Origin of the sequence: Paraburkholderia nodosa DSM 21604, from assembly GCF_000519185.1 — a bacterium.
GTDB lineage: Bacteria > Pseudomonadota > Gammaproteobacteria > Burkholderiales > Burkholderiaceae > Paraburkholderia > Paraburkholderia nodosa.
In genome coordinates, this window is sequence record NZ_JAFA01000025.1 from 57,672 (window position 1) to 113,207 (window position 55,536).

Genomic DNA, 55,536 nt, shown 5'->3' on the forward strand with positions numbered 1-55,536 from the left:
AACGCGTAGATGATCATGTTCGTCGAGGTGGGCATCAACGCGCCCGCCAGCGACGAGTGCGTCGTCACGTTGACGGCATAGGCCGCGCTATAGCCTTCGCGCTTCATGAGCGGAATGACCACGCCGCCCATGGCCGACGTGTCGGCGGAAGGCGAACCGGAAACGCCGCCGAACAGCGTGCACGCGACGACATTGGCCATGCCGAGACCGCCGCGAAAATGCCCCACGGCGGCCTGGGCGAAGCGCAGGATGCGGTCGGCAATGCCACCGTGCAGCATCAGCTCACCGGAGAAGATGAAGAACGGCACCGCAAGAAACGAAAACGCGTTCATGCCCGAGATCATCGACTGCATGGCAGTCGCGGCCGGCAGTCCTTCGTAAAGGTACGTGCTGACGCAGGCGAGACCGAGGGAGAAAGAAACCGGCACCCCAACGGCGAGGAGCACCAAAAAACTGAGCGAAAGAATTGCGAGTTCCATGTGTGCCCTACTTTGCCTTGCGTACGAACAGTGCCAGCAGATGCTCGAGCGAAAACAGCACGATGCAGGTGCCGGCCACGATCGGAATGACATAGCGCACCGCTTCCGGCACGCCGAGAATCGCGATGCGGTCGTCCATGGTCGTTTCCGCCATTTGCAGGCAGCCGACGAAAATCGCCACGCCAAGCGCCATCAGGCAGAGGTGCTGGAACGCTTCCGCGATCCGTTGTCCCCGCGGGGAAAGCTTCTTGACGAGCGAATCGAGACCGATATGCCCGCGCTCGCGCACCTTGAGCGCGGCGCCGAACATGGCGATGGTGACCACCAGCAGCAGCGCGATCGGCTCGACGAAATCGGGTGCGCTCTCGAACACGTAGCGCATGATCACGCCGTAGAAGACGAGCACCGTCAGCGCGGCGAGTGCGACCGAGGCCAGGATCGTCAGCAGGCGAAACAGCAAATCGTTGGGAAGTTTCAGGAAAGTCATGATCCATCCTTGCACGGCACACACTGCACAACTGCGTTTTTCCGGCTCCGCGCCGCAAGCGACGCGGAGCCCCGGGCTTTAGTGAATCGCCTGGATTTCGTCCACGATCTTCTTCATATCGGGCGTCTTTTCATACTTTGTCCAGACCGGCTGCATGGCCTTCACGAAGGCTGCGCGATCGACCTGCGCAGCCGGAATGATGGTCGCGCCGCCCTTTTCCACCGTCTTGCCCGCCGTGTCTTCGCGCGCCGTCCAGAGCTTCACGTAGTACGGCACCGAGTCGGCTGCCGCCTTCTTGATGATCTCCTGCTCCTGCGGCGTGAGCGTGTCCCATACCTTCTTCGAGAACACGAGCACTTCAGGCGTCATGGCGTGGTCCGTCTCGGAGTACACCTGCGCCACTTCGTAGTGCTTGGTTTCCTCGTACGACGGCAGGTTGTTTTCCGCTGCGTCCACAAGGCCCGTCTTCAGGCCCGTATAGACTTCGGCGAACGGCATCGGCGTGGGCGTGCCGCCCATGGCCTTGATTTCGTCGACCATGAGGTCAGACGGCTGCACGCGCACCTTCAGGCCTTTCATGTCGGCCGGCGACTTGATCGGACGCTTCGCGTAGATCGAGCGCGCGCCGCTCTCGTAGAACGTCAGCGCGATCATGCCCTTGGCCTTGAACGCGTCGAGAATCTTCTGGCCTTCGGGGCCGTACATCACCTTGCGGAAATGGTCGATGTCGCGAAAGAGGAACGGCAGCGAAGGAATCATCGATTCCGGCACGATCTCGTTGAACGCGGCGCCATTGGCGCGAACCATGTCGAGCGCGCCAATGCGCACCTGGTCGATCGTATCGTTCTCCGAACCGAGCGCGCTGTTGCCGAACACCTTGATGGAATCCTTACCGCCCGTGGCCTGCGAAATCTCTTCGCCCATGTGCTTGAGCGCCATGTTGGTCGGGAAGGTGTCGCTATGAACGTCGGCGACGCGGAACACGCGCGCGTGCGCGGCGCCTGCGGTGAGCGCGAGCGCCGCGGCCAGAACGGTCATTGCGGTCTTCGCGGTGCGTGCACCATGTGAGTTGCGAAAGGTCTTTTTCATTGCTTGCCCCAAGAATGGAAGAGTTGTTTTCGAGCCGTGTTTGGGCTGATTCGCTGGCCAACCGGGTGTCTCAGAACCGGTGGATGATGCCTGCACCTACTGCGACCCTGCTGCGGGACGAAGACGGCATGGTCTGGAAGCCGTCGCCGATCGTCGCGGTCGCGTTGATGATCTGCGTACCGTTGCCTGCCGGCGTGAGGGTCTTGCCGTTGGCACGCTGGAAAGCCTGCAACGCGTAAAGTCCCGTGCGCCTGGAAAGCGTGGAGTACTCGGAGAGATTGAACTGCTGGTATTGGGCGCTGCTCGTAATGCCCTTGGCTCGCGTGGCGCGTGTAGCGGTAGCCCGTCGCGAAGTCCCGCGTCGGGGCTGGCTTCCCGTGCAGGACGACGCAAAGGCGGGTGCGGCGCCCGCAATCGCCACCCCGACCTCAGCGCACTTCAACCGGCGCCTGTTCTCCGCCATTCTCCGATCTCCTTTTGTTCTTCGCGTGCCACTTCGGGAAAACGTTTTCTCGAAATTTAATGTGTTCCTTTCGAAATGGCTAGTAGGTAGTTACGCGGAGCGGCGCAGCGTTGGCGCGTACGAGTCGGCGCATCGGGAGCAGGCGTGACGAGGCCGCCGGCCGTTGCCTGGCGGCCAGCGCGGGGGAAGTACAGCGATCAGGAAATCAGCGGCAGGCGACGGTCGAGTCGCGCACGACCAGGCGGGGTTCGAGCACGACCTGCTCGACATCGGCGCGGCCGGCGAGGACGTCGATGAGCTTTTGCATGGCCAGCTCGCCCATGCGCTCGCTCTGCCCGTCGATCGTGGTGAGGCGCGGCTCGACGTATTCGCCATACGGCACGTTGTCGATGCCGGCGACCGAGATGTCCTGCGGCACGCGAAAGCCGAGCGACCTGGCCTCCTTCATGAAGCCGAGCGCGATGAGGTCGTTGTAGCAGATCACCGCCTGCGGGCGCTTCGGCCCCAGCATCACCCGCGAGCAGGCCTGCTCGCCCCCCTGGGCGGTCGGCGCGTGCGTCTCGTAGACGTCGAGCGTGAGGCCGGCCTCGGCCAGCGCCTCGGTGGCGCCGGCAATACGCTCGTCGTTGATGGTCGCCGCAGCGAACCCCAGATAGGCGACATGGCGGTGCCCGAGATTGAGCAAATGACGCACCAGCATGGACGTCGCGAGCCGGTTGTCGAACCCGACGGTGGGCATGTCGAGCCCGCGCACGGTCCGGAGCATGACGACCGGCTTGCCCAGATTCTTCGTCCACCGGGCGATTTCCTCGGAAGCCCGCGAACTGACGATGAGCCCGTCCACGCGCGGCGCGAGCGCTTCGATGAGCGAGCGCTCGCGCGCGAGATTCTCCTCGGCGTCCACGAGCAGCAGCGTGTAGTCGTGCTGGAGCGCCACGCGGTTCGCACCCTTGACCACGTTCGTGAAGTGCGGGTTCGCGATGTCCAGAATGGCGATGCCGATCGTGCGCGTGCGCCCCGTGATCATCGAGCGCGCCAGCGGATTGGAGCGGTAGCCGAGCAGCTCGATGGCGTCTTTGACCTTCGCCTCCACCGCCGGCGAAAAGCGCTGCGTGCCGTTCACGTACTTCGATACCGTCGCGACCGAGACGCCGGCCATGGCGGCGACATCGCGAATCGTCGGGGAACCACTTTTCATAGGTTGACAACGCCAGGGAGGATCGACGGCGAGCATTGTCGCAGAAACGGACTTGGGGTGAACCCCGGTATTCGCCGCAGGTATTCCTCCATTGACGCTGCGACTCTCGATGGCTATATTCGGAAAACGTTTTCCTCGTGTTTTCAATATCAAAATAATTCCCAGGGAGCCCTGATGTCGCACCACTCACTTGCAGCCAAACCGTTCGGCCGTCTTCTTCTTACTGGCGCAGGCGGCAATCTGGGCCGTCAGTTGCGCGGCGCGCTCGCGAACTGGGCCGACATCGTGCGCGTCAGCGACATCACGGAACTGGGCGAGGCGGCGCCGCACGAGGAAACGCGCCGCGTCGACCTCGCGGATCGCGAGGCGGTCATGCAACTCGTGGAAGGCGTGGATGCGATCGTGCACCTGGGCGGCATCTCCATCGACGCGCCGTTCGACGATCTCCTCGAAGCCAACATTCGCGGCACGTACAACCTCTATGAAGCCGCGCGCAAGCACGGCATCAAGCGCATCGTCTACGCCAGTTCCAATCACGTCACGGGTTTTCATCCGGTGACCAGCGTGCTCGATACCGATGCCGCGCACCGGCCGGACAGCCTGTACGGCGTGACGAAATGCTTCGGCGAATCGCTGTCGCGCTATTACTTCGATCGCTTCGGCATGGAGACGGTCTGTCTGCGCATCGGTTCGTCGTTCGAAGAACCGAAGAACGCACGCATGCTCGTCACGTTCCTGAGCTATCGCGACTTCATCGAACTCGTGCGCTGCTCGCTGTTCACCAATCGCGTGGGTCATGCGATCGTCTATGGCGTATCGGACAACCCCGCGAGCTGGTGGGACAACGGCAAGGCGGGGTTCCTCGGCTACCGGCCGCGCGACAGCTCGGCGGCGTACGCCGAGCGCTTCCCGGCGAGCGCGCCGAACGCCGAGCTTGCCGACGCTGCGCAGCAGTATCAGGGCGGCCCGTTCGTGCTGGGCGAGCCGATGCAAGGCGCCGAACTCTGATCGGACTCCTGATAGATCGGGAGACCGCGCGGGAGACCGGCTCGGTCGCCTGCAGGCAAACCGCCCTGGCCGCGAAGCGGCTGGGGCGGGGTTGCACAGCGATTGACAGTTAGTTGCACATTTATTGGCGCCACGCGCCCACGGCCGCCCTCGCCCGGCAGCGGATACAAACTGCAGGCTGTATTTGCAAATTACAGCCTGTGATTTGTATTTTTACTTTACAGGGTATAGACTGTATTCGACCGCGCCGCGCGTTTCCGTTTGCAGCGGCCGTCTGCAGCGGCATTGCGCCGCCCGGAGTTGCCGTGGACTACCCTCTCAAGACCCTGAGCCAGCTGCGCCCGATTCTCGTCGGCTTCCGCAAGAAAGCCGGCCTCACCCAGAAAGACCTCGCCACGCGGCTCGGCATCTCACAGCAAAGCTATGCCGCGTTCGAGGCGAATCCCGAAGCGGCGAGCGTCGAGCGGCTCGTGCGGGTCCTGCGGCTCGTCGACGTCGAAATCAAGCTCGGCGCGCCCGAAGCGAAGGCCGCGCCGGTCGCGGAGAAAGCCGCTCCGCGTCCGGCCAGAACCCCCGCAGCCGCGGCCAAGATGTCGAGCGCGGCCAAGCCCCCGGCCGCCCGCAAACGCACCCGCACTACGCCAGCGACCCCAGCGCCGCAGCGCCAGTCCGCCGCCCGCCGCAAGCCGAGGGAGGACTGGTGAGCGCACGCCCACGCCTGCCCAACCGGCTCGACCTGTGGATGAACGGCCTCCCGGTGGGCTACTGGGAGAACGCGCGCGGCAACGAACGCCTCGCGTACCTCGACAGCTGGCTCGACGACGAGCAAGGGCGCCCCCTCTCCCTCTCGCTGCCGTTCACGCCCGGCAACCAGCCCTACCGCGGCCGGATCGTCGCGGACTATTTCGACAATCTGCTGCCGGACAGCGACCGCATCCGCAGACGCATCGCCGCGCGCTACCAGACTGGCGGCACCTCGCCGTTCGAGTTGCTCGCCGCGCTCGGCCGCGATTGCGTGGGCGCGCTGCAGATACTTCCCGCTGGCGTTGCGCCTGCCGGCCTGAAGAGCATCAAGGGGCGCGCCCTGAGTGAAGGCGACATCGCGCAACTGCTGCGCGAAACCACCGCCACGCCGCATGCGGGCGAGCCCGATGCGGTGGACAGCCTGCGGCTGTCGATCGCCGGGGCGCAGGAAAAGACCGCGCTGCTGCGGCATGGCGGGCAGTGGCTGCTTCCACAGGGCAGCACGCCGACCACGCACATCCTGAAGCTGCCGCTCGGCCTCGTCGGCAACATGCGCGCCGACATGCGCACCTCGGTGGAAAACGAGTGGCTGTGCACGCAGATCATCGCCGCCTACGGTTTGCCCGTCGCGCCCTGCGAAATCGCGCAATTCGAGGACGCGAAGGCGCTGGTCGTGGAGCGCTTCGACCGGCGTCTTGCGAGCGACGCCAGATGGATCCTGCGCCTGCCGCAGGAGGATCTGTGCCAGGCCACGGGCACGTCCGGCCTCGCCAAATACGAAGCCGACGGCGGCCCCGGCATCGACACGATCATGCAGGTGCTCGACGGCTCCGCGCGGGCCACGGCCGACCGCCGCAACTTCTTCGTCACGCAAGTCATCTTCTGGCTGCTCGCGGCCACGGACGGCCACGCGAAGAATTACAGCATTGCCCTGCTGCCCGGCAGCCAGTACGCCGCCACGCCGCTCTACGACGTGCTCAGCGCACATCCGGTCGTCGGCCGGGGCCGCAATCATATTGCGCCGCAGCGCGTGAGCCTCGCGATGGCCGTGCGCGGGCGCAACCGGCACTATCGCGTCGAGGAGATCTATCCGCGGCACTGGATCGCGCAAGGCCAGCGCGTGGGATTCGCCGCGGCGGAGGTCGAAGCGATGCTCGCGCAGGTGGCGGCGCAAACGCCGCGCGTGATCGAAGCGGTCGCAGCGCAGCTCCCCGCCGGTTTCCCCGCAGATGTAGCCGACACCGTTTTCGCCGGCATGCGCCGGCTCGCCGCGAGGCTCACCGCGTAGGGGAAATCAGCCGCAGGCAAGCTCCTCGCCGTCGATCGCGCGCGTGAGCAGGTCGAGAAAGGCCTGCATGGTTTGCGGCAGCGTGCGGCCCGCCATCGTCTGGATCTGCAGCGTGCGCTGATGCAGCTCCGGGTTCGTGAGCGGCACGGCGGCCAGTCCCTCCACCTCGAGACGGCCGCGCACGGTCAGAAAACCGGTGAACGTCACGGCATCGGTCAGGCGTACGAATCGTTGCAACGCCACATGATAGTTGCTGACGAACACCGGCTCGAAGATCAACCCTTCGAGGCTGCACGCGATGTCGAGCAGCTGGCGGATCGTCACGCCCTGGCTGTTCATCGCGACCGGCCACGGGATCAGATCGCGCAGCGACAACGACTCGCGCGCCGCCAGCGGATGATCGCGCCGCATGAGCGCGAATATCGGCGCGCGCTGCGAACAATGCACGGCAATCTCCTTCTCGGGCGCGACGCTGAAGCACAGCGCGATATCGGCCGTGCCCTCGCGCACGCGCTGCGTTGCAACAGAAGGCGCCGACACGTCCAGCTGAAAATGCGTTTGCGGATACGTCCTGAGAAAGTGAGCGAACGCCTGCGGCAGAAAATCCGGCGCGAGGCCTTCGGAACTCGCAACGCGAATGGTCGCGCGGCCGCCCTCGCTCAGCCCGCGAATCTCGCCGACCACGCGCTCCGTTTCGAGCAGGCTGCGCCGCGCGTGCTCGGCGAGCATGCGCCCCGCCTCGCTCAGCACCATGCCGCGCGGGCGCCGCTCGAATAACGGCGTGCCGAGTTCTTCTTCAAGCCGGGCGATCTGGCGGCTGAGCGCCGAAACGGCGACGTAGAGCCGCTCGGACGCCTTGCTCAGCGAGCCGCTGCGGGCCACTTCCAGAAAATAGCGCAGTGCGGTGTTGTCCATGTCGATGAGCGCGGTCTCGTCCGCTTTGCCGTTTCGGCAAAGATAAATCACAAATATTGTAATTGTGCAGAAATATCGGCGGTTGCACGATCGTTCGACGGCTGCAGACGGCCTCAAACAGAGGGAGACGCGCGTTGACCCGTGACACCGCCATTCAAACCGCAGCCGCTCAATACGATTCAGGCCGCTTCCTGAACGATCTGCGCCGCCGCGTGGCGTTTCGCACCGAGAGCCAGGAGCCGGAGAGCGCCGGCCGTTTGCGCAGCTATCTGGACGAGGAGCTCACGCCGCTCCTCACCCAATGGGGTTTCACCTGCCGGGTCGTCGAGAATCCCGCCAAAGGCGCGGGCCCGTTCCTGATTGCCCATCGCCACGAAGACGATGCGCTGCCCACCGTGCTCAGCTACGGCCACGGCGACGTGGTGCGCGGCTACGACGCGCAGTGGCGCGCGGGCCTCACGCCGTGGGATGTGACCGTCGACGGCGAGCGCTGGTACGGCCGCGGCACCGCAGACAACAAAGGCCAGCACAGCATCAACCTCGCGGCACTCGAGGCCGTGCTCGACGCGCGCGGCGGCCGGCTCGGCTTCAACCTCAAGCTGCTGTTCGAAACAGGCGAGGAAGTCGGCTCGCCGGGCTTGCACGAACTGTGCATGCGGTTGCGCGACGAACTCACGGCCGACGTGCTGATCGCCTCCGACGGCCCGCGCCTCAGTGCGCACCGCCCGACGATCTTTCTCGGCTCGCGCGGCCTCGTCAATTTCAAGCTCGAACTCACGCTGCGCGAAGGCGGCCATCATTCGGGGAACTGGGGCGGCCTGCTGCGCAATCCGGGCGTCGTGCTCGCGAACGCGATCGCCTCGATGGTCGACGCGCACGGCAAGATCCTCGTAGAAGGCCTGCGGCCGCCGCCGATTCCAGAAGCCGTGCGCCGCGCGCTCGCCGATATTCGCGTGGGCGGCAATCCAGGCGAGCCCGAGGTCGATCGCGACTACGGCGAGCCGGGCCTCACGCCAACCGAGCGCGTGTTCGGCTGGAACAATCTGGAAGTGCTTGCGTTCCGCACGGGCAACCCCGAGAAACCCGTGAACGCGATTCCGCCGCACGCTATCGCCTACATGCAGATCCGCTTCGTCGTGGGCACGAACTGGCAGAACCTCGAACCGATCATGCGCGCGCACCTCGACGCGCACGGCTTCGACATGATCGAGCTCGAAGTGGAACGCGGCGCGCCGGCCACTCGTGTCGATCCCGACAACGCCTGGGTGCAGTGGGCGCTGCGCTCGCTGCGCGAGACCACGGGAGCCGACCCCGTGCTGCTGCCGAACCTGGGCGGCACGCTGCCCAACGACGTATTCGCCGAGGTGCTCGGCATGCCCACGCTCTGGGTGCCGCATTCGTATCCAGGCTGCTCGCAGCACGCGCCGAACGAGCACCTGCTCGGCCCGGTCGTGCGCGACGGGCTGCGCATCATGGCTGGCCTCTTCTGGGACCTCGGCGCAAGAGAGGCCGGCGCGTCCAATCCCGCACCGCATCCGACAACGCTTGCATGAGGACGTCCCAATGAGCATCGATTCCCTACCCGCGCATCACGGCAGCGAGCCCTGGTCAGAGCCCGCTCAAAGCACTTCAGGCAAGAACGTCAAACGGCTCATCCTCGCGACGTCGATAGGCAACGCGCTCGAGTTCTACGATCTGCTGGCGTACGGCTACTTCGCCTCGACGCTCTCCAAGCTCTTCTTCCCCGTTCACAACGCAACGATGTCGCTGCTGCTCACGCTCGGCACGTTCGCGCTTTCGTACCTCGCGCGGCCGGTCGGCGCGCTCGTACTCGGCTCATACAGCGACCGCAAGGGCCGCAAGGCGTCGCTCACGCTCTCGATTGCGATGATGACGATCGGCACCGGCATGGTCGCGCTGATGCCCACCTACGCGACCATCGGCATACTCGCGCCCATCGGCATTTTTGCCTCGCGTCTTCTGCAGGGCTTTTCGGCGGGCGGCGAGTTCGGCAGTTCCACCGCCTTCCTGATCGAGCATGCGCCGCAGCGCAGCGGTTTCATGTCGAGCTGGCAGTTCTCGAGCCAGGGCGCGAGCACGCTGCTCGTCTCCTTGTTCGGTGCAGTGCTGACGGGCATGCTCACGCAGCCGCAGCTCGAAGGCTGGGGCTGGCGCATTCCATTCCTGTTCGGTGTGCTGATTGGTCCCGTGGGTCTTTATATCCGCAGACGCGTGGACGAAACGCCCGAATTCGAGCGCATCGAAAAAGCCGAGTCGCCCGTGCGCGAACTGTTTGCCACGCAGAAGGCGCGCGTGATCGCATCGATCGGCGTGCTGATCCTGACCACGTCGGCCCAATACGTGCTGCTCTACATGCCGACTTATGCGGCGCGGCAGCTCGGCCTCGCACCTTCGTCGGGTTTCATCGCCACGCTCGTGGCCGGCCTGATCGCCATCGTGCTCACGCCGATCGTGGGCCACTGGTCGGACAAGGTGGGCCGCACGCGCATCATGTTCGTGGCGGGCGTGCTGTTCCTGCTCACCGTCTATCCCGCGTTCATGTTCGTCAACACCCATCCTTCGCTGCCCTCGCTACTGGCCGCCGTGGTCTGGATCGCTGTGCTGAAGGTCACCTATTTCGCCTCGATTCCGGCGCTCATGGCCAGCTTCTTCCCCACGCGCACGCGCACCACGGGCATGGCGCTCGCCTATAACGTCGGCACGACCGTATTCGGCGGCTTCACGCCGCTGGCCGTGGCCTCGATCATTGCGGCGACGGGCAACAATCTCGCGCCGGGGCTCTGGCTGATGTTCGCGGCCGTGTTGAGCCTCGCTACGCTGATCTGGGCGAGCGTACGCCTCGGCGCCCGTTGAAACGGCGCCGTACAGGGACACCAACAGGAAACACGCACGTATGCAACACGATTTGCCGCAGGAAGTTCAGGACGCCATTCAGTTTTCCGTCGATCACGAATCGGCATGGGACCGTAACGCCGACGGCAACTTCGGCGTGCACGTGAACGACCCGCCGCCGTGGAACCGCTTGCTGGGCCCCATTCACGATCGCGGCCCGGTGTCCGGCGCCGTCGCCGTGAACGGACGCCCGCTCGCCCAATGGGGCGCGCCCGACCGGCCCGATCTGACCTTCAGCATCGCGAAGACGTATCTGGCGCTGCTCGCGGGCGTGGCGCACGACCGCGGCCTGCTGCCCGATCCTGACGAGCCCGTCCACGTGCGCGTGCCCGGCATCGGCTTCGACGACGACCACAATGCGCGGGTCACGTGGACGCATCTGCTGCAACAGACGAGCGAATGGCAAGGCAAGTGCTTCGGCCTTTCCGATCAGGCCGATCACTATCGCGCCGTCACGTTCGGCGAGCCGCCCGACGGGAAAAAGGGCGACTTGCGCCCGTTGCGTGCGCCCGGCATGTATTGGGAATACAACGACGTGCGCATCAACCAGCTTTCGTTCGCGCTCCTGCGTCTGTTCGGTCGTTCGTTACCCGAAGTATTTCGCGAGACGATCATGAGGCCCGTTGGCGCGAGCGAGAACTGGCAATGGGTCGGTTACGACGACGCGTGGATCGACCAGGGCGGCAGACGCGTGCAGTCGGTGCCGGGCGGCTCGCATTGGGGCGGCGGCATGTCGGTGAGCGCAAACGACCAGTTGAAGGTCGCGCAAATGCTGCTCGACGATGGCGTAGCTTCGGGTCACCGAGTGCTGTCGAGCGAATGGATCGCGCGCATGCGCACGCCCTGCCCGCTCGCGCCGTTCTACGGCTCGCTGGTCTGGCTCAACACTGGGCGGCGCATGTTTCCGGGCGTGCCCGAGTCGAGCTGGTTTGGCGTTGGCGCGGGCAGTTCGTTCATGTGGATCGAGCCCGAGCGCAAGATCGCGTTGATCGTGCGCTGGCTCGATTCGCAATTCGCCGATGCGTTCTTCGGCAAGATGCTGCACGCCGTGGATGCCGTGTGCGCACGCCAGGGCACGAGCACGCTGGCGACCTAGCGCGTCGCCATGTCCAGCACCCGCGCCACGTGCAGCGCCGTGGCGTTTGCGCCGTCGTGGATCTGGTGGCGGCAACTCGTGCCGTCCGCCACGACGAGATCGGCGCGATCCGCCTTGCGCACGGCGGGCAACAGCGCAAGCTCGGCCATCGCCATAGAGGCTTCGTAGTGCTCCGCTTCGTAGCCGAAGCTGCCCGCCATCCCGCAGCATGACGATTCGATCGGCTTCACCTCGAGGCCCGGAATCCAGCCCAGCACCGTGAGCACGGGCCGGAAGGCGTCGAACGCTTTCTGGTGGCAGTGGCCGTGCACCCACGCGCGCGGCGCGTCGAGTTCGTGCAAGGCCAGGTCGAAGCGGCCCGCGCTTTTCTCGCGCACGAGGAATTCCTCGAACAGGAACGCCGCGGCAGACAGCTCGCGCGCTTCGTCGCCGTAGCCGTATTGCAGGAATTCGTCACGCATCGAGAGCAGGCACGAAGGTTCGAGCCCGACGATCGACACGCCGCGCGCCACGAACGGCATGAGCGTATCGAGCAGGCGCCGCGCCTCGCGCTTCGCCTCGTCCACCAGTCCGGCTGCGAGGAACGTGCGACCACAGCATAGCGGGCGCTCTTCGCCGCGCACGTTGAAGTGCACGAAATAGCCGGCCGCTTCGAGCACGCGCTGCGCGGCGCGGGCGTTTTCAGGCTCGAAGTTGTCGTTGAAGGTGTCGACGAACAGCACCACTTCTTTCGTTGCCGCGGCTGCGTCCCGCTTTGCGGCCGCAACCTCTGCGAGGAACGAAGGCCGAAACTGCGGCAACGAGCGTTGCGGCGCGATGCCCAGCACGCGCTTCGCCCACGCGGAGACCACGGGGATGCGCTCGCCCGCCGCCGCCAGGCCGCCGGCTTGCGCCGCGCGACGCGCATAGCGCGGCAAAAACGCAATCATCTTCTCGCGCAGCTTCAGGCCGTGCTTCGTGTTCCAGGCCGCGCGCGCCTCGATCTTCAGCTTCGCCATGTCCACGCCGGTCGGACAGTCACGCTTGCAGCCCTTGCACGAGACGCACAGGTCGAGCGTGTCCTTGACGTCGTCGCTCGCGAGTCCGTCCTCGCCCAGCTGCCCCGAAATCGCGAGCCGCAACGTATTCGCGCGGCCACGCGTCACGTGCTTCTCGTCTTTCGTCACGCGGTAGCTCGGGCACATCGTGCCCGCGTCGAACTTGCGGCAGTGGCCGTTGTTGTTGCACATCTCCACGGCTTTCGCGAGGCCGCCAGTCAGGTCGTCGCCGCTGCCGGGCGGCGTTTCCACACCCGTTAGCGGATCGCGGCCCACGTCCCACGCCGACCAGTCGAGCATCGGTCGCATCTGGCGCTCGCGATAGCCCGGCGCGAAGCGGAACAGCTTCGCGTCGTCCATCTTCGGCGGCCGCACGATCTTGTCGGGATTGAAGCGGTTCTCGGGGTCGAACAGCTGCTTGATTTCCGAGAATGCGGCGTTGATCTTCGGTCCGTACTGCCAGGCAATCCATTCGCCGCGGCACAGACCGTCGCCATGCTCGCCCGAAAACGCGCCCTTGTACTCGCGCACCAGTTCCGCTGCCTGTTCCCCTATCGCGCGCATTTTCGCCGCGCCGTCGCGGCGCATGTCGAGTATCGGCCGCACATGCAGCGTGCCGACGCTCGCGTGCGCGTACCACGTGCCTTCGGTGCCATGCTGATGGAAGATGTCGGTCAGGCGGCTCGTATACTCCGCGAGATGTTCGAGCGGCACGGCGCAGTCCTCGATGAACGAGACGGGCTTGCCGTCGCCCTTCATGCTCATCATGATGTTCAGGCCCGCCTTGCGCACTTCCCACAGCGCCTTTTGCTCATTCGCATCGGTCATTTTCATGACCGAGTCCGCAAGGCCGAGGTCGCCCATCAGCTCGACCAGTTCATCGAGGCGGCGCACCTGGGCGTCACGCTCGTCGCCCGCGAATTCGACCAGCAGGATCGCATCGGGTCTGCCCACCAGCGCCTTCTCGATCACCGGCTTGAAGCCCGGGTTGCCGAGCGCAAGCTCGATCATCGTGCGATCGACCAGCTCGACCGCCGTCGGCTTGAGCTTGACGATGTGCTGCGCCGAGTCCATCGCCTGCCGGAAGGTGGGAAAGCTCACCACGCCCAGCGTTTTGTGCGCGGGCAGCGGCGCGAGCTTCAGCGTGATCTGCCGGCTGAACGCGAGCGTGCCTTCGGAGCCCACGAGCAGGTGCGCGAGATTCGCCACGCCGTCGTCGGTATAGGCGAGCGGGTTCTGGCAATCGAACAGGTCGATGTTGTAGCCGGCCACGCGGCGCAGCACCTTCGGCATGCGTTCGGCGATCTCGCCGCGCTCGCGCGTGGCGATGCGCTGCACGCCTTCGAGCAGCGCCGCGAGCCGCGCGCCTTCGTGCGGCAGGTTCAGCGACTGGAAGCGCGCTTCGCTGCCGTCGGCCAGAATCGCGTCGATGCCGAGCACGTTGTGCACCATGTTGCCGTATTCGATCGAACGCGAGCCGCACGAGTTGTTGCCAGCCATGCCGCCGATCGTGCACTGCGCGGCCGTCGACACATCCACGGGAAACCACAATCCGTGCGGCTTGAGCCATGCGTTCAGATGATCGAGCACGACGCCCGGCTCGACCGTCACCGTGCGCGCAGCGGCGTCGAAATCGACGATATTGTTGAGCCACTTCGACGTGTCGATCACGAGCGCTTCGCCCACCGTCTGCCCGCACTGGCTCGTACCCGCGCCGCGCGCCAGCACGGGGGCATGCGCGAGGCGCGCCACTTCCAGCGCGGCGCGCAAATCGTCCTGATCGCGCGGCACGACCACGCCGATGGGCATGATCTGATAGATCGAGGCGTCGGTCGCGTAACGGCCGCGGCTCGCGGCGTCGAAAAACACGTCGCCGCGCAGGGCTTCACGCAGGCGCCGCGCGAGCGGCGAGCCGTGGCCCGCGCTCGAGGGAACAAGATGAACTGGCTTGACCAGCATGCCCGAGGTGCGTGCGCCTTCCATCGCCGTTCACACTCCTTGATGAGAACCTGCGGGTTCGTCAGCCTTCTTGCCCAGCTCGAAGCGGCTGTCCGGCTGCATGCGGAACGCGAGAATCACGCCACACCCCATCAGTATCATGCTGCCCACGAACGGCAGGTCCCAGTTGCCGAAGCGGTCGATCAGAAAGCCGCCCACCACGGGCGAGATGATCGCGGCCAGCGCCGAGCCCGTGTTCATCATGCCGCTCGCCGTGCCCGAGAACTCCGGGGCGATATCCATGGGAATCGCCCACATCGGCCCGATCGTCATTTCGGCGAAGAAGAAACCCGCCGCGAGGCAGGCCATGGAAATGACGGGATCGTGCACGAACATCAGCGGCACGAGCACGATCAGCGTGATCAGCATGCACACGGAGACCATCCAGCTGCGCGCGCGCTTGAGGTTGCCCGTGCGCTGAAAGAGCCAGTCGGTCACGAGGCCGCCGAGCGTGTCGCCCACCACGCCCGCAAGGAACACCACGGAGGCGAAGATCGCCGACTTGCCCAACTGGAGGTGATAGTTGTGCAGGAAGTATTGCGGAATCCAGCTAAGGAAAAGCCACAGCGTCCAGCCGTAGCAGAAGTAGACGATCGTCACCGGAAGCATGCGCCTGAAGAGCGCCATCCACGGCAGGCCTGTCACGCGCGGCTTGGGCGGCGGCAGGATCGCGAGTTCGGCCTCGGTGATGCGCGGGTGATCCTTCGGGTGTTCGGTGAACGTGAACGCCCACACCACCACCCACAGCAAGCTGAGCGCGCCGCAAACATAGAACGATTCGCGCCAGCCGTAGCGCGCCATCACCAGCACGACCACCGCGGGCGCCACCGCATTGCCGATGCGCGACGCGGAGTGCGTGATGCCCTGCGCGAAGCCGCGCCGCTCTTTGGCGACCCAGCGCGACATGGCCGAGGTCGAGGCGGGAAACGTCGCGCCCTCGCCGAAGCCGAGCAAGAGGCGCGCGGCGAGCAGCGTGACCAGGCCGCCCGCCATGCCCGTGAGAATCGTCGCCACACCCCACAACGCGCCGCAGAAAAGCAGCGTGCGGCGCGCGCCGAAGCGGTCGCTCACCCAGCCGCCGATGATCTGAAACAGCAGATACGGATACGCAAACGCCGAGAAGACCAGCCCCACCTCGGTATGCGATAGCTGGAACTCCTTGCCGAAGCCCGCCGCCGCCGTGCTCACGTTCACCCGGTCGAGGTAGGTGATGAAGTACATGACGCAGAGCATGATCAGCACGATGCTGCTCGCGCTCCTCAATCGATACCGTTTCATCGTCTGTCTCCGTTGCTGGTTCTATCGGCCGCATCGCCCTTCTCGAAGTGGCGTCCGGCATGGGAACGTCCTGGCATCACCTGGAATCGGCCTGGATGCCGCGCCCCGTGCGCGGCATGGGCAAACGAGCCTGTTTCAGGCGGCTTTCAGCGACACCACGTTGGGTTGTGCCGCGAGATATTCCATCGCGGCGGGCAAGCCGCTGTCCTTCAAGGGCACGCCCGCCACGCGCAGGCCCATCTCGCAGCCGGCCAATGCCGCCAGCAGCGTGAGATCGTTGCAGTCGCCCAGATGCCCGATGCGGAACATGCGCCCCTTGACCTTGCCGAGGCCCGTGCCGAGCGAAAGATCGAAGCGCTCGTAGATGATCTTGCGCACCGCGTCCGCATCCACGCCTTCGGGCACCATCACGCCCGTGAGCACGGGACTGTAGACGGCGGGATCGGCGCACTGGATCTCGAGGCCCCATGCGCGCACCGCACGCCGGCACGCCTCGCCTAGCCGCTGATGCCGCGCGAACACGTTGTCGAGCCCTTCGTCCTGCAGCATGTCGAGCGCTTCGGAAAGGCCGTAGAGCAGGTTCGTGTTGGGCGTGTACGGCCAGTACCCGCTCTTGTTCATCTCGATGATCTCAGCCCAGCCCCAGAAGCTGCGCGGCAGCTTGGCCTGCTCGCTCGCGGCCAGCGCCTTCGCCGAAACGGCGTTGAAGCTGATGCCCGGCGGCAGCATGAGACCCTTCTGCGAGCCGGAGACGGTCACGTCTACGCCCCATTCGTCGTGGCGATAGTCAGCGCTGGCGAGACCGGAAATCGTGTCCACGAGCAGCAGCGCCGGGTGCCCCGCGGCGTCGATCGCGCGGCGCACCGCGGCGATGTCCGAGGTCACGCCGGTCGAGGTCTCGTTATGCACGACGCAGACCGCCTTGATGGCGTGCTGCGCGTCCTCGCGCAGTCGCTTTTCGATCATGTCGGCCTGCACGCCGCGCCGCCAGCCTTCAATGCCAGGCAGGCCGAGAAATTCCGGCTTCAGGCCAAGGCGCTCGGCCATCTGCTTCCACAACGTCGCGAAATGGCCCGTTTCGTACATCAGTACCGTGTCGCCGGGGCTCAGCGTGTTGGTGAGCGCGGCTTCCCACGCGCCGGTGCCGGAGGCCGGGTAGATCACCACCGGCTGCTGCGTCTTGAAGATCTTCTTGATGCCTTCCAGCACCTTGAGCCCGAGCACGCCGAACTCGGGGCCGCGATGGTCGATGGTCGGATAGCTCATCGCATGCAGGATGCGATCGGGCACCGGGCTCGGCCCGGGAATCTGCAGGAAGTGGCGACCAGCGGGATGGAAATCGAGCTTCAACATGCAATCGCTCCTGTTTTGAATTTTGCATTCAAAAAACTATAATCCAGTCGACTCATGTGCAGACAGACAATTCTGACGTGGTTTACCCCAATCACAGCTTGCTTCTTTGGGGTCCTGTCCTTGGGCTAAAATTCGCTGGAAATCGATGGAAATGCCTTTTGCATGCAAAACCCGAACCTGAACCCCTCTGTCGTTAGCCCGGTAATTAGCCCGGAGCTGCCGCCTATTCCGCGCCCGCAACTCCATGACACCGTCGTCGACCATCTGCGACGGTTCATCGTGGAAGGCGTGCTCGAGGCTGGGCGCAAGCTCAACGAACGCGAGCTGTGCGAAACGCTGGGCATTTCGCGCACGCCGCTGCGCGAGGCGCTGAAGGTGCTCGCGTCCGAAGGGCTGATCGAGATTTCGCCGAACCGCGGCGCCTCGGTCTCGAAGATGTCGGAGGCGGAGCTGCGCGAGACCTTCGAACTCATGAGCGGGCTCGAAGCGTTTTCAGGCGAGCTGGCTTGCGAGCGGATCACCGCGGCCGAGATCGCCGAGATCAAGGCGCTGCACTACGCAATGCTCGCCTGCCGCGCGCAGAACGATCTGGCCGGTTACTACAGCCGCAATCAGGCGATTCACGACAAGATCAACGAAGCGGCGCGCAATTCGGCGCTGCGGCAAACGTATATCGCGGTGAATCGCCGTTTGCAGGCGCTGCGGTTTCGCTCGAACTTCGAAACGCCCAAGTGGGACCGCGCGATCCATGAACATGGCGAAATGCTGGAGGCGCTGGACGCGCGCGACGGCAAGCGGCTCGCGGCGATACTGCGGCAGCATTTGCTCGCCAAGCGCGATGCGGTGTTGCGGATTGGGGATACGCCGCCGGTGCAGGACGCTGGCAACTGATTCGTCGCACGCGCAACGTCTGCCAACTACTTCGCCGCCGACTCCAGAAAACTCTGCGCGAGCTGCTTCCTCAGGTGATCGGCGGCTGGCGAGAGCCGGCGGCCCACGCGCGTGACCATCTGGCTCGAAAAGCCCGCCGCGATCGGATGATCGATCGGCACGGCCACCAACTCGCCCAGATCGATGCCGCGGCGCGCCGTAATCGACGACATGAAAGCCACGCCCAGCCCAGCGGCCGCGAGCGTCTGCGCCGTGTTGAACAGATCCACGCGATAAGCCGGCATCACGTTCAGACGCGCGTCGTCGAACAGCGACTGCACGAAGTGCTGCACACCGAACGACTCGGTCATGAAGATCAGGCGCTCGCTGGCGAGTTCGGCGGGCGCCACCTTCTGCATCTTCGCAAAGCGGTGCGAGGGCGCGACGAGCGCACAGAGCGGCCTCGACGCGAACGGATGAATGCGCATGGCGGGGTCGTCGGAAGTGCGCGTGCACAGGCCGATATCGACGACGTCGTCGCGCACGAGCGAGAGCACGACCGGCGTCGGCCCCGAGCGGATCTCCACGAGAATGTCCGGGTACGTCATCGAAAAACGCTGCAGCGCCCGCGCGATCAGATTGCCGATGAAGCCCTCGCCCACGCCCAGCGCCACGCGACCGCGCCGCAGGTGCCGGTACTCCTCCAGGCGCGCGGCCAGATCGCGCTGGCGGCGCTGCCCGTCGCGATAGTGGTCCACGAGCACCTGACCAATCTCGGTCACGGCCACGCTGCGCCCGCGCCGCTCGATCAGCGGAAAGCGCAGCCGCCGCTCAAGCGCCGCCACCTGCCGGCTGATGACCGACGCGTTGATGCCCAGCGCCTCGGCGGCCATGCGCACGCCGCCTGCCGCTGCGATTTCGGCCAGATAGCGCAGCGGCCGCTCGCCGATATCGTCGATCGCGCCGCGCGCAGCATCTTCCCGATCTGCCTTTCCCCGCACTGCATCGCTCCTTTCGCGCGCGTTGTCTTGCTGCGCCGCGACAATCGACCGTTGACTTGAAGTCAACATTTTCGGTGCTTTTCCGTCATGGGTCGAGTTTTTCGTCGATGCAATACTCGGCCTTTGGCCTGTGCCCAAAACCTATTCCAATAAAAGGAGTCCCCCGTGAGCGAGCACCACTACTGCGAAGTCGCCGACCTGGCCGAAGCCCGATCGGAACTCGACGAAATCCGTCATCACCTCCACAAGCACCCCGAGCTGTCGTACGAGGAAGCCGACACGTCGCGCTTCGTCGCCGACAAGCTCGAGTCCTGGGGCTACGAAGTCACGCGCCACGTGGGCGGGCACGGCGTCGTGGCGGCGCTCAAGGCGGGCACGAGCACGCGCACCGTAGGCGTGCGCGCCGACATGGACGCCCTGCCGATCCAGGAGCTGACCGGTCTCGACTACGCAAGCGTCCACGCGGGCAAGATGCACGCGTGCGGCCACGACGGCCACACCACCGTGCTGCTGGGCGCGGCGCGCCAGCTCGCCAGAACACGCAATTTCGACGGCACCGTCCATCTGATCTTCCAGCCTGCCGAGGAGGCCGGTTCCGACAGTGGCGCCGAGCGCATGATCGCCGACGGCCTGTTCGAGCGCTTCCCCTGCGAAGCCATCTTCGGGCTGCACAACCATCCGGGCGTGCCCACCGGCACCTTCGGCTTTCGCGCCGGCCCGCTGATGGCCGCGTGCGACACCGTCAAGCTGCGCGTTCACGGCAAGGGCGGCCATGCGGCGCGCCCGCATCTGGCCGTCGACCCGGTGCTCGTGGGGAGCAGCATCGTGATGGCCCTGCAGTCGGTGGTGTCGCGCAACGTCGATCCCAACGAAGCCGCGGTCGTGACCGTCGGCGCGTTCCGTTCGGGCCACGCACCGAACGTGATTCCCGAAGACGCCGTGCTCGAAATGAGCGTGCGCTCGTTCTCGCCCGAGGTGCGCGCGACGCTCGAGGCACGCATCCGCGCGCTCGTTCAAGCGCAGGCGCAAAGCTACGGCGCGACGGTGGACATCGAATTCATCCGCGGCTATCCCGTGCTGATCAACAGCGAAGCCGAAACCGAATTCGCACGTCAGGTCGCCGAGGAACTGGTCGGGCCGGAGCACATCATCGCGCCGTTCCCGCCGATCGCCGGCAGCGAGGACTTCGCGTACTACCTGCAGCAGCGGCCCGGTTGTTTCGTACGCCTTGGCAATGGCGACGGCCGGCCGATGCTGCACAACGCGCGCTACGACTTCAACGACGAGAACCTGACCATCGGCGCCGCGTTCTGGACGCGCCTCGTCGAACGCTTCCTCAGCAAGGACCGTGCATGAACGCCGCCACCAAACCGCTTCTGGAAGCGGCCGAAGAAGCGCCGCTCTCGCCGGGCTACCAGCGCAAGATCGTTCTCGCGGCGGTGATCGGCAACCTGCTCGAATTCTTCGACTTCACGGTCTATAGCTATTTCGCGCTCACGATCGGCCATCAGTTCTTTCCGGCCGACAGCCAGGTCACGTCGCTGCTGCTCGCGTTCGCAGTGTTCGCCGTGGGCTTCGTGATGCGCCCGCTCGGCGGCATCGTGCTCGGCCGCTACGCGGACCGCGCGGGCCGCAAGCCGGCGCTCACGCTCACCATCCTGCTGATGGCGGTGGGTTCCGCGTCCATCGGTCTTGCGCCCACCTATGCGCAGATCGGCCTGGCCGCGCCGCTCCTGATCGTCGTCGCCCGCCTCGTGCAGGGTTTCGCGCAAGGCGGCGAGTTCGGCGCGGCCACCGCCACCCTCCTCGAAATGGGCGGACAGGCAAGCCGCGGTTTTCGCGCGAGCTGGCAGCTCGCAAGCCAGGGCGCGGCGGCGCTGCTGGGCTCGGGCCTCGCGGCGAGCCTCGGCCTTCTGCTCTCCGCAGAAACGATGCATAGCTGGGGCTGGCGCATTCCGTTTTTGCTCGGCACGCTCATCGCACCGGTCGGCATCTATCTGCGCCGGCACATTCGCGAAGAGCCGCCAGCGCAGCGCGTGGTCGCGGACCGCGACGACCCGAAGCGCGCCCTGTACGTGCGCAACTGGTTTCTCACGATCTTCGCGATCATGGGCATGTCGGTTTCGACCTACGTGATGATGTACTACATGCCGACCTACTGCATCCAGTACCTGGGACTGCCACCCAGGATGGCGATCCTCGCGGGCGTGGCGTCGAGCACGATCTCGCTCGTGATGTGCCCGATCTACGGCGCGTGGTCGGACCGCATGGGCCGCCGCAAGCCGCTCACGGTAATCGGACGCGTCGCGTTGATCCTGCTGCTCTATCCGGCGTTCTGGCTCATGACGCACTTTCCGTCGCTGCCGGTCGTGCTCGCCGCGCTCGTCGTGCTCATGCTCTGCTATACGATGGGCTCCGCGCCCGCTTACGCGCTGATGCCGGAAAACTTTCCGAAGCATCTGCGCGCAGGCTATATGTCGAGCGCGTACGCGATTGCGGTGTCGGTGTTCGGCGGCACGGCTCAGCTCGTGGCCGGCTGGCTCATCCATGCGACGGGCAACAAGATGGCGCCCGCGTGGTACATGATCGGCTGCGTGCTGATTTCGCTCATCGCCGTTTCGATGTTCGAGGAAACCGGCAACAAGGCGATCGACTGACCGCTCGCTGAAAAGCATGCGGACTTGAAAAAGGGCGGGCGGCGCAGGGTGCGTCGCCCGCCCTTCACACTACATCCCCGATCATTCTTCGATAGTTAGTTTAACTACATACCCCGTCTCTACTGGCTCCCCTGCGAGCCGCCGCCAGGCTGCGTGCTCATCCCGCCATTGCCGTAACCATTGTCGTTGTTATACGGCATGGTCTGGCGTGTTCCCGGTGCAGGCGCAGGCGCCGCGCCAGTCCCCGTTCCCTGGCCGCCGCCCGTCGCCGTGGTGCCGGGCGCGCCGTAGCCGCTGTTCTCGTAACGGGTGCCTGCGGTGCTGCCCGGCGGACGCGCCGTATTGATGCCCGCCGCGCCCGTCGTGCCGCCGCCCGCGCCTACGCCATTGCTACCGCCGCTGGCTCCTCCGCCGGCGCCGCCTGCGCTTTGCGCGAGCGCCGCTGCCGAACACGTTGCGATGACGACCCCAGCCAGCAACTGTTTGATCGATCCATTCATTTCGCTCTCCTTGAGTGTTGTGGATGGAACTGCTGCGTGGCGAACCGGCGGCGCGCCACGTCTGCCTCTTGTTCCGCAAGCGCCATGCCGCCGGGAAGTGGAGCCCGGCTGCGCGCCGTTTGCGTTCATTCGCGTTGCACGCGCCGCGCGGCATCCGCCTTGCTGCAGTTGAGAATGGTTGCAAACGGTCTCAGACGGTCTCAATCGAGGAGGAAATCGCAATGGCCAACATGCTCGACAACTGCAAGGTCGCAATCCTTGCCATGGACGGATTCGAGGAAGTCGAACTTACCGAGCCGCGCCGCGCATTGAAGGAAGCGGGGGCGCAGGTGGACGTGATATCGCAGAAAAGCGGTGAAATTCAGGGCTTTCGTCACGTCGACAAGGGCAGCAAAATCAAGGTGGACCGCACTTTCGGCAGCGCGAAGGCGGATGACTACGACGCGGTCGTGTTGCCCGGCGGGGTAGTGAACAGCGACGCGATCCGCCTGATTCCGGAAGCCCAGGCGTTCGTGCGCGCGGCCAACGACGCGCACAAGACCATTGTCGTCATCTGCCATGGAGGCTGGCTGCCGGTCTCGGCCGGTATCGTCAAGGGGCACACCATGACGAGCTGGCCCTCGCTGCAGGACGATATCCGCAATGCGGGCGGCAAGTGGGTCGACAAGACCATGGTCCACGACGGCAATTTCATCACGAGCCGCAAGCCCGACGATCTACCCGCCTTCAACGCGGAGATCATTTCCACGCTTTCGGCGGCGGCGGGCACCGCTTGACAGCGCTGGCCGACGTCATGCTCATAGCGCCACCTGCACGCCCAGCTCGACCACCTGCGCGGGAGTCAGACCGTAATACTCGGCGCTCGACGTGCAGTGATACGACATGAACGCGAAGAGCCGCGCACGCCAGCGGCTCACGTCCTGCTGGGCTTGCTCGCGCAGCACCTCGTCGCGCGGCAAATAGAAGGTGGTCTGTTGCGGGTCGAAACGCCAGTCGCCCAGCCTGCCTTGCAGCGATGCCAAAAGGCGCGGCAGATTGGGCCGCTCGACAAAACCATGATGCGCGACGATTTCCCAGCAGCCCGCGCCGAGGTCGCGCGCTTCGACGCGCGTTTCATCGTCCGCCTGTGGCGCGGACTCCGAAACATTGGCGAACACGATCACCGTACGATGCAGGACGTGATTGTGGCGCACGTTGCTCGCGAGCGCGGCCGGCGTCATGCCGGGTGCGTTGCCAGGGTACACGGCCGTGCCCGGCACGCGAGGCGGCTTCGGATCGGCCGTGCAGATGCCACGTAAAAAGGCGTCCACCGATTCGCCGCGTGCCGCATGGCGCGCCTCCAGTTCGCGGCCCCGGTTCCAGGTACTCATCGTGATGAACAGCAACGCGCCCACGGAAACCGGGAACCAGCCGCCCGTGGGAATTTTCGGCAGGTTCGCGGCGAGCAGCATGCCGTCCACGACCAGCAGCGGCACGCACGCGAGCCACGTGGCGACGCGCGGCCAGCCCCATACTTCGCGGCACACGGATAGCATCTGCATCGACGTGGTCACCATCGTCATCGCCACGGCGAGCCCATACGCGGACGTGAGCCGCTCGGAGCTGCGAAAGAACAGCACGAGAAACACCACGGCCACGAGCAACCCCGCGTTGACCGCCGGCACATAAACCTGGCCGCGCCGCGTGCTCGAGGTTTCGATCGTGCGCATGCGCGGCAGGAAGCCCAGTTCGATGGCCTGGCTCGTCATCGAAAACGCGCCCGAGATCACCGCTTGCGAAGCGATGATGGTGGCGAGCATGGCGATGCCGACCGCCGGAATGAGCGCCCAATGCGGCACCGAGCGAAAGAACGGCTGGCTGGCGCCGCCCGGCTCGAACAGCACGGTCGCGGCCTGGCCGAAATAGCCCGCGACGATCGCGGGCAGCACGACGCAAAAGAATGCAATGCGAATGGAGCGCGTGCCGAAGTGGCCGATGTCGGCGTAGAGCGCCTCGGCGCCCGTCAACGCAAGAATCACGGCGGCGAGCACGCCGAACGCGAGCCCCGGATGCGCGAGCGCGAGCCGCACGGCCCAGACCGGCGACGCCGCGGCGAGAATCGTCGGATTGAGCACGATGTGATACACGCCCACCGCGCCGAGGCTCAAAAACCAGAGCGCCATGACGGGCCCGAACGTGCGCCCGACCACGGCGGTGCCGCGCGACTGGAACAGGAAGAGCGCCACGAGAATCGCCAATGAAACCGGCAGCACGGCGCTGTCGAATGCGGGATTGATTTCCTTGAGCCCTTCCGCCGCGGAGAGCACGGAAATGGCGGGCGTGATCATCGAGTCGCCGTAGAACATCGCCGCGCCGACGAGCCCCGCGAGCACGAGCAGACGCGGCGCGGGCCGCCCCGCCTTCGCGAACCCGGCGCGCACGAGCGCCGTGAGCGCGACGATGCCGCCCTCGCCTTCGTTGTCGGCGCGCATGACGAAGCAGGCGTACTTGAGCACCACGACGATCAGCACCGCCCACAGGATCATGGAGAGCACGCCCATCACCACCGGCTGCGCCGTGGAATGCGCCGTCTGGACGGCTTCGCGCAGCGCGTAGATCGGGCTCGTGCCGATGTCGCCGAACACCACGCCGAGCGCGCCGAGCACCAGCGCGCGCTGGCCGGCGTCGGCGTCCTGCTTGCGCGTCTGCTCTTTCGGCGCGTTTTCGTGCGGGTTGAGGCGTTCTTGAAGCATGGCTGTGCAGCGTTCGTGGAGGCTTTGCCTTCTCGCAATTGGCGTTCCTCTTGAGCCTGAGCCAGTGAAGGGTCGAACGGCAATTTCCCGGCTGCGTTGCGAACTTGCCTTATCCGTCACGCGCGCCTATATTGAGTCCGAAATGGTTGCGACTCGCAACCATTAGCATGAAGTCCACAACGGAGACCATCATGGATTTTGTCGACGTGCCCGCGCAGCCCCGCGAGACGACCATCCTCGAGCTGCGTGAGTTCTCGCGGCGGCTCGTGCGCGAGCTGGGCTTCATGCGCACGACGCTCGCCGACAGCGATCTCGCCCCTTCCGCCGTGCACGCCATCATCGAAATCGGTGCGCAGCCGGGCATCAACGCGAGGGCGCTGGGCGACCTCCTGCGACTCGACAAGTCGAACACGAGCCGGCAGGTCGCGCGGCTCGAAGCGGCCGGTCTCGTCAAACGCAGGACCGCCGACGACGATGCACGCTCTTCAGAACTGACCCTGAGCGCGGCAGGCCAGAAGCTGCGCGCGAAGATCGACCGCTTCGCCACGGACCAGGTTTCCAACGCGCTGCGCAGGCTCGTTCCTGCCGACCAGCAGGTGCTCGTGCGGGCGCTCGCGCTCTACGCCGACGCGCTCGCGCACGACAACCCCAACGAGACCAGCGCGACCGCGCCGGCGGCGGGGGTGCAGATCGTGGAAGGCTACCGGCCCGGCTGCATTGGCGACATTGCGAGCCTGCACGGGCGGTTCTACGCGGCGAACTGGGGCTTCGGCGCTTACTTCGAGAAGAAGGTGGCGACGGAACTCGCCGACTTCGCCGGCGCCTTGCCAGCCGTTGGCAAGGTGCTCTGGCTCGCGGTGGAGCGAGATCGCGTCCTGGCATCGCTTGCCATCGACGGAAACGAGAGCGGCAACGCCGGCGTCGCCCACCTGCGCTGGTTCATCGTGGACGACTCATTGCGCGGCACCGGCATCGGCAGGCAGTTGATGACGAACGCGATGCAGTTCGTCGATGCGCGCTACGCCGAGACCTACCTGTGGACCTTCAAGGGCCTCGACGCCGCGCGGCATCTGTACGAGTCGTTCGGTTTCCACCTCGCCGAAGAGTCCGAAGGCGACCAGTGGGGCACAAAGGTCACAGAGCAGCGCTTCGTGAGGCGACGCTCTGTTTGACTCGCATTACACGGAGCTTGCCGGGCGCCCGCGCGTTTCCGGCATGCGCAGATACACGATCAGCGAAATCGCCGCGCAGGCCGTCACGTACCAGTAGAAGTACTGCTCGTGGCCGCTCGCCTTGAAGCGCAGCGCGACGAACTCCGTGGTGCCGCCGAGAATCGCCGTCGTGAGCGCATACGGCAGGCCCACCGCGAGCGCGCGGATGCGCGTGGGGAACAGTTCCGTTTTCGCGAGCATGTGCACCGAGGTGAAGCCGCTCAGCATCACGAGACCGGCGAACGACAGCAGGAACGCCACCAGCGGATCGCGCGTATGGCTCAGCGCCGTAAAGAGCGGCACGGAAAACAGCGTGGTCGAAAGGCCAAAGCAGATCAGCACCGGGCGACGGCCGAACACGTCGGAGGCGAGTCCGAAGAGCGGCTGGAGCGGCATATACAGCAGCAGCGCGCCGGTGGAGACGAGCGTCGACATCTCCTTCGAAAGGCCCACGGTGTTCACGAGGTACTTCTGCATATAAATCGTGAACGTATAGAAGCCCACCGTGCCGCCCACGGTAATGCCGATGGCGAGCAGAATCTGCCGCCAGTGCGAGAGCAACTGCTTCAGCACGGGCGGACCGGCTTCACGCCGGCCACGCTCGAAGGCTTCGGTTTCCGTCACGTTGCGCCGCATATAAAGCGCGAACAGCGCGAGCGCGCCGCCCAGCAGAAACGGCACGCGCCAGCCCCATCGCTCGATCTGTTCGGCCGTCATCAGCAGGTTCTGCATGACGAGCATGAGTGCGAGCGCAACGAGTTGCCCGGCCACCACGCTCACCTGCAAAAAGCCGAGATAGAAGCCACGCCGGTTGGCGGGCGCGATCTCGCTGAGGTAAGTCGCACTGGTGCCGTACTCGCCGCCCATGCTCAGGCCCTGCAGGAGGCGCGCCGCAATCAGCACGACAGGCGCGAGCACGCCGATGCTCGCGTAACCGGGCGTGAGCGCGATCATCAGCGAGCCGATGCACATGGCCGTGACCGACCACGTGAGCGCGGACTTGCGCCCGTGACGGTCGGCGTAGAAGCCCACCAGCCAGCTGCCGAGCGGCCTTGCCACGTAGCCCACGGCCGCGATGGCCGCCGTGTTCATGAGCTGCACGGTCGGCTTGTCGCTCGGGAAAAACGACTTCGCGAAGTAAATCGAAAAAATGCTGTACGCCAGAAAGTCGTACCACTCGATCAGGTTGCCAGCCAGGCCCCCGACGATCGAACGGATGCGTGGCCGCGCGATTGGCGCAGTTTCCACCGTCTGGCTATCGATTCGGACTCCGAAATCCGCGTCGTTCGACATGCGTGTCTCCTCCTCTTGTTTTTCGAAATTCCGGGGTGTGGCGTTCAGTCCTTCGGTGCGTACTCGCTATCGAGCCGGTCGAAGAGCGGCTTGTTGACGAGGCGCTGACGCTCGGCGAATGGCGCGACGATCGTCGCGTCTTCGTCGAGGCGGCCGTTTGCGCGCAACTGCCCGAGCGCACGCTGCATGCCGACCACCGCGCCCTGCAGCGCCGCGTTCGCGTACAGCACCAGCGCGTAGCCAAGGCCCGCCAGCGCCTCACGCGACTGCACAGGGGTCTTGCCACCAATCACGATGTTGATGAGCTGCGGCGCGTCGATGAGTTTGGGCAGGCGTTCGATGTCTTCGAGCTTTTCCGTGGCTTCGATAAAGAGAATGTCCGCGCCCGCCTCGATGAACGCGTGGCCGCGCGCAATCGCCTCTTCGATGCCGTGCACGGCGGCCGCGTCGGTGCGCGCCATGATGAGCAGGTTGCCGTCTTCGCGCGCGTCCACGGCCGCGCGGATCTTGCCCACCATCTCGCTCGCGCCGATCACTTCCTTGTTGGCGAAGTGGCCGCACTTCTTCGGCATCACCTGGTCTTCGAACTGGATCGCATCGGCGCCGCTGCGCTCGAGCGTGCGCACGGTCTGGCGCACGTTGAGCGCGTTGCCGAAGCCCGTGTCGGCGTCGACGATGAGCGGCAGGTTGACGGCGTCGCGCACGCGCGCCGTGTGCTCGGCAATGTCGCTCAAACCAATGAAGCCGAGATCGGGCAGGCCAAACGACATGTTGGTGACGCCCGCGCCCGTGAGGTAGAGCGCCTCGAAGCCGGCGTCCTCGATCACGCGGGCGCTCATGGCGTTGAAGGCGCCCGGCACGAGCAGGCCGCGGCGTTCGTTGACTTTGGCGCGGAACGCGGCGCGGCGTGCGGTAGTGGAAGTGGTCATCGCGATGACTCCGTTCAGTGGGTTTTGAGATGACCCAGACATTTGCACGATGTATGCCAACCTGCGGAAGCTGGGCCCAAGCCATATAAAACAATACTTTAGGCGCCCCCCGCGTACGACCGGCGTTTCATGCCACAATCTCTGGAACGTTTCATGAAACGTTCCAGCACACCCAACTTCGCGCCGAGGATTCCGCCGTGCCTCCCCCCAGTCCGCCCCAGGCCGCCAGTCGCCCGAGCATCGCGCTCGTGAGCATCAGCCGGTTGCGCAATCTCTGCGAAACCGTAGCGCCGCGCTATGCCAGCGAGGCCCGCTTCTTCAACGTGCGCGAAGGCTATGGCGACGCCGTCACGGCGCTGCAGCCCTATATCGAAGCCGGGACGGTGGACGTGGTGCTCGCCGCCGGGTCCAACGGCGCGTACCTGCGCGACAACCTGAGCGTGCCCGTGGTCATGGTCAAGGTGAACGGCTTCGACGTGCTGGCCGGCATCACGCACGCGAACGCGACCTGGCCCGGCGCGCCGATCGGGCTGATCCTGCACGAAAGCGTCTCGCACGAACTCGCCGACCTCGGCGCGTGGCTCAACCTGCGCCTCACGCAGCGCGCCTATCGCACGGTGGACGAAGTGCGCGACGCCGTCACGGCGCTCGCCGCCGAGGGCTGCCGCGTCATCATCGGCCCCGGCATGGCCTGCGATCTTGCCCAGGCGGCGGGGCTCGAAAGCGTGTTCCTCTACTCGCTGGGCGCGGTGCACGAGGCGTTCGAGCGCTCCGTGGAACTGGCGCGCGTGAGCCGCCAGAAGGAGTCCAAGCGCGTGCGCCTGAACACGATCGTTGCGCACCTGCGAGACGGCGTGGCCGCTTTCGACGAAGCCGGTCAGCTCGAAGCGGTCAATCCGGCCATGCTCGATCTGCTCGGTCTCGACCGCGCGCGCGATGTGAGCGCGCAACTGGTCCGCTCGGTGGGCCCGCTGCTGCACGAAGTGGCCGGCAGCGATGCGGCAGTCGATGAACGCATCGAGCAGATCGGCGGGCGCTCGCTGATCGTGAGCTGCGTGCCGATCGTCGAGCAAGGCGCGCGCTCGGGCGCGGTGGTCACGGCGCAGGATGCGCTCGTCGCGCAGCGCATCGACCGGTCGCTGCGCACGACCCAGCGGCCGCGGCACCTCGTGGCGCGCTACGAACTGGACGACCTGGTGGGCGTTGCGCCCTCCATGGCGCGCGTGCGCCGCCTCGCGGCCATGAGCGCCGCGCACGACGCCACCGTGCTCCTCACGGGCGAAAGCGGCACGGGCAAGGAACTCGTCGCGCAGGGCATCCACAACGCGAGCCGACGGCGCGGCAATCCATTCGTCGCCTTCAACTGCGCGGCGCTGCCCGAGGGGCTGATCGAAAGCGAACTGTTCGGTCACGAAGAAGGCGCGTTCACGGGCGCGCGGCGCGGCGGCAAGCCCGGCCTCGTCGAAATCGCGCATACGGGCACGATCTTTCTCGACGAAATCGGCGAGATGCCGCCCGCGCTGCAAAGCCGCCTGCTGCGCGTGCTCCAGGAGCGCGAGGTGATGAAGCTGGGCGCCAGCCGCGCAACCCCCGTGGACGTGCGCGTGATTGCCGCCACGCACCGCGACTTGCGCGCGCTGGTGCAGGAAGGCGCATTCCGCGCCGACCTGTATTTCCGGCTCAATCTGCTGCCTATTCCGTTGCCGCCCTTGCGCGAACGCCGCGAGGACATCGCTACGCTCGCGCGCCATCTGCTCGAACGCATGGCCGATCGCTACGCCCTGCGCCCCGCCGCGATCGAGCGCGTGCTCACGCTGTTCGCGCCGTACTTCGCGAGCTACGCATGGCCGGGGAATGTTCGCGAACTCGAGAATCTGCTCGCGCGAGCGGCCATCTTCCTCGCCGATGAAACCGGCTGCACACACGCAGATAGTTCGTTATACGATGTATTTCCGGAATTCGCACAGAGCGACGCAGCGAGCGATACACCGCGGCGCTCGCCGACTGCCCCGAACGGCGCGCGCCGCAACGACGCCACGCCGGTCACGCGGGAAGACGTCGAGCGCGCGCTCGCCGCGCACGACGGCAATCGGGCCGCCGCCAGCCGCGCGCTCGGCATAGGCCGCACGACGCTTTGGCGTCTGATGAAGGGCGCCTGAGCGCGTACAGCGCCTTGCCCGCCGGCGGATTCTGCCCGATCGTTTCGAGCGCCGTGCCGCGCAGGCGCACGGAGTATCATGACAACCTCGACGATGCGTCGATTGAGGGCGCATCGAACCTGCCGCGGAACCCTGCCATCGTGAACTATTTCAACGTCCTGCTCGCGCTCTCGGGCGTCCTGCTGCTGAGCGTCGCCAGCCCCGGGCCGAACTTCGTCATCGTCACCTCCACGGCGGTGGCCTCGCGGCGCGCGGGCCTCGCAACCGGCCTCGGCCTCGCCGCCGCGTCCGGCACGTGGGCATGGATCGCTATCGCGGGCCTGAGCCTGATCGTCACCCACGTGGCCTGGATCGGCACCGGGCTGCGCATCGCGGGCGCGGGTTATCTGATCTGGCTCGGCGCGAAAATGCTCCTCACCGCGCGACAGCCGTTGCAGGTTGCGGCGCAGGTCGGCGCATCGGGTTGGGCCGCTGCGAAGAAGGGCTATGTCGTCAGCATGACGAATCCCAAGGCCATTGCGTTCTACGGCAGCATCTTCGCGTTGATGGTGCCCGCTGCCGCGCCACGCTGGCTCGAAGTGGCAGTCGTCGTGATCGCGATCCTCATCTCGTGCGCCTGGTATTGCTCGATGGCCCTGCTGGCCTCGCATCCCACGGTGCGCCAGTTCCTCGTCCGGCGCAAAGCCGCGCTCGACTCGGTGGTGGGCGTCGTGCTGATCGGGCTCGGCGGGCGCATGCTCGCAGGGCGCTGAGCCTCGTCACGCGGCCATGAGCGGGCGCATGGCTTCGCGCTGGCTGCGCGCCGCGCCGCTGGCGTCGGCATTGACACTGGCGTTCGTGCTCGCAGCGTCGTCCTTGCTGGCCCACGCGCAAAGCGCGCCCAGGGTCGTCGACCTTCCTGCCCGGCCCGGCGTCACCCAGCGCTTCCTTTTCATTGCGCCCGCCGCGCCAAAAGCGGTCGCGATTCTTTACGCGGGCGGGCACGGCGGCCTGCAACTGGACCCGCAGGGAAACTTCGGCTGGGGCGCCAACAACTTTCTCGTGCGCAGCCGCATGCTGTTCGTGAACGACGGCGTTGCCGTGGCGGTCATCGACGCACCGAGCGACCGGCAATCACCGCCCTATCTGGACGGCTTTCGCCTCACGCCCGAACACGCCGCGGACGCCCGCGCCGTGATCGCGTGGTCGCGCGAACAACTGCACGTGCCGGTCTGGCTCGTCGGCACGAGCCGCGGCACGCAGTCGGTGGCGGCCATCGCCATTGCGCTCGCGAAAGACGACGCAAACCCCGGCGCAGGCCCGGACGGCATCGTGCTGACCTCGACCATCCTGCGCGAAAACCGGGGCGGCGACCCGGTCACGGGCATGAACCTCTCCGCGCTCAAGATTCCGGTGCTCGTGGTGCATAACAAGGACGACGCCTGCAAGGTGTGCCCGGTAGCCGAAACGGACACCCTCATGCAAAAGCTCACGCAATCGCCGAGAACGAAGCTGATGCTCGTCTCCGGCGGCGCTTCGCGGGGCGACCCGTGCGGGGCGTCCGCGTATCACGGCTTCAACGGCATCGAAAGTGAAGTCGTGCACGGCATCACGGCGTGGATGCTCGCGCCCTAGCGGGATTTTCGCGTCGGGCGCCCCACCTCTTCCCGCACCTCGCCTCTGAGCCAGTCACGAAACGCCGTCAGCCTTGGCAGACTCGCGCACTCGGGCCGATAGACCACGTAGTACGCCAGCGCCGACGTAAAGGCGACCTCCGGAAAGAGGCGCACGAGCCGGCCGGCCACGAGATCGTCGCGCGCCATGACGCTGCGCGCGAGCGCGACACCGTGCCCTTCTATCGCTGCCTGCAGCACCGCGGCCGAATTGTTGATCTTCATGCCGCGGCTCGCCGATGCGGGCGTCACCCCCACGCTCTCGAACCACGCATGCCACGAAGCAAAGCCCGCATGGCTGTCCACGGAGAGATCGTGAATGAGCGGCGCGCGGGCGAGATCGCGTGGCGCGCGCCATTTGCCGGCCCGACGCACGGCCGGTGAGCAGACGGGATAGATCTCCTCGTCCATGAGCTTTTCGGCAGTGAGCCCCGGCCACGCGCCGGCCCCATAGCGCACGCCGATATCGATGCCCTGCGCGACGAAGTCGAGCAGTTTCAGGCTCGTGTCCAGACGCACGTCGGTGTCCGGCCACGCGGCCTGAAAGCGGTCGATGCGCGGCAGGAGCCATTTGGCGGCGAACGCCGGGCTCACCGTGACCGTCAGCACGCCGTTCGCCGAGCCTTCCTTCAGGCGCTCCAGCCCCAGGCTCAAGCGATCGAAACCGGCGCGGATGTCGGGCAGCGCACGCGCGGCCACTTCCGTCACCATCAACCGCGCCCTGCCGCCGCTGCCGCGGACGAACACGGGCGTGCCGAGCCAGTCTTCGAGACTACGCACGAGTTGGCCGACGGCGGCAGGCGTCACATTCAGCTCGGCCGCGGCGGCGGAAAAACTCTGATGCCGCGCGCTCGCTTCGAATGCGCGCATGGCGTTGAGGTAGACGGGCGTCTTCATGATCTAAAGATTTTCTGTCAACGGGAGACAGAATATCTGATTTGTGGGCACGAGCGGACGCGAACAGAATGAGTGCCATTGACGAGGCGTCGAGCGCGTGGCTTGCCGCCAGCGTCGGCCCCATTCCATGGCTTCGAGGAGTCCATCATGAACCCTAGTTTTTCTTTTGATTTTGCGTCCAGAGTGGCGATCGTCACCGGCGGCGGTTCCGGCATCGGCAAGGAAGTCGCCGCGCGTCTCGTGAAGGGCGGCGCGCGCGTCGTCATCGGCGGGCGCGACGAGGCGAAGCTGCGCGAAGCGGCTGCGCAAATCGACGCTTCAGGCGCCAACGTGCGCTTTCATGCCGGCGATATCGCGCTGCCCGCCACCGCGGCTGCGCTCGTCGACCTCGCGACCGGGGCGTTCGGCGGTGTCGACATTCTCATCAACAACGCCGGCATTTTCCGGCCCAAAGCGTTTCTCGACGTGACCGAGGCCGAATACGACGGCTTTCTCGACACGATCCTCAAAGGCAAGTTCTTCATGGCGCAGGCCGCGGCCAAGGCGATGCTCGAGCGCGGCGGCGGCGCGATCGTGCAGACGGGTTCGCTCTGGGCGCTGCAGGCCATCGGCGCCACGCCTTCCGCGGCGTACTCGGCGGCCAATGCGGGCGTGCATGCGCTCACGCGCAATCTCGCCATCGAACTGGCGTCCTCGAACATCCGCGTCAATACCGTCGCGCCGGGCGTCGTGGAAACGCCGGTGTATCGCACTTTCATGACCGAGGACGAAGTCAGCAGGACGCTGCCGGGATTCAACGCGTTTCATCCGCTCGGGCGTAACGGCCAGCCCGCGGATGTTGCCGAGGCAATGCTCTTTCTCGCCTCGCCTCACGCCGCCTGGATCACGGGCACCGTGCTGCCCGTGGACGGCGGCGTGATGGCCGGCCGCCACGCCTGAAGCGCAAGCGGCTGATCGATTTTTCGGCACGACACACAGGAGCGCAGCATGGTCTATCTGCAAATCACCCTGAAGATTGCCGCCAGCCAGCGCGCGGCCGCCGCTGGCGTCTACCGGCAGTACAAGGCGCCGTTTCTCGAAACGATAGCGGGCGCGAAGTCGAAGGAGCTGCTCGTGCGTGACGCGGACGTGCAGGTGCTGCACGGCTTCGATAGCGTCGAGCACGCGCAGGCCTACCTCGAAAGCGCGTTGTTCACGGCCGATGTCGTTGGCGCACTCGCGCCGCTGCTGGACGAGGCGCCCGAAGTGCGCGTCTACGAAGCCGCGTGAAGCGAGTACGCTGGGGTATTTCGCATGACTAACCGCCCTTCCTTTTCACAGGCGCGCTGTTGTGCCCGAACGACCCCGGCGGCTCCGCCCGGCCGTGGTGGCCGAGCGGCACCTCTGCCGTCTGCTCCGGATGCGGGCCGCCCTCGCGCGGCATGAACTCGGGCCGCGATTCCGGTTGATCGAAGCTGCCCGGCGCACCCCGCGCGGGTTTCTCCTGCGCCGGTTGCTTGCCGGCGGCGAGTTCGTCGCCGGTTTCGCCTGCCTCATCCGGCGTGGGGTTGTGTGTCGAAAGACCCATCATCCGCTCCTTAAAGGGTGTGGATGCGAGGCATCCGGTTCATGGTTTCGGACCGCTCGCCGACGCCACTTGCGCGCCGGCTGGCGCCGATATCTGGCTACCCAAAGCGTCCTGGGTTTGCGGGCGCGCACCTTCGTCGGCACGTTTGCAGGCCGTACAGCCGAGCGCCAGCGCGGCCGCGCCGAGCAGCCACAAACGCGGCCACGAGCGGGCGCGCGGCCTGGCCAGATTTGCACCCGATTTCGCAGTGCTTTTCATCTGATCCCTCCCTTGCGCGCGGCAATTGCAATTCCGCGCGCCACGCTTGTAATTCTTCTACCCCGTTTCTCGTCTGTCCGATCTTTCACTTTTGCACTGGCGCGCTCCGTCCTGCGCCCATCACTTACTCCCGATAGGCCGCCATCACGATCCACATGTCGCGTTCGCCGTTGCTCACTTCAGCAGCCAGCGCATAGCGATCGTGCGGGCTGCAGGCGTTTTGCAGCGCCTTGCGCGCCTGCTCCGTGTTGTCGTACTCGCGCCTTGCCAGCGGACGTACATCGTTGCGTCCCTCAAACATCTTCTGGTCCTTGCGGTAGATAAGCGTTTCATTTTTCCAATCGCGAAAGCATTCCCGGACATGCTGGAAATCGCCTCCGCAAACATTGACTTCGTAGCGTGGAGTTGACTTCATGATCGACTGCCTCCCTTGCCGGTTCGACGCGCAATGCCGTTTTCCTCACGCCGCGCGCGTGCACACCTGCGTGGACGCATGGGGCGTGCCGGACCTCGCCCTGTTGTGCAGCCGGTATTGCATTTGCGCAGCGGGTGAATCGTCAGACGGGAGAAGTCATGAGCACGAGCCAGCATCCTTCTACGCGGCGCAAGGGCGGCCGCCCGGCGCGGCAGCGTCATGCCCACGCGAGCGCCGCCAAAGGTCACACGAAAAGCACCACGAGCGGCGCCACGAATCAATGGTCGAAGCACGTGAACGAAACGAGCGACGCCATGGACATCGAGGCCGGCGTATTCAGATCCGGCAGCGCCGAAGCGATTGCCCGTTCGCTCAAGGAGTCGTCGCTGCACAGCCGGCGGCGCAAGGGCACGCCGTTTCAGTCGGCCATGTCGATGCTGAACTTCTATATCAACCGCGCGGGTAGAAACCTGCCCAAATCGCGGCGCGACACGCTCGTGAAAGCCAAGGGAAAGCTGCGGGAAGCGTTTGGCCGCAAGCCCTGAGGGAAAATCTCAGGCTTTTTCACGGCGCCACGGGGCGTCGTGGCCAACTCTTATATAAGACATAAGACATTTGACGTTATATCGTATTGCGCTTAAAATCCCGCTCAAAGCAGTGCCTGGAAAAGCCTCGGAGTGCCTGAAAAGCCTTCGCCTTCAAACGCAATACCAGTAGGTCCCCCCAATGCTTGAAAACTTTCGCGCTCACGTAGCCGCACGCGCCGCGCTCGGCATTCCCCCCCTGCCGCTCACGGCTCAGCAGACCGCCGAACTGGTGGAACTGCTGACGAATCCGCCCGCTGGCGAAGAGCAGACGCTGCTCGACCTGATCACCAACCGCGTGCCCGCAGGCGTCGACGAAGCCGCCCGCGTGAAGGCCGGGTTCCTGGCCGCCGTGGCCAAGGGCGAAACCGCCTGCGCGCTGATCTCGCGCGCTCGCGCCACCGAACTGCTCGGCACGATGCTGGGCGGCTACAACATCGCCCCGCTGATCGAGCTGCTGGCCGACGCCGAAGTGGGCACCGTGGCTGCCGACGCGCTGAAGAAAACCCTGCTGATGTTCGACCAGTTCCACGACGTCAAGGAACTGGCCGACAAGGGCAACGCCAACGCCCGTGCCGTGCTGCAAAGCTGGGCCGACGCCGAATGGTTCACGAGCCGTCCGGAAGTGCCGCAAAGCCTGACCATCACCGTCTTCAAGGTGACGGGCGAAACCAACACCGACGACCTCTCGCCGGCCCCGGACGCGACCACCCGCCCGGACATCCCGCTGCACGCGCTGGCGATGCTGAAGAACGCCCGTCCCGGCATCACGCCGGAAGAAGACGGCAAGCGCGGCCCGGTCAAGTTCATCGAATCGCTGAAGGAAAAGGGCCACCTGGTCGCCTACGTGGGCGACGTGGTCGGCACCGGCTCCTCGCGCAAGTCGGCCACCAACTCGGTGCTGTGGTTCACGGGCGAAGACATCCCCTTCATCCCGAACAAGCGCTTCGGCGGCGTGTGCCTGGGCGGCAAGATCGCCCCGATCTTCTACAACACGATGGAAGACGCCGGCGCGCTGCCGATCGAACTCGACGTGTCGCAAATGGAAATGGGCGACGTGGTCGAACTGCGCCCGTACGAAGGCAAGGCGCTCAAGAACGGCGCAGTCATCTCCGAGTTCCAGGTCAAGTCCGACGTGCTGTTCGACGAAGTGCGCGCCGGCGGCCGCATTCCGCTGATCATCGGCCGCGGCCTGACCACCAAGGCGCGTGAAGCGCTGGGTCTCGCACCGTCGACGCTGTTCCGCCTGCCGCAACAGCCTGCCAACAGCGGCAAGGGTTTCTCGCTGGCGCAGAAGATGGTTGGCCGCGCGTGCGGTCTGCCGGAAGGCCAGGGCGTGCGCCCGGGCGCGTACTGCGAGCCGAAGATGACCTCGGTGGGCTCGCAGGACACCACGGGCCCGATGACGCGCGACGAACTGAAGGACCTGGCGTGCCTGGGCTTCTCGGCCGACCTCGTCATGCAGTCGTTCTGCCACACCGCCGCGTATCCGAAGCCGGTGGACGTGAAGACGCACCAGACGCTGCCGAACTTCATCAGCAACCGCGGCGGCATCGCGCTGCGCCCGGGCGACGGCGTGATCCACTCGTGGCTGAACCGCATGCTGCTGCCCGACACCGTCGGCACCGGCGGCGACTCGCACACGCGCTTCCCGATTGGCATCAGCTTCCCGGCCGGCTCGGGCCTGGTCGCCTTCGCGGCCGCCACCGGCACGATGCCGCTGGACATGCCGGAATCGGTGCTCGTGCGCTTCAAGGGCAAGATGCAGCCGGGCGTCACGCTGCGTGACCTCGTCAACGCGATCCCGCTGTGGGCGATCAAGGAAGGCTCGCTGACGGTTGCCAAGCAAGGCAAGAAGAACATCTTCTCGGGCCGCATTCTCGAAATCGAAGGCCTGCCCGACCTGAAGGTCGAGCAAGCGTTCGAACTGTCGGATGCATCGGCAGAGCGTTCGGCCGCCGGTTGCACGGTGCACCTGAACAAGGAACCGATCATCGAATACCTCAACAGCAACATCACGCTGCTGAAGTGGATGATCGCCCAGGGCTACCAGGACCCGCGCAGCCTGCAGCGCCGCATCAAGGCGATGGAAGCATGGCTGGCCGATCCGCAACTGCTGCAACCGGATGCCGACGCCGAGTACGCCGCCGTCATCGAGATCGACCTCGCCGACGTGCATGAGCCGATCGTGGCCTGCCCGAACGATCCGGACGACGTGAAGACGCTGTCGGATGTCGCCGGCGCCAAGATCGACGAAGTGTTCATCGGCTCGTGCATGACCAACATCGGTCACTTCCGTGCCGCGTCGAAGCTGCTCGAAGGCAAGCGCGACATTCCGGTCAAGCTGTGGGTCGCGCCGCCGACCAAGATGGACCAGAAGCAGCTGACCGAAGAAGGCCACTACGGCGTGTTCGGCACGGCTGGCGCGCGTACCGAAATGCCGGGCTGCTCGCTGTGCATGGGTAACCAGGCACAGGTGCGCGAAGGCGCGACGGTCATGTCGACCTCGACGCGTAACTTCCCGAACCGTCTGGGCAAGAACACGAACGTGTACCTCGGCTCGGCGGAACTGGCGGCGATCTGCTCGCGTCTGGGCAAGATCCCGAGCAAGGAAGAGTACATGGCCGATATGGGCGTGCTCAACGCCAACGGCGACAAGATCTATCAGTACATGAACTTCGACCAGATCGCCGACTTCAAGGAAGTGGCCGATACGGTGACGATGTCAGCGTGATGTTGGGGTACGGCGCGGGGTTTGGGTTGTAGATCCGCGCCGTGGCACCAGACAGCGGCGCCGCAGGCTGAATGCCTGCGGCGCCATTTTTATTGGGTTCGCCGAGGTCCTGCCTTATGAGCCGGGGTCGAGAGAGCCGTTTCGGGAAGCGATCACTGCCCGGACGACCAGCATGACGCGTTCAACCCGCGCGCCGGGCCGGATTCGGCCTGCACGTTCGAGTTCGGCAAGCCCATGCAGGGCCGCCCAAAAGGTCTCAGTCACGTTCTCGACATCGACGCAGAACGGCGCGACGACCGACGCGAGCGCTTCGAAACCAGCCCGCAGTTCCGGTCGGGTTTCGGCGTCGGCAAACCGCAGATCGGTCGGGAGAGTGAACATCGCCTCGTAAAGCGCAGGACACCGCACTGCAAAACCGAGATAGGCCATGGCGACATTCTCGACGGCGTTTTGTGGCCCGGTCGATCCGTACGCCGCTTCCCGAAGCGCCACTGCGAGTTCCTGAAAGCCCTCGACTGCAACGGCCGCCACGATTGCATCCCGGTTCTCGAAATGCGAATAGAGGACCGGCTGGCTATATTCGATCTCGTCAGCAAGGCGGCGAACCGTGACGGCATCCCAGCCATCGCGCTCCGCGATCAGGCGCGCTGCCGCGACGATGCGGGACTCGCGCTCAGCCCGTTGCCTGCCTTTGCGCTCGGCGATACTCAATTTTTCCTCTCCCTGACCCCAATGGTCCACATGGCTTGCGATGATACGGAAGCTTGAAAATCTAGCAATGCTAGATTATATTCCGTCACTACACCTCGAAGCAAAGGACACCGCAATGCATTGGCTTTCGTTCGGACTGGCGCTGTTCCTCGCCCTCGCGATTATCGCGATCGGCACCCAATATCTTGTGAGGCCAATGACCGCGATACGCAGTTTCGGCCTGCCGCTTCCAGAAAACGGCGCCAATATCGCCTGGTGGCTTCGGCTCAAAGGCGTGCGCGACATTGCGTCGGGATTGGCGGTCCTGGCGTTCATGGTGTGGGGCACGCCTCTTTGGATCGGCGTCGTCCTGCTCGTGGAAGCGGTCATCCCCGTTGGCGACATGCTGATCATTCTTGCCGCGAAGGGTTCCACCAAAAGCGCCTTCGGCATGCATGGCGCGACGGCCGTGCTGATGGTCTTCACCGCGATTTCGACGATGATGAGAGGGCGTTGAGATGATCCATACTCTTTCGATCTGGGTCCTCGCCGCCGGCTTCTTTGGCGCGGGTCTCTTCAACGCGATCGGCACCCCCGCGACGCAAAGCGATTACGCCCGGTGGGGTTACCCGCGCTGGTGGGGTCGCTTGACCGGCGCACTGGAGATGTTGTCTGCCGTGCTGATTGCGCTTCCGGCAAGTCGCGTGATTGGCCTCGCGCTTGGGGCGCTAATCATTGCGGCTGCGGTTTTGACCGTTCTGCGTCACCGCGACTTCTCGCACCTTGTGCCGCTCGGTGTTTTTGTCGCCGTGATCGCGCTCGCAGGGATCTCGTCTTGAGAGAGGCGTCGATGTGCGCCGCGCGTTCACGGCATCCCGTGCAATCAACGCGCGAACGCCAGCGCGGTGTATTCAGCCGTTGCCGCCGTGAAAGAGCGTCAGCTTGTTCGACACCGAATTCACGCCCTGCACGGAACGCGCCACCTCTTCCGCCTGGCGGATCTGGTCGCCAGTGCGAACCGTGCCGCTCAGCGTCACCGCGCCGCTGCGCGCGCGCACGAAAACGCCGGAAACGTTGAATCCCTGCGCCCTCGACAAGGCGCGCCGCACGGCACGGGCAAGTGCGCGGTCCTCCTTCTTCGCGCTGGGCGCCGCCTGGGTCGCGCCCGTTGCCATCGATGCGTCCGTTGGCTCATTTGCCGACTGGGCATGGGCCATGCCAGCAGCGGTAAGTAGAAGAAACGCAGACAAGGCGCATCGCAGATTCGATTTCATGACCCACTCCTGACATTGCCGCGCAGGGATCCGCCGGCCGCGGTCCATATTGCACCACCATGCGAACACCCGCTCCGACGGCGCGCGAATCGCGCCGCCGCGCTACCCGGCCGCGGATGCCGCCGCCACGCCCAGAAAGGTCTGCACGATTCCTCGCTTGCGTTGACTGTGAAGGCAGGCTACCGAATCGATATTGCAGCCGCGCAGTTCCTCCACCGGGATGGCAACGGAACGAGCGCCCTCGGGAATCTCGCGCTCGAGCACGAATCCGATGCCGAGGCCTTGCCGCACGGCCTCCAGAACGGCCTCGCGACTACCGAGTTTCATCGCAGTGCTGAGCGATATCCCCGCACGCCGCAAGGCTTCGTCGACCAGCCGCTGGGTGTTGGAGCCCGCCTCCCGGCGAATCACGGCATACGCCGCGAGATCGCCGAGGGACACGCTTTTGGCCGCTGCGAGCGGATGACGCTCCGGCACGAGAACGCGCATGTCCTGCCGTGCGACGGGAATCGACGCCACACGAGCATCGCTCCTGGCATTGCCGATGACCACCGCGTCGACTCGATACGCGAGCAGATCGTCCCAGACCTCGCGCTGACTTCCGAACGAGACCGAGATTTCGATATCGGGATACTGCGCGCGAAAGGCGGCCACCACTTGAAGCACCACCTGCGGGCCATCGGCGGCGAGTTTGAGGCTGCCGTGCCGGAAACTCGTCGCCCGGCTCACCATGTCCTCGATCTGCTCTTCCGCCGCAAACATCTGCCGGGTCAGTTCAAAGAGCGGCTTCGCGGCGTCGGTTGGATGCACGCCTTCATTCGTGCGGATAAATAGCGCCTGCTTGCAATCCTCTTCTAGATTGCGGATCTGCGCCGTGATGGCCGGTTGTGTCAGGCCGAGAAGATTCGCCGCCTTCGAAAAACTGCCCTCGCGCACGACCGCGTCGAACGCCCTGAGCTGGAAATAGCGCATCGCCACCTCGAACCTCCCCCTATAAATACCGATGCGAAAATATAGCATCGGTATTAATTTGACTGCACAAGGGACGCGCTCTAAGCTCGGTGCCGTTGCGGGTTCTGACGATCCGCCCTTTTGACGCCTGGTGAGATTCGTAATGAGCAAAGAGATCGACTACCTCAATCCCGCCCTCCCGCGGGGCCTGCGGCGAGTGGCGATGCCCGTGGTCGACGCAACTCCGGCCACGCTGAATGGCTATGGCAAGCTGGTGGACGACCCGCACGCATGCCGGGTGGAAATCGTCCAGTGGCCCGCAGTAGGGTCAAGACCGATCGACCCGGGAACCGGCGACGAAGCGGGCACGACTGAAGGCACGTTCGTCAGCGAATGGCGCGGCGACATTCTCTACGGTCGAAACGAAGCGGTAGGCGGCAACTATGTTCTCGCCTACGCAACGGAGCCCGACGACGCACGCGAAGACAGCGCCGCCGCCCCGGAACGCATGTTGATATGGCATGCGAACTATCACCCCGACGGCGGGCAACTGTTCTTTCCGCTCGATCATCGCCCGTTCTACGTGCCGCTGGCACTGCCGGGCGACGACATTACGCCGGAGAAGTTCGTGTGCTTCCGCTTCGACGGACAGCAGGGTCTATATATCCACCCCAACATCTGGCATGAAGGCGTGTTCACGCTCGACGGCACTCAGCGATTCTTCGACAAACAAGGCGCTGTCCATGCACGCGTCTCGGTCGAATTCGCGACAGAGTTCGGCTGTCTGCTCGAGGCCGCCATCGCACGTGACTAGCGCGCGCCGCTCCCGCAGACGCACTGCGATGGATGAGGCTAGCGGACGTCGCTCGAGCGCGTCACGTCCTTTGCTTCCGTGTCGACGGCGTCGCTGTGCAGCAATGCATGCTGCCGTTCAGGCGTTTCGCTTTGCGCCATGCCTTCCTTGAATCCCTTCACCGCGACGCCCAGATCGCCTCCGATGTTGCGTAGCTTCTTCGTACCGAAAACCAGTGCCACGATCAGGAGAACGATCATCCAATGCCAAATGCTCAACGAACCCATAACTGAAAACCCTCTCTTTGCCGTCGCGCGCGTCGCGCGCGACGAATGACATGAACCTTGCGGTCCGACCCGGCGTATAGCCCGATGTTCCGCAGGGGTATTGGAACGCGCGGATGTGTCTCGCTCGTTTCCTGGAACCGCGGTTTTGTATGCGCATGTACGAACGCGTCCGGTGGATACACGCTTATACAAAGGGCGGCCGTGTTCGCAAATCTGCGCGTGCATGGCGCGAATCCCGGCCTCAGCACGGTCGGCGCATGACCGCCTTTCAAACGGTTCGAGAGAAGCGTTTAATATCGGCTGCAACGTCTCTTTGGAGCAGTCCCATGCTAAGGGTACTCGAACCGGGCGACTACTTCGGCACCACTTCCCTGCGATACGGGGATGACGGCATCTCGGTCGTGGAGACCAATTTCGCAACGGATCTGATCATCCCGCAGCACGAACATGTCAATGCGTTTTTCTGTTTCGTGCTGAACGGCTGCGGAACACGATCCTGGCCGGCACGCCGTGGCGAAGACGGGCCGATGTCACTGACGTTTTTCCCCGCAGGCGTGCCACATGCAAATAGTTGGTACGGGGCCGGCGGGAAGGCGCTCCATCTCGAGTTTTCGTCCTCGTGGACACAGCGGCTTGGAGCCCGGACTCGGGTCCTCGATCGTCCAGATGACTTTGCGAGTGGAGCACCGCTGTCGTTCATGCACCGCCTGGTCCGAGAATGCCGTGAGCAGGATTCTGCTACGTCGTTGGCAGTTGAAGGGCTGGTACTCGAACTCCTTGCCGCGTGCGAGCGGTCCGTCCCGCGTGCGGCGACGGTTGGCGGTTCACGCCGATGGCTCGCTCGCGTGGAAGCGTTGCTGCACGATCGCTTTCGCGAGGCGTTGACGCTGGATGAAATTGCTTCGGATAACCATGTTTGCGCCGATCACCTTGCGCGTGAATTCCGCAAGCACTTTGGCTGTACCGTCGGGGAGTACGTGCGCCAGCTTCGGCTCGATTTCGCATGCGCTCAATTGACCAGTGGACGCCATTCGCTCGCAGCGATTGCCGAGGCCGCCGGTTTCGCCGACCAAAGCCACTTTACGCGCGTCTTTCGGCGCAGGATGGGGCTGACACCAGGCGCGTACCGCGCGCAGTGCTTGAAGATCGCTCCTGTACCAAAGATTGACGTTCCGGTACAAGACCAGCAGAGCCGCGACGGCCTAGAGTGGCTCGCATGTTCGACACGAACTAACGTTCCTGGAGATCAATGTGAGCACCGATGCCTTTCCGTATCTGACCCGCCTTAACGTCCTCTACTCCTTCGGCGAAATCATCGACGTGCCCGCCCTCGTGGCCGCAAACCGCCACCCCTGGTACAACCAGACGCTATGCGAGGTGAACCAGTCGGTCGTCCGGCTGGGTGTCGTGCAGGGCGAATATCACTGGCACAAACATGACGCAGAAGACGAGTTCTTTTATGTCGTAAGCGGACACTTCCTGATCGATCTCGAAGACCGGGTCATCGATTTGAGCCCGGGACAAGCGTTTGTCGTGCGTAAAGGCCTGCTGCATCGACCGCGCGCGCCGGAGAAGACGGTGATCCTGATGGTCGAGGCGGCGGGAATCGTTCCCACGGGCGACACATTAACCCCGCTCGTCTGACAAATTTACAATACCGTAAGCTACCCGCCGCCACGGGCCATATCCCAGAAACCCAGGTACACCACCTAGATAAATCTGATTGACGATTTCGATGTCGTCTGACAACAATATCCATAGTGATCGAGTCAGCCGCTCCTGTTCGATCTCGTCGCTGTAACCGTGCCTCTTCCGTTCGCATTAGCGTCGCCACGCGGCCCAATCGCCGCCGAAGTCCGGCCGTCACCCCTGCAGCAAAACAATTCCACGAGACAACATAGGAGAACGAATCAAATGGCAACCCATGACCAGGACGATCCCCTACCCACCGAAGCCCGCAACCATGCGCCCGCCTCGCCCAAACGGCGCGCGTTCATGGCCTTTGCCGGCGCATCCGCAGGCGCAAGCCTCCTCGCCGCCAGCCGCGCAGCGGCAGCAGCCGACTCCATGTTTCCCACGCCTGCCACATTCGGAGGAAAGATTCCGCAGCCGCCCGGGCACGCCGCGGGCGATCCGATCTGGGGCCCGGAGGGCCAGGCCACGGCGATCATCAGGAGGCTTGCCCACGTCGATCGCTCGCTGTTTTCCCGCGCCGATTTTCACGTAACGAGCTACGGTGCACGCATACTCCCCGCCTCCGCGCTGATTACGTCGACCGCCTGGCCGGGCGGCAAGATTCCATGGGTGACGGGCGGCACCGAACAGACCGCGCATCCGACCAGCGACCTGCAAAGCCCGGGCTCGGGCGTGATGGTGCCGTGCGACTACACGGGCACGCAATATGACTCGTGCACCGCGATCAATACGGCGATTGTCGACGCGAGCCGTGCCGGTGGCGGCCGCGTGGTGGTGCCGGCCGGCAACTGGTACTGCGGCGGTCCGATCGTGCTGCTGAGCCATGTGAACCTCCACCTGGAATCAGGCTGCACGATCTATTTCAGCCCGAATCCCGCCGACTATGCGAAAAACGGCCCGTACAAGACGGCGAACGGCAATCTGTACCACACGCGCTGGCAGGCGAACGACTGCCTGAATTTCGGCTCGCCGATTTATGCATTCCGCCAGACCAACATTGCCGTGACCGCCGATGACAATACCTGCGTGCTGAACGGTCAGGCGATGACGCCGATGCAACTGAGCACCCAGGCGCCCACCTCGTGCTGGTGGACCTACAAGGGAAGCAGCAACACCTATGGCTGCGCGGGTTCTTCAACGCCGTCACAAGCCTATGTGAATCCGAACAACGTCGCGCTAACGAGCCTCCCCGCTGGCCAGATCCAGAACCCGCAGGCGAACGTCTCCTTCACGAATCAGTACGGCGTCACGACTTCGCTGATGACCCTGCTCACGGGCGCGGGCTGGAACCAGGACCAGAACTATCTGCCCGCACTCTCCGAGCTGCGCGTGCCGTTCGAGAACCGCATTTTCGGCAACGGTCACTTTCTGCGTCCGTGCATGATCGAGTTCATCGGCTGCACCAACGTGTATCTGCAGAACTACCACACGCAGAACACGCCGTTCTGGCAGCACCATCCGACCGATTGCACGAACGTGGTGATCGACGGCGTGTTTGCCGACAGCATCGGACCGAACAACGACGGTTTCGATCCGGACGCGTGCAATCACGTGCTGGTGCAAAACGTTCAGTTCAACACCGGCGACGACTGCATCGCGATCAAGTCCGGCAAGTATCTCGACACCGAGTACGGTCCGATGCAGAACATCGTCGTGCAGAACTGCACGATGCAAAGCGGCCACGGCGGTCTGACGATCGGCAGCGAAATGAGCGCGGGCGTGCGCAACGTCTACGCCCGCAACCTGACGATGCAAAACGAGAACTGGGCGAGCAATCCGCTCAATATCGCGCTGCGGTTCAAGAGCAACATGAATCGCGGCGGGTTCATCAACAACGTCTGGATCAACGGCGTGACGCTCGCCAACGGCGTGAACCTCGCGGGGAAATACGGCGGCGGCTCGCTGGGCGCGGCGATCAGCAAGATCACGGGCACGGGCACGACCGGTCTCGCAACGAACCCGTCGACGGGCCAGGGCGGCCTGATCACGTTCGACTGCGATTACAGCCCGTCCGGCGACGCGGTGCGCTGGAGTCCGTCGGTAATCAGCAACATCAACATCACCAACGTGAACGCGAGCAACGTGTCGGGCGCGGTGTCCTACTCGATGCCTTCGGGCTTCGTCGCCGGGTCGAACTCGTGCTTCCAGGCGATCGTCATGCAGGGCCCCGAGGCGGTCGATTACAACGGTCCGCTGCCGGTGCCGACCGTGAGTCCGATCAGCGGCGTCACGATCTCGCACTGCAACCTCGGCAACCCGGTGTGCACGGGCGCGGTGCCGACAACACCTTCGACATCGGCGACGGCCGCGCCCGGGCCGCTTTTCGCGAGCAACGTGAGCGGCATTACGCTGACCAATGTGGTGATCGCGGGCACCACGTACAACACGTCGCTGACCGCACCGGCGACCTGATGCCGACGCACATGGACGCGGGCAACCGCGTGCGTGTGCGCGGCGATCGGTTCGTCAGCGTGGTTCCTTGTCTGCCGGAGGCTGCCGGCGCTTCGGCGCCGGCTCATCTCCGGACTGCACCGGCTCGCGCGTACAAGCGTCCGGCGGCATGACAAAGGGAATGTCGTCGCGGCAACATGCATACACCGGAAACCCGTACGCGTTCGTCCCGACGATGGTCGTGGGTCCGTGCAGCGGGCACACCGCCTTCATGGTGCCTCCCGAAACTCATTGCTCGATGGCTTGTAGCATACCCCTCGCGGGGCATGGCTCAGGCTTTCTTCACGTAGGCATTGCACCAGCCTTTGGCGTCGACGATCTTGCCGCCATAGGTCGCGCACGGGCCATTCGGCGCGCCCGGCTTGCCCTGAAACAGCTGGCAGTTCGCGCAGGTCTGCCCCGCCTGGAAGCGCGGGAACTTGGTCTTGTCGACTTTGCTCGCGTCGGTTTTGTAGCCGAGCGCCATGGCGGTCGGGTCGCTCTCGGAGAGCACCGGCGCGTCGGCGCGCGATTCGCTGGAAAGCGCCGCCGTGGAAGCCACGGAGGCGGCGAGGATCATGAAGCGACGACGGGAAAGCGGCATGGTGGGGCTCCTGAGCATGGAACGTACCCGGCTCTCGTGGTTGCTGATCAGGCGGCCGGTTCGTTCGTGTTTTTTCCGTGTGCTATTTATTTATATCACTTCGTGATGCGTTGTAAAGAACGGAAACATTGCAGCACTTCGCATGGCGCCTTTAATTATTTCGTTATACCAGGCAATTTTCATGGCGATCGCAAACGCGACGCCACAACGGCGCCGCATCGGTTTCACCACGCCGCGCAGACCTTGCCGAAATGCGCCCCGGCCTGCTGATGACGGAACGCATCGGCCAGCTCGTCCAGCCCGAACGTACGGTCGAGCACGGGGCGAATGCCAGCCTGGTCGAGCGCCGCGACGTAGTCTTGCTGCTGGCGCCGGGTGCCCACGATCAAGCCCTGCAGGCGCGCCTGCTTCGCCATCAGTACGGAGGTCGGCACGGTGCCTTCGCGTCCGGTCAACACGCCGATCAGCGCGATGTGGCCGCCCACGCGCACCGCGTCGATCGACTGGGCGAGCGTGCCCGGGCCGCCGACTTCGATCACGTGATCCACGCCCTTGCCGCCCGTCATGTCGCGCACGAGCGCGCCCCACTTTTCGTGTTGCCGGTAGTTGACCACCTGGTCCGCGCCCAGCGCCTTCGCACGCGCCAGCTTCTCGTCCGACGATGACGTGACGATGACCGAAGCGCCCATTATCCGCGCGATCTGCAACGCCGCGATCGACACGCCGCCGGTGCCGAGCGTCAGCACGGTGTCGCCGGCCTTGAGGCCACCCTCGGCCACCAGCGCACGCCATGCGGTGAGCCCCGCCGTCGTGATCGTCGCCGCCTCGGCATAGGTCCAGCCGCGCGGCGCGAGCGTGAAGGCGCTCGCGGGCCGCACGGCGTGCAAGGTCGCGAAGCCGTCCACGCCGTCGCCGGGGGTCTGCGCGAAGTTGCCCACGGCCTGCCACGGCAGACCGTCTGCCCATTGCGGGAAGAAGCACGACACCACGTGGTCGCCGCGCTTGAATTCCGTCACGCCCGCGCCGACCGCCGACACCACGCCCGCGCCATCGGACATCAGCACGCGTCCATCCGCCGTGGGGATCGCGCCGTTGGCCACCAGCAGGTCGTGAAAATTGAGCGACGTGGCGTGAAGCTCCACGCGGATCTCGCCGGCGCCCGGCGCGCCGGGCTCGGCGATATCGCGCAGCTCGATGCGGTCGAGCCCGCCCGGCGCACGCACCACGGCGGCCTTCATTGCCGTGCTCCCTTCGCCTTGCGCGCAGCGTCGATCAGGCCGTCGAGCCAGTCCTGGTGCCCGTTGATCATCGGATTCGGGTGCGTTTTCGCCAGCGTCACAGCCGGTTTGCCCTTCTGCGATTCCTGCGTGAGCACGCGCACGCGGCCGCCGGAAAGGTCTTCGATCAGCCACGCGTGAATCACGTCCAGACGCGTTTCTGCGTCGCCCTCGGCCCAGCCGTGCCACGCCACACGTGCGGGCTGGCCCGCGGTCGGCGGCTCGTGCTCGGTCACTTTGGCCTGTACCGGAAAGCCGAAGGTCTTGAAGTGAAAACGCGCGCCCGCGCTCAGTTCGGGGCCCAGGCCGTCGTGGAAGCCGACATCCGCGGAATTGCTGTAATAGCTCGGCCACACGGTCGCGTTGTTCAGCAGCGGCCAGACGTCGGCGGTGGAGAGGCCCGCCACGATCACTTCGTTGGAACAGAAGTTATCGGTCGTGCCGGGCAAGTAGTCTTCGGGCCAGAAAATCTCGTTCATGTTCGTTACCTTTCGATGCTGTCGGTTAGGTGCGGTGGACACGAGAAATCATGCGGGCTATGCTGAAATAAATCCAATCGCGGATCATTATCCCCGCCATAAACCGTATTGATATCAGAATGCTCGATCTGAACCTCTTGCGGGCGCTCGACGCCCTGCTCGACGAACGCAACGTCACGCGCGCCGCGCAGCGTCTGTCGCTCACGCAGCCGGCCGTGAGCGCGATGCTGACGCGTCTGCGTGAGAGTTTCGGCGATCCGCTGTTCGTGCGCTCGCAACGTGGCATCGTGCCCACCGAGCGCGCGCTGCAACTGGCCGCGCCGCTCAAGCAGGTGCTCAGCGAGATCGAGCGGATGCTGCAGCCGCAGGCCTTCGCGCCGGCCGAGGCCGAGATGACGCTCACCCTCGCTTCGACCGACTACGCGCTGCGCGCAGTCGTCGTGCCGTATCTCGCGCGGCTGCGGGAAACGGCGCCCGGCGTGCGCGCCGTGATCGTGCCGGTGCAGCACGAGCGCCTGCAGGCGCAACTGGAAAGCGGCGACGTGGATCTGGCCCTGATCACCCCGGAGACCACGCCCGCCGACCTGCATGCGCGCCGCCTGTTCGACGAACGCTACGTGTGCGTGATGCGCGCGGACCATCCCGCCGCCGCGCGGCGGCTCACGCTGGAGCGCTTTTGCGCGCTCGATCACGCGCTGGTGTCGTATGCGGGCGGGAGCCTGAGCGGCGTCACGGACGAGGCGCTCGCGCGCGTGGGGCGCGCACGGCGCGTGACGGTGTCGGTGAACAGCTTTCTCGTGCTGCCCGATATCTTGCTGACAAGCGATCTCATTGCGGTCGTGCCGTCACGGCTCGTGAAGGACGCGCAGGGGCTCGCCGTGGTCGAGCCGCCGCTCGCGATACCGGGGTTCACCAAGACGCTCGCGTGGCACGAGCGCACGCATCGCTCGCCAGGGCATCAGTGGGCTCGGGCGTTGTTGTTCGAGACGTGTGAGGGATTGGCGGGCGAGGCGCCGGGGTGACGTGTCACGTATCGGCAGTTCGCAGTGAACGGCAACGCGCAAAAGGCCATCAGCAGGACGGGCTGCCGTTGGCCGTGCAGAACGCCGCGGGCGCACCCGCGATGAGAGGAAGCGGCGTGACGGGCCGCGGCGGTGGCGGCGCAATCCTCACGGCGCCGCACCACGAGGTATGGCTGTGCCCCGCGCTGGGCACGCAGGGCGCAACGGTCGCGCGCAACTCCTCGGCCACTTCCTCGCTCAGTTCGTTGCGCTCGCGCGCTTCGAGCGCGGGCCGCAGCTGGTCGTCCAGCCAGGACGCAAACGCGACGACACAGCCCGCCGCGACGGCCAGCAGCATGACCCGCGCCTTGTGCTCGCGCAGCTTGATGAGCAGGCGCACGGCAGCCGGTCGGCCTGCGATGGGCGCCTCGCGCCCGGCGGCGGCCCGCACTGCCGCTCCTTCGATGATTCTCGTTGCCACTTTGTATTCGTTTTGCTCTTGTGATTGCGCCTGGCGCCCGTATCGAGGCATACGGGTTAACGGCAGGTCGGAGCAATCCGAAAGGGGCGCAACGAAAATATTTGAAAGCCTCAGCGGGCCTCGCGCGAACGCTCCGCAAACGCAAACACGGTTTCGCGGAACCGCGCCACCGCCGGATTGCGCACGGCGGGCTTCGTCACGAGATGCAGCGGCGCACGAAATGCCTCGTCCCCAGCCACGCGGCAGTAGCGCACGCTCTCCTGCTGGTAGCGCCGCATGGAAGCCGGCACGAGCGTCACGCCGCCGCCCGCGGCCACGAGATTGATCGCGGTGACCATGCGCGGCACCTCGTCGACCACGCGCAACTGCACGCCCTGGGCTTCGCAGGCGCGCACGAAATCGGCGTACATGCCTGGGGCGCCAGGCCGCCGCACGAAGATGAACGGCTCGCCCGCCAGGCGCTTGAGCGACACCGCCCGCGTCCCCGCCAGCCGGTGGCCCACCGGCAGCACGAGCAGCATGTGCTCCTGGGCGATGCGCTCGAAGCGCAGTTCAGCGGGCGTCTCGATCGGCTTGCGCAGGATCGCCACATCGACGTGCCCGTTCATCATCATCTCGATGATCTCGGCCGCGTTGATCTCGCTGAGCTCGATGGCGATGTCGGGATGCGCGTCGCGATACGCGCGGATCACGGCTGGCGCGAGCGGATGAAACGCGGCCGAACTCGTGAGCGCCACATGCAGCTTGCCCACCTGCCCGAGCGCCACCCGCCGCGCGTGCGTGACGCCCTGCTCCAGCGTGCGCAGAAGGTTGCGCGCGCAAGCAGCGAACGCCTCGCCCGGCGCGGTCAGTTCCACGCCGCGCGGCTGCCGCGTGAACAGCGCAAAGCCCAGTTCCTGCTCGAGTTCCTGGATCTGCTGCGAGAGCGGCGGTTGCTGCATATGCAGGCGCGCGGCCGCGCGCGTGAACTGGCGCTCTTCGCAAACCGCGAGGAAATAGCGCAGGTGACGTAGCTCCATCGGGACGCTCCGGTATAGGTCTTGGATATGGCAACCCCATCCGATATGTATTTTACATTTGCCGCACAACTCCCTAGTCTGTGAGGAAAATACCAACGACGACCTCCGGAGACATATGCAATCCATTCTCGAAGCAGGCCCGGCGGCGCTCGACGCGCCCCGCCTCACCACCTCGCAGGTGCGCCGCGCCGTGCTCGCCTCGGTCATCGGCAACGGGCTCGAATGGTTCGATTTCCTCATCTACGGCTACTTCGCGAAGACCATCGCGCACGTGTTTTTCCCCGTGCAGAGCAGCTTTCTGTCGATCACGCTCACGCTCGCCACGTTCGCGATCGGCTTCGTCGTGCGGCCGCTCGGCGGCGTGGTGATCGGCGCGTTCGCCGACCGCTACGGGCGGCGCAGGACCTTGTCAGCGCTGATCGTGCTGATGGCGGCGAGCACCCTGCTCATGGGCGTCACGCCAGGCTATGCGTCGATCGGCATCGCCGCGCCGCTCATCGTGCTGCTCGCGCGCATCCTGCAAGGGCTTTCGGTGGGCGGCGAGTTCGCCACCGCCGCCTCGATGCTCACCGAGTACGCGCCGCCCGGGCGCAAGATGTTCTATGGCAGCTTCCAGATGACGTCCCAGGCCGTCGCGCTGCTGCTTTCTTCGGCGTGCAGTTTCCTGCTCACCACGCGGCTGTCGCCGGCGGCGCTCGTCGAATGGGGCTGGCGCGTGCCCTTCCTGCTCGGCGCGCTGGTCGGCCCGGTGGGCTTCTATATCCGCCACAAGGTCGCCGAATCGCCGGAATTCGTGCAGTTGCGCGAGCGCCTCGGCCATGCGCCGCGCCAGTCCTTGCGCACGTTCCTGCGCGAGCGCGGCGACGCGGCGCTGTGCGCGGTCGGCGTGATCGCCGTGGGCGCCGCGACCAACTATCTCTGGCATTCGTATATGCCGCTCTATGTCGAGCGCCAGCTGCATCTGCCGCTCAAGAGCGCGCTGCTCGGCACGGCGGCGTCAGGGCTCATCGGCATCGTCGGCTATCCACTCGCGGGCAAGCTCGCCGACCGCTTCGGCGCTTACCGGCTCTTCCTGCCCGTGACGCTCGTGTGGATCTGTGCCGCCTGGCCGCTCTTCGCGTGGGTCCTCGCCGCGCCCACGCCGGAGCGCGTGTTCGCCGCGCAGATGGTCGCCACCGTCGTGCTGAGCCTGATGTCGGGCGCGCACCCCGGCATGCTCACGCAGCTTTTCCCCACGTCCACGCGCTCCACGGGCGTCGCGCTCTCGTACAACATCGCCGTCACGCTGTTCGGCGGCATGGCGCCGCTCACGGTCTCGACGCTGATCGGCGTGACCGGTTCGCGTATCGTGCCGGCGTGGTACCTCATCGTCACGGGCATCGTGTCGCTCGTGCTGGTTTTTGCGAGCGTGTCGGGCCGGCGTCTGTTTCGCGAGCCCAATGCGTGGCCGGCCGAGTCGGAGCTGGAATGAGCGAGCCGTCCATCGTGAGCGACGTGAGCCACGCGAGCGACCAACGCCCGCGCAACGAGTACCCGGTGCGCGCGATCGGCGACGTCATGCTGCGCGTCGCCACGGCGCAAGGCAGCGGCAGCGTGCCGATGTTCGTGGGCGGCTGCACCGCGAACGAGCGCGCCACGCGTGCCCTCGTGGTGCTGCACGGCCGCCTGCGCGACGCCGACGCCTACCTGCGCTCGACGCTGCGCGCCCGCGCCGCCTCCTCCGCGCATGACGACGACACGCTCGTCGTGGTGCCGCAGTTCCTCGCCAGCGCCGATGTCGAGCATCACCGCGCGCCTGTGGACCTGCTGCACTGGGAATGGACCGCCTGGATGGGCGGAGCCGATGCGCGCGGTCCCGCGCCCTTGAGTTCTTTCGACGCGCTCGACGCCCTCGTCGCGCAGCTTGCCGATCGCTCCCGTTATCCGGCGCTGCGCGAGATCGTGATCGCGGGGCATTCGGGCGGCGCCCAGGTCGCGCATCGTTACGCGATCCTGAGCGCCGCGCCCGAACGATGCGCCCAACGCGGCGTGACCCTGCGCTTCGTGATCGCGAATCCCTCTTCCTGGGTGTATTTCGATTCGTTGCGCCCGCAACCGGATGGCGGTTTCGCCCCTGCGGATCGCACCGCATGCCCCGAGGTCGACGACTGGAAGTACGGCATGCGCAAGCTCCCGCGCTATGCTGCGGCCATGCACGATGCCGCCATGCTCGAGCGCCGCTACATCGGGCGGGACGTGCTCTATCTGGCAGGCGAACGCGATTGCGACCCCGCGCACGCGGCGCTCGACCGCTCGTGCGCGGCCGGCGCGCAGGGACCGCACCGCCTCGCGCGGGCCCGCGCCTACTACGCCTACCTCGCCGCCCGGCATCCACAGTTGCGCCACGCGTGGTTCGAGGTGCCGGGTGCGGGCCACAACGCCGAGGCCATGTTCCTCTCCGAGCCCGGCATACGCGCCCTGTTCGGCGCGCACGCCACGATCGACGCGGCACGCGCGGCAAGCACGGCGCAAAGCGCAGGCGGCGCGGACGATTGAAGCGGGCGGCCGTCGTATCATAGCGGCTCGATTCCCGCCGGCTGCGCGCACTCGCCCGGCCGCCCAACGACCGCCATGAGACGCCTTCCCCCGCTCAACGCCCTGCAGATTTTCGAAACGGTCGCCCGCTACGGCAGCTTTACGCGCGCGGCCGAGCACCTTTGCCTCACACAAGGTGCCGTCAGCCGGCAAATCCTCGCGCTCGAGCAGTACTACGGCCTGCCGCTCTTTCGCCGCTCGTCCAAGGGGCTCACGCTCACCGCCGAGGGCGAGCAACTGCTGCCCGCCGTGCGCGACGGCTTCGGGCGCATCGAGGAAGCCTCGCAGCGTCTCACGCGCCAGCGCACCGAGCTTGCGCTCAAGGTCCCGACCTGCGTGATGCGCTGGATGCTGCCGCGCATCATGCGCTTCCAGAACGAGCACCCCGACCTGCAGATCCAGATCACGACCACGTGGGGACACGAAGTCGACTTCCAGGCGGAGCCTTTCGACGCGGCAATCATCTACGGCTCGTCGCCCGGCGCCGACGTGCACGCGGTGCCGCTCTTCGACGAATACCTCACGCCCGTCTGCACGCCCGAAGTGCTCTCGCGCCGGGCGCTCGTCACGCCCGACGACCTCGCCCATCAGACCCTGCTGCACCCCACGCGCGACCACGCCGACTGGCGCCTGTGGCTCGCGCGCGCGGGCGCGAAACAGGTCGATGCCGATCTCGGTCCCACGTTCGAATCGCTCGATCTCGCGGCCACTGCGGCCATGCAGGGCTTTGGCATCGCCATTACCGACCGCACGCTCGTACGCGAGGATGTCGAGACACGGCGCCTCGTCATGCCCTTCGACCTCGCCGTGCCCACGGGCTCGCGCTACTATTTCGTGTATCCCGAGTGCGTGGCCCAGCAGCAGAAGGTGCAGCTGTTCAGCGACTGGATCGGCCAGGACCGCTCGACGCCGTAGCGCGCCATGAGGGCAGCGCATGGCGGCCATGAGAATTAATCGATTGCACGCGGGCCGCTCTTTCGGCGTAATGGGGCGCTTCGCGCAAGGCCCGATCTTCCGGCAACCTCGCATTTGTCACACCATGCGGCCGCGCGCCGCCCGAAGGGAGACCGACCATGCAGAGCGCCGCGCAGGCCCGCTCGAAGCTGCCCGATGTAGGCACGACGATTTTCACGGTAATCGGCCAGCTCGCCGCCGAGCATCAGGCGCTGAACCTCT

The 55,536-nt window shown here is 65.5% G+C and carries 54 protein-coding genes and 1 pseudogene (2 of these 55 running past the window's edge); 29 read left to right on the top strand and 26 right to left on the bottom strand.

Going from position 1 to position 55,536, the window contains the following annotated elements; all coding sequences use genetic code 11:
• From A3CW_RS0129640 to A3CW_RS0129660, 5 genes and pseudogenes are all read right to left on the bottom strand, one after another.
• Positions 1-479, bottom strand: partial view of a TRAP transporter large permease gene (locus A3CW_RS0129640; RefSeq protein WP_028206797.1) — the beginning only. Its footprint begins 874 nt before the window's first position; 479 of the gene's 1,353 nt are visible here — the first part of the coding sequence; its start codon is at positions 477-479; the stop codon falls past the left edge of the window.
• Positions 480-486: 7 nt separating this feature from the next.
• On the bottom strand, positions 487-966 hold the full coding sequence (locus tag A3CW_RS0129645) for a TRAP transporter small permease (protein WP_028206798.1): 480 nt from the start codon (positions 964-966) through the stop codon (positions 487-489).
• A 78-nt stretch (positions 967-1,044) separates the two neighbouring features.
• Positions 1,045-2,004: a TRAP transporter substrate-binding protein gene (locus A3CW_RS0129650; protein WP_245623773.1), complete on the bottom strand. Its 960-nt coding sequence runs from the start codon at positions 2,002-2,004 to the stop codon at positions 1,045-1,047.
• 121 nt (positions 2,005-2,125) lie between these two features.
• Positions 2,126-2,444: pseudogene (locus A3CW_RS0129655) on the bottom strand (porin); the annotation flags it as partial.
• Positions 2,445-2,723: 279 nt separating this feature from the next.
• Positions 2,724-3,716, bottom strand: coding sequence for a LacI family DNA-binding transcriptional regulator (locus tag A3CW_RS0129660; protein WP_028206801.1), 993 nt, complete (start codon positions 3,714-3,716; stop codon positions 2,724-2,726).
• A gap of 174 nt (positions 3,717-3,890) precedes the next feature.
• Between A3CW_RS0129660 and A3CW_RS0129665 the strand changes: the two genes are divergently transcribed.
• The 3 genes from A3CW_RS0129665 to A3CW_RS0129675 all read left to right on the top strand — a co-directional run bounded on the left by A3CW_RS0129665 (position 3,891) and on the right by A3CW_RS0129675 (position 6,756).
• Entirely contained in the window at positions 3,891-4,724 is an 834-nt protein-coding gene (locus tag A3CW_RS0129665) for an NAD-dependent epimerase/dehydratase family protein (protein ID WP_154678068.1), read from the top strand.
• A gap of 305 nt (positions 4,725-5,029) precedes the next feature.
• A complete protein-coding gene (locus A3CW_RS0129670; RefSeq protein ID WP_028206803.1) occupies positions 5,030-5,428 on the top strand; it encodes a helix-turn-helix transcriptional regulator in 399 nt (132 codons plus the stop codon).
• The gene (locus A3CW_RS0129675; protein ID WP_028206804.1) at positions 5,425-6,756 is read left to right on the top strand and encodes a type II toxin-antitoxin system HipA family toxin; all 1,332 of its coding nucleotides are present in this window, start codon (positions 5,425-5,427) and stop codon (positions 6,754-6,756) included. The genes A3CW_RS0129670 and A3CW_RS0129675 overlap by 4 nt, the downstream gene beginning before the upstream one ends.
• 6 nt (positions 6,757-6,762) lie before the next feature.
• Here A3CW_RS0129675 and A3CW_RS0129680 read toward each other — a convergent pair whose 3' ends face one another.
• Positions 6,763-7,671: a LysR family transcriptional regulator gene (locus A3CW_RS0129680; RefSeq protein ID WP_028206805.1), complete on the bottom strand. Its 909-nt coding sequence runs from the start codon at positions 7,669-7,671 to the stop codon at positions 6,763-6,765.
• A 134-nt stretch (positions 7,672-7,805) separates the two neighbouring features.
• On the opposite strand from A3CW_RS0129680, the gene A3CW_RS0129685 reads away from it, so the two are divergent.
• The 3 genes from A3CW_RS0129685 to A3CW_RS0129695 are packed head-to-tail and all read left to right on the top strand — an operon-like array spanning position 7,806 to position 11,680.
• Entirely contained in the window at positions 7,806-9,224 is a 1,419-nt protein-coding gene (locus tag A3CW_RS0129685) for a M20 family metallopeptidase (protein WP_028206806.1), read from the top strand.
• Positions 9,225-9,234: 10 nt separating this feature from the next.
• Positions 9,235-10,545: an MFS transporter gene (locus tag A3CW_RS0129690; protein WP_028206807.1), complete on the top strand. Its 1,311-nt coding sequence runs from the start codon at positions 9,235-9,237 to the stop codon at positions 10,543-10,545.
• Between the two features lie 40 nt (positions 10,546-10,585).
• Entirely contained in the window at positions 10,586-11,680 is a 1,095-nt protein-coding gene (locus tag A3CW_RS0129695; protein ID WP_028206808.1) for a serine hydrolase domain-containing protein, read from the top strand.
• Here the strand turns inward: A3CW_RS0129695 and A3CW_RS0129700 are convergent.
• From A3CW_RS0129700 to A3CW_RS0129710, 3 genes are all read right to left on the bottom strand, one after another.
• Complete coding sequence (locus A3CW_RS0129700) at positions 11,677-14,700, bottom strand: FAD-binding and (Fe-S)-binding domain-containing protein (RefSeq protein WP_028206809.1); 3,024 nt, start codon at positions 14,698-14,700, stop codon at positions 11,677-11,679. The two genes, A3CW_RS0129695 and A3CW_RS0129700, sit on opposite strands and share 4 nt — an antisense overlap.
• A gap of 6 nt (positions 14,701-14,706) precedes the next feature.
• The gene (locus tag A3CW_RS0129705) at positions 14,707-15,993 is read right to left on the bottom strand and encodes an MFS transporter (protein ID WP_028206810.1); all 1,287 of its coding nucleotides are present in this window, start codon (positions 15,991-15,993) and stop codon (positions 14,707-14,709) included.
• A 135-nt stretch (positions 15,994-16,128) separates the two neighbouring features.
• Complete coding sequence (locus A3CW_RS0129710) at positions 16,129-17,346, bottom strand: pyridoxal-phosphate-dependent aminotransferase family protein (protein ID WP_028206811.1); 1,218 nt, start codon at positions 17,344-17,346, stop codon at positions 16,129-16,131.
• Positions 17,347-17,508: 162 nt separating this feature from the next.
• On the opposite strand from A3CW_RS0129710, the gene A3CW_RS0129715 reads away from it, so the two are divergent.
• Complete coding sequence (locus A3CW_RS0129715; RefSeq protein ID WP_028206812.1) at positions 17,509-18,237, top strand: GntR family transcriptional regulator; 729 nt, start codon at positions 17,509-17,511, stop codon at positions 18,235-18,237.
• Between the two features lie 26 nt (positions 18,238-18,263).
• Here the strand turns inward: A3CW_RS0129715 and A3CW_RS0129720 are convergent, their stop codons facing one another.
• Positions 18,264-19,217: a LysR family transcriptional regulator gene (locus A3CW_RS0129720; RefSeq protein ID WP_051481797.1), complete on the bottom strand. Its 954-nt coding sequence runs from the start codon at positions 19,215-19,217 to the stop codon at positions 18,264-18,266.
• Between the two features lie 165 nt (positions 19,218-19,382).
• Here A3CW_RS0129720 and A3CW_RS0129725 point away from each other — a divergent pair, with 165 nt between their 5' ends.
• Complete coding sequence (locus tag A3CW_RS0129725) at positions 19,383-20,573, top strand: M20 aminoacylase family protein (protein ID WP_028206814.1); 1,191 nt, start codon at positions 19,383-19,385, stop codon at positions 20,571-20,573.
• A complete protein-coding gene (locus tag A3CW_RS0129730) occupies positions 20,570-21,874 on the top strand; it encodes an MFS transporter (RefSeq protein ID WP_081771868.1) in 1,305 nt (434 codons plus the stop codon). Before A3CW_RS0129725 ends, A3CW_RS0129730 begins: the two co-directional genes overlap by 4 nt.
• 119 nt (positions 21,875-21,993) lie before the next feature.
• Here A3CW_RS0129730 and A3CW_RS47960 read toward each other — a convergent pair whose 3' ends face one another.
• Positions 21,994-22,374, bottom strand: a complete 381-nt coding sequence (locus tag A3CW_RS47960) for a hypothetical protein (protein ID WP_051481789.1) — start codon at positions 22,372-22,374, stop codon at positions 21,994-21,996.
• 221 nt (positions 22,375-22,595) lie between these two features.
• Between A3CW_RS47960 and A3CW_RS0129740 the strand changes: the two genes are divergently transcribed.
• Entirely contained in the window at positions 22,596-23,150 is a 555-nt protein-coding gene (locus A3CW_RS0129740; RefSeq protein ID WP_028206816.1) for a type 1 glutamine amidotransferase domain-containing protein, read from the top strand.
• Between the two features lie 21 nt (positions 23,151-23,171).
• Here A3CW_RS0129740 and A3CW_RS0129745 read toward each other — a convergent pair whose 3' ends face one another.
• Positions 23,172-25,106: a potassium transporter Kup gene (locus A3CW_RS0129745; RefSeq protein ID WP_051481790.1), complete on the bottom strand. Its 1,935-nt coding sequence runs from the start codon at positions 25,104-25,106 to the stop codon at positions 23,172-23,174.
• Positions 25,107-25,297: 191 nt separating this feature from the next.
• Here A3CW_RS0129745 and A3CW_RS0129750 point away from each other — a divergent pair, with 191 nt between their 5' ends.
• A complete protein-coding gene (locus A3CW_RS0129750) occupies positions 25,298-26,278 on the top strand; it encodes a bifunctional helix-turn-helix transcriptional regulator/GNAT family N-acetyltransferase (RefSeq protein WP_028206818.1) in 981 nt (326 codons plus the stop codon).
• A 6-nt stretch (positions 26,279-26,284) separates the two neighbouring features.
• Here the strand turns inward: A3CW_RS0129750 and A3CW_RS0129755 are convergent, their stop codons facing one another.
• On the bottom strand, positions 26,285-27,610 hold the full coding sequence (locus A3CW_RS0129755; RefSeq protein WP_051481791.1) for an MFS transporter: 1,326 nt from the start codon (positions 27,608-27,610) through the stop codon (positions 26,285-26,287).
• A gap of 44 nt (positions 27,611-27,654) precedes the next feature.
• Complete coding sequence (locus A3CW_RS0129760; protein WP_028206820.1) at positions 27,655-28,539, bottom strand: isocitrate lyase/PEP mutase family protein; 885 nt, start codon at positions 28,537-28,539, stop codon at positions 27,655-27,657.
• Between the two features lie 197 nt (positions 28,540-28,736).
• Between A3CW_RS0129760 and prpR the strand changes: the two genes are divergently transcribed.
• The 3 genes from prpR to A3CW_RS0129775 all read left to right on the top strand — a co-directional run bounded on the left by prpR (position 28,737) and on the right by A3CW_RS0129775 (position 32,312).
• Complete coding sequence (gene prpR / locus A3CW_RS0129765) at positions 28,737-30,698, top strand: propionate catabolism operon regulatory protein PrpR (protein WP_028206821.1); 1,962 nt, start codon at positions 28,737-28,739, stop codon at positions 30,696-30,698.
• Between the two features lie 140 nt (positions 30,699-30,838).
• A complete protein-coding gene (locus A3CW_RS0129770) occupies positions 30,839-31,450 on the top strand; it encodes a LysE family translocator (protein WP_028206822.1) in 612 nt (203 codons plus the stop codon).
• A gap of 28 nt (positions 31,451-31,478) precedes the next feature.
• A complete protein-coding gene (locus tag A3CW_RS0129775) occupies positions 31,479-32,312 on the top strand; it encodes an alpha/beta hydrolase (RefSeq protein ID WP_154678069.1) in 834 nt (277 codons plus the stop codon).
• Here the strand turns inward: A3CW_RS0129775 and gcvA are convergent.
• Positions 32,309-33,247, bottom strand: a complete 939-nt coding sequence (gene gcvA, locus A3CW_RS0129780) for a transcriptional regulator GcvA (protein WP_028206824.1) — start codon at positions 33,245-33,247, stop codon at positions 32,309-32,311. The two genes, A3CW_RS0129775 and gcvA, sit on opposite strands and share 4 nt — an antisense overlap.
• Before the next feature lie 147 nt (positions 33,248-33,394).
• Between gcvA and A3CW_RS0129785 the strand changes: the two genes are divergently transcribed.
• The gene (locus tag A3CW_RS0129785; protein ID WP_035514352.1) at positions 33,395-34,186 is read left to right on the top strand and encodes an SDR family NAD(P)-dependent oxidoreductase; all 792 of its coding nucleotides are present in this window, start codon (positions 33,395-33,397) and stop codon (positions 34,184-34,186) included.
• Between the two features lie 48 nt (positions 34,187-34,234).
• The gene (locus A3CW_RS0129790; protein WP_028206826.1) at positions 34,235-34,516 is read left to right on the top strand and encodes a hypothetical protein; all 282 of its coding nucleotides are present in this window, start codon (positions 34,235-34,237) and stop codon (positions 34,514-34,516) included.
• 28 nt (positions 34,517-34,544) lie between these two features.
• Here A3CW_RS0129790 and A3CW_RS0129795 read toward each other — a convergent pair whose 3' ends face one another.
• Positions 34,545-34,814 carry a hypothetical protein gene (locus tag A3CW_RS0129795; protein ID WP_028206827.1) on the bottom strand — a complete coding sequence of 90 codons (270 nt, stop codon included), beginning with the start codon at positions 34,812-34,814 and terminating at the stop codon, positions 34,545-34,547.
• Positions 34,815-35,196: 382 nt separating this feature from the next.
• Positions 35,197-35,487 carry a hypothetical protein gene (locus A3CW_RS0129805; RefSeq protein ID WP_028206829.1) on the bottom strand — a complete coding sequence of 97 codons (291 nt, stop codon included), beginning with the start codon at positions 35,485-35,487 and terminating at the stop codon, positions 35,197-35,199.
• A 158-nt stretch (positions 35,488-35,645) separates the two neighbouring features.
• On the opposite strand from A3CW_RS0129805, the gene A3CW_RS0129810 reads away from it, so the two are divergent.
• Both A3CW_RS0129810 and acnB read left to right on the top strand, forming a co-directional pair.
• Positions 35,646-36,032, top strand: coding sequence for a DUF3175 domain-containing protein (locus A3CW_RS0129810; RefSeq protein ID WP_035514354.1), 387 nt, complete (start codon positions 35,646-35,648; stop codon positions 36,030-36,032).
• A 181-nt stretch (positions 36,033-36,213) separates the two neighbouring features.
• On the top strand, positions 36,214-38,805 hold the full coding sequence (acnB, locus tag A3CW_RS0129815; RefSeq protein WP_028206831.1) for a bifunctional aconitate hydratase 2/2-methylisocitrate dehydratase: 2,592 nt from the start codon (positions 36,214-36,216) through the stop codon (positions 38,803-38,805).
• 114 nt (positions 38,806-38,919) lie between these two features.
• On the opposite strand, the gene A3CW_RS0129820 is transcribed toward acnB, so the two are convergent.
• Positions 38,920-39,516, bottom strand: coding sequence for a TetR/AcrR family transcriptional regulator (locus A3CW_RS0129820; protein ID WP_028206832.1), 597 nt, complete (start codon positions 39,514-39,516; stop codon positions 38,920-38,922).
• Between the two features lie 115 nt (positions 39,517-39,631).
• Here A3CW_RS0129820 and A3CW_RS0129825 point away from each other — a divergent pair, with 115 nt between their 5' ends.
• Both A3CW_RS0129825 and A3CW_RS0129830 read left to right on the top strand, forming a co-directional pair.
• Entirely contained in the window at positions 39,632-40,012 is a 381-nt protein-coding gene (locus A3CW_RS0129825; RefSeq protein ID WP_028206833.1) for a DUF4267 domain-containing protein, read from the top strand.
• A gap of 1 nt (position 40,013) precedes the next feature.
• Positions 40,014-40,334 carry a DoxX family protein gene (locus A3CW_RS0129830; protein ID WP_028206834.1) on the top strand — a complete coding sequence of 107 codons (321 nt, stop codon included), beginning with the start codon at positions 40,014-40,016 and terminating at the stop codon, positions 40,332-40,334.
• A gap of 72 nt (positions 40,335-40,406) precedes the next feature.
• On the opposite strand, the gene A3CW_RS0129835 is transcribed toward A3CW_RS0129830, so the two are convergent.
• Together A3CW_RS0129835 and A3CW_RS0129840 are read right to left on the bottom strand one after the other, a co-directional pair.
• Complete coding sequence (locus A3CW_RS0129835) at positions 40,407-40,769, bottom strand: BON domain-containing protein (protein ID WP_028206835.1); 363 nt, start codon at positions 40,767-40,769, stop codon at positions 40,407-40,409.
• A gap of 102 nt (positions 40,770-40,871) precedes the next feature.
• A complete protein-coding gene (locus tag A3CW_RS0129840) occupies positions 40,872-41,741 on the bottom strand; it encodes a LysR family transcriptional regulator (protein WP_028206836.1) in 870 nt (289 codons plus the stop codon).
• Positions 41,742-41,883: 142 nt separating this feature from the next.
• Between A3CW_RS0129840 and A3CW_RS0129845 the strand changes: the two genes are divergently transcribed.
• On the top strand, positions 41,884-42,534 hold the full coding sequence (locus tag A3CW_RS0129845; RefSeq protein WP_028206837.1) for an ureidoglycolate lyase: 651 nt from the start codon (positions 41,884-41,886) through the stop codon (positions 42,532-42,534).
• 38 nt (positions 42,535-42,572) lie between these two features.
• Here the strand turns inward: A3CW_RS0129845 and tatA are convergent, their stop codons facing one another.
• A complete protein-coding gene (gene tatA, locus A3CW_RS0129850; protein WP_028206838.1) occupies positions 42,573-42,800 on the bottom strand; it encodes a Sec-independent protein translocase subunit TatA in 228 nt (75 codons plus the stop codon).
• Between the two features lie 326 nt (positions 42,801-43,126).
• On the opposite strand from tatA, the gene A3CW_RS51330 reads away from it, so the two are divergent.
• The 3 genes from A3CW_RS51330 to A3CW_RS0129865 all read left to right on the top strand — a co-directional run bounded on the left by A3CW_RS51330 (position 43,127) and on the right by A3CW_RS0129865 (position 46,907).
• Positions 43,127-44,089, top strand: coding sequence for a helix-turn-helix domain-containing protein (locus A3CW_RS51330; protein WP_081771870.1), 963 nt, complete (start codon positions 43,127-43,129; stop codon positions 44,087-44,089).
• Entirely contained in the window at positions 44,052-44,444 is a 393-nt protein-coding gene (locus A3CW_RS0129860) for a cupin domain-containing protein (protein WP_051481792.1), read from the top strand. The genes A3CW_RS51330 and A3CW_RS0129860 overlap by 38 nt, the downstream gene beginning before the upstream one ends.
• A 270-nt stretch (positions 44,445-44,714) precedes the next feature.
• Positions 44,715-46,907, top strand: a complete 2,193-nt coding sequence (locus A3CW_RS0129865; RefSeq protein WP_028206841.1) for a glycoside hydrolase family 28 protein — start codon at positions 44,715-44,717, stop codon at positions 46,905-46,907.
• 310 nt (positions 46,908-47,217) lie between these two features.
• Here the strand turns inward: A3CW_RS0129865 and A3CW_RS0129870 are convergent, their stop codons facing one another.
• The 3 genes from A3CW_RS0129870 to A3CW_RS0129880 all read right to left on the bottom strand — a co-directional run bounded on the left by A3CW_RS0129870 (position 47,218) and on the right by A3CW_RS0129880 (position 49,285).
• Positions 47,218-47,529 (bottom strand): high-potential iron-sulfur protein, encoded by a 312-nt coding sequence (locus tag A3CW_RS0129870; RefSeq protein ID WP_028206842.1) that lies wholly within the window; start codon positions 47,527-47,529, stop codon positions 47,218-47,220.
• Positions 47,530-47,753: 224 nt separating this feature from the next.
• Complete coding sequence (locus tag A3CW_RS0129875; RefSeq protein WP_028206843.1) at positions 47,754-48,767, bottom strand: zinc-dependent alcohol dehydrogenase family protein; 1,014 nt, start codon at positions 48,765-48,767, stop codon at positions 47,754-47,756.
• Entirely contained in the window at positions 48,764-49,285 is a 522-nt protein-coding gene (locus A3CW_RS0129880; protein ID WP_028206844.1) for an SRPBCC family protein, read from the bottom strand. Before A3CW_RS0129880 ends, A3CW_RS0129875 begins: the two co-directional genes overlap by 4 nt.
• Before the next feature lie 119 nt (positions 49,286-49,404).
• Here A3CW_RS0129880 and A3CW_RS0129885 point away from each other — a divergent pair, with 119 nt between their 5' ends.
• Entirely contained in the window at positions 49,405-50,307 is a 903-nt protein-coding gene (locus A3CW_RS0129885; RefSeq protein WP_035514357.1) for a LysR family transcriptional regulator, read from the top strand.
• A 49-nt stretch (positions 50,308-50,356) separates the two neighbouring features.
• On the opposite strand, the gene A3CW_RS0129890 is transcribed toward A3CW_RS0129885, so the two are convergent.
• Complete coding sequence (locus A3CW_RS0129890) at positions 50,357-50,767, bottom strand: hypothetical protein (RefSeq protein ID WP_028206846.1); 411 nt, start codon at positions 50,765-50,767, stop codon at positions 50,357-50,359.
• Positions 50,768-50,877: 110 nt separating this feature from the next.
• Positions 50,878-51,786, bottom strand: a complete 909-nt coding sequence (locus A3CW_RS0129895; protein WP_028206847.1) for a LysR family transcriptional regulator — start codon at positions 51,784-51,786, stop codon at positions 50,878-50,880.
• A 115-nt stretch (positions 51,787-51,901) separates the two neighbouring features.
• Here A3CW_RS0129895 and A3CW_RS0129900 point away from each other — a divergent pair, with 115 nt between their 5' ends.
• The 4 genes from A3CW_RS0129900 to A3CW_RS0129915 form a co-directional block, all read left to right on the top strand.
• Positions 51,902-53,257 (top strand): MFS transporter, encoded by a 1,356-nt coding sequence (locus A3CW_RS0129900; RefSeq protein ID WP_028206848.1) that lies wholly within the window; start codon positions 51,902-51,904, stop codon positions 53,255-53,257.
• Positions 53,254-54,321 (top strand): hypothetical protein, encoded by a 1,068-nt coding sequence (locus tag A3CW_RS47965; RefSeq protein ID WP_051481793.1) that lies wholly within the window; start codon positions 53,254-53,256, stop codon positions 54,319-54,321. Before A3CW_RS0129900 ends, A3CW_RS47965 begins: the two co-directional genes overlap by 4 nt.
• A 75-nt stretch (positions 54,322-54,396) precedes the next feature.
• A complete protein-coding gene (locus tag A3CW_RS0129910; protein ID WP_028206849.1) occupies positions 54,397-55,275 on the top strand; it encodes a LysR substrate-binding domain-containing protein in 879 nt (292 codons plus the stop codon).
• Positions 55,276-55,433: 158 nt separating this feature from the next.
• Positions 55,434-55,536, top strand: partial view of a pyridoxal phosphate-dependent aminotransferase gene (locus A3CW_RS0129915; protein ID WP_028206850.1) — the beginning only. It continues 1,052 nt past the right edge of the window; the window shows 103 of its 1,155 coding nt (coding positions 1-103); the start codon lies at positions 55,434-55,436; its stop codon lies off the right edge, out of view.

Excerpts from the sequence above, each read along its gene's own strand:
- A3CW_RS0129645 (WP_028206798.1), bottom strand. The coding sequence starts at position 966 with ATGACTTTCCTGAAACTTCCCAACGATTTGCTGTTTCGCCTGCTGACG.
- A3CW_RS0129650 (WP_245623773.1), bottom strand. The coding sequence starts at position 2,004 with ATGACCGTTCTGGCCGCGGCGCTCGCGCTCACCGCAGGCGCCGCGCAC.
- A3CW_RS0129660 (WP_028206801.1), bottom strand. The coding sequence starts at position 3,716 with ATGAAAAGTGGTTCCCCGACGATTCGCGATGTCGCCGCCATGGCCGGC.
- A3CW_RS0129665 (WP_154678068.1), top strand. The coding sequence starts at position 3,891 with ATGTCGCACCACTCACTTGCAGCCAAACCGTTCGGCCGTCTTCTTCTT.
- A3CW_RS0129680 (WP_028206805.1), bottom strand. The coding sequence starts at position 7,671 with ATGGACAACACCGCACTGCGCTATTTTCTGGAAGTGGCCCGCAGCGGC.
- A3CW_RS0129690 (WP_028206807.1), top strand. The coding sequence starts at position 9,235 with ATGAGCATCGATTCCCTACCCGCGCATCACGGCAGCGAGCCCTGGTCA.
- A3CW_RS0129695 (WP_028206808.1), top strand. The coding sequence starts at position 10,586 with ATGCAACACGATTTGCCGCAGGAAGTTCAGGACGCCATTCAGTTTTCC.
- A3CW_RS0129700 (WP_028206809.1), bottom strand. The coding sequence starts at position 14,700 with ATGGAAGGCGCACGCACCTCGGGCATGCTGGTCAAGCCAGTTCATCTT.
- A3CW_RS0129705 (WP_028206810.1), bottom strand. The coding sequence starts at position 15,993 with ATGAAACGGTATCGATTGAGGAGCGCGAGCAGCATCGTGCTGATCATG.
- A3CW_RS0129710 (WP_028206811.1), bottom strand. The coding sequence starts at position 17,346 with ATGTTGAAGCTCGATTTCCATCCCGCTGGTCGCCACTTCCTGCAGATT.
- A3CW_RS0129715 (WP_028206812.1), top strand. The coding sequence starts at position 17,509 with ATGCAAAACCCGAACCTGAACCCCTCTGTCGTTAGCCCGGTAATTAGC.
- A3CW_RS0129730 (WP_081771868.1), top strand. The coding sequence starts at position 20,570 with ATGAACGCCGCCACCAAACCGCTTCTGGAAGCGGCCGAAGAAGCGCCG.
- A3CW_RS47960 (WP_051481789.1), bottom strand. The coding sequence starts at position 22,374 with ATGAATGGATCGATCAAACAGTTGCTGGCTGGGGTCGTCATCGCAACG.
- A3CW_RS0129740 (WP_028206816.1), top strand. The coding sequence starts at position 22,596 with ATGGCCAACATGCTCGACAACTGCAAGGTCGCAATCCTTGCCATGGAC.
- A3CW_RS0129745 (WP_051481790.1), bottom strand. The coding sequence starts at position 25,106 with ATGCTTCAAGAACGCCTCAACCCGCACGAAAACGCGCCGAAAGAGCAG.
- A3CW_RS0129750 (WP_028206818.1), top strand. The coding sequence starts at position 25,298 with ATGGATTTTGTCGACGTGCCCGCGCAGCCCCGCGAGACGACCATCCTC.
- A3CW_RS0129755 (WP_051481791.1), bottom strand. The coding sequence starts at position 27,610 with ATGTCGAACGACGCGGATTTCGGAGTCCGAATCGATAGCCAGACGGTG.
- A3CW_RS0129760 (WP_028206820.1), bottom strand. The coding sequence starts at position 28,539 with ATGACCACTTCCACTACCGCACGCCGCGCCGCGTTCCGCGCCAAAGTC.
- A3CW_RS0129775 (WP_154678069.1), top strand. The coding sequence starts at position 31,479 with ATGGCTTCGCGCTGGCTGCGCGCCGCGCCGCTGGCGTCGGCATTGACA.
- gcvA (WP_028206824.1), bottom strand. The coding sequence starts at position 33,247 with ATGAAGACGCCCGTCTACCTCAACGCCATGCGCGCATTCGAAGCGAGC.
- A3CW_RS0129785 (WP_035514352.1), top strand. The coding sequence starts at position 33,395 with ATGAACCCTAGTTTTTCTTTTGATTTTGCGTCCAGAGTGGCGATCGTC.
- A3CW_RS0129790 (WP_028206826.1), top strand. The coding sequence starts at position 34,235 with ATGGTCTATCTGCAAATCACCCTGAAGATTGCCGCCAGCCAGCGCGCG.
- A3CW_RS0129795 (WP_028206827.1), bottom strand. The coding sequence starts at position 34,814 with ATGGGTCTTTCGACACACAACCCCACGCCGGATGAGGCAGGCGAAACC.
- A3CW_RS0129805 (WP_028206829.1), bottom strand. The coding sequence starts at position 35,487 with ATGAAGTCAACTCCACGCTACGAAGTCAATGTTTGCGGAGGCGATTTC.
- A3CW_RS0129810 (WP_035514354.1), top strand. The coding sequence starts at position 35,646 with ATGAGCACGAGCCAGCATCCTTCTACGCGGCGCAAGGGCGGCCGCCCG.
- acnB (WP_028206831.1), top strand. The coding sequence starts at position 36,214 with ATGCTTGAAAACTTTCGCGCTCACGTAGCCGCACGCGCCGCGCTCGGC.
- A3CW_RS0129825 (WP_028206833.1), top strand. The coding sequence starts at position 39,632 with ATGCATTGGCTTTCGTTCGGACTGGCGCTGTTCCTCGCCCTCGCGATT.
- A3CW_RS0129830 (WP_028206834.1), top strand. The coding sequence starts at position 40,014 with ATGATCCATACTCTTTCGATCTGGGTCCTCGCCGCCGGCTTCTTTGGC.
- A3CW_RS0129835 (WP_028206835.1), bottom strand. The coding sequence starts at position 40,769 with ATGAAATCGAATCTGCGATGCGCCTTGTCTGCGTTTCTTCTACTTACC.
- A3CW_RS0129840 (WP_028206836.1), bottom strand. The coding sequence starts at position 41,741 with ATGCGCTATTTCCAGCTCAGGGCGTTCGACGCGGTCGTGCGCGAGGGC.
- A3CW_RS0129845 (WP_028206837.1), top strand. The coding sequence starts at position 41,884 with ATGAGCAAAGAGATCGACTACCTCAATCCCGCCCTCCCGCGGGGCCTG.
- tatA (WP_028206838.1), bottom strand. The coding sequence starts at position 42,800 with ATGGGTTCGTTGAGCATTTGGCATTGGATGATCGTTCTCCTGATCGTG.
- A3CW_RS51330 (WP_081771870.1), top strand. The coding sequence starts at position 43,127 with ATGCTAAGGGTACTCGAACCGGGCGACTACTTCGGCACCACTTCCCTG.
- A3CW_RS0129865 (WP_028206841.1), top strand. The coding sequence starts at position 44,715 with ATGGCAACCCATGACCAGGACGATCCCCTACCCACCGAAGCCCGCAAC.
- A3CW_RS0129870 (WP_028206842.1), bottom strand. The coding sequence starts at position 47,529 with ATGCCGCTTTCCCGTCGTCGCTTCATGATCCTCGCCGCCTCCGTGGCT.
- A3CW_RS0129875 (WP_028206843.1), bottom strand. The coding sequence starts at position 48,767 with ATGAAGGCCGCCGTGGTGCGTGCGCCGGGCGGGCTCGACCGCATCGAG.
- A3CW_RS0129880 (WP_028206844.1), bottom strand. The coding sequence starts at position 49,285 with ATGAACGAGATTTTCTGGCCCGAAGACTACTTGCCCGGCACGACCGAT.
- A3CW_RS0129885 (WP_035514357.1), top strand. The coding sequence starts at position 49,405 with ATGCTCGATCTGAACCTCTTGCGGGCGCTCGACGCCCTGCTCGACGAA.
- A3CW_RS0129895 (WP_028206847.1), bottom strand. The coding sequence starts at position 51,786 with ATGGAGCTACGTCACCTGCGCTATTTCCTCGCGGTTTGCGAAGAGCGC.
- A3CW_RS0129900 (WP_028206848.1), top strand. The coding sequence starts at position 51,902 with ATGCAATCCATTCTCGAAGCAGGCCCGGCGGCGCTCGACGCGCCCCGC.
- A3CW_RS47965 (WP_051481793.1), top strand. The coding sequence starts at position 53,254 with ATGAGCGAGCCGTCCATCGTGAGCGACGTGAGCCACGCGAGCGACCAA.
- A3CW_RS0129910 (WP_028206849.1), top strand. The coding sequence starts at position 54,397 with ATGAGACGCCTTCCCCCGCTCAACGCCCTGCAGATTTTCGAAACGGTC.